Source organism: Tsukamurella asaccharolytica (assembly GCF_007858435.1).
In the GTDB taxonomy this organism is placed as follows: domain Bacteria; phylum Actinomycetota; class Actinomycetes; order Mycobacteriales; family Mycobacteriaceae; genus Tsukamurella; species Tsukamurella asaccharolytica.
On record NZ_VIGW01000004.1, the window covers coordinates 1 to 55,464 of the forward strand.

Annotated in this window: 56 protein-coding genes, 1 tRNA gene, 1 other RNA gene and 1 pseudogene (1 of these 59 only partly in view); 40 read left to right on the plus strand and 19 right to left on the minus strand. The window is 69.1% G+C overall.

All coding sequences use genetic code 11. The features are described 5' to 3' along the window. The 3 genes from FK529_RS09105 to FK529_RS09115 all read left to right on the plus strand — a co-directional run. On the plus strand, nucleotides 1-132 hold a 132-nt coding region (locus tag FK529_RS09105; protein ID WP_146560681.1), incomplete at its 5' end, for an integrase core domain-containing protein. Nucleotides 133-262: 130 nt separating this feature from the next. After that, nucleotides 263-808, plus strand: coding sequence for a sugar O-acetyltransferase (locus FK529_RS09110; protein ID WP_146561025.1), 546 nt, complete (start codon nucleotides 263-265; stop codon nucleotides 806-808). Between the two features lie 138 nt (nucleotides 809-946). After that, nucleotides 947-1,900: a sulfite exporter TauE/SafE family protein gene (locus FK529_RS09115; protein ID WP_146560682.1), complete on the plus strand. Its 954-nt coding sequence runs from the start codon at nucleotides 947-949 to the stop codon at nucleotides 1,898-1,900. Between the two features lie 49 nt (nucleotides 1,901-1,949). Here FK529_RS09115 and FK529_RS09120 read toward each other — a convergent pair whose 3' ends face one another. From FK529_RS09120 to hisN, 6 genes are all read right to left on the minus strand, one after another. Continuing rightward, nucleotides 1,950-3,191 carry an MFS transporter gene (locus tag FK529_RS09120; RefSeq protein ID WP_146560683.1) on the minus strand — a complete coding sequence of 414 codons (1,242 nt, stop codon included), beginning with the start codon at nucleotides 3,189-3,191 and terminating at the stop codon, nucleotides 1,950-1,952. Nucleotides 3,192-3,324: 133 nt separating this feature from the next. Then, entirely contained in the window at nucleotides 3,325-3,648 is a 324-nt protein-coding gene (locus tag FK529_RS09125) for a transglycosylase family protein (RefSeq protein WP_146560684.1), read from the minus strand. A 482-nt stretch (nucleotides 3,649-4,130) separates the two neighbouring features. After that, the gene (locus tag FK529_RS09130) at nucleotides 4,131-5,480 is read right to left on the minus strand and encodes a cryptochrome/photolyase family protein (RefSeq protein ID WP_146560685.1); all 1,350 of its coding nucleotides are present in this window, start codon (nucleotides 5,478-5,480) and stop codon (nucleotides 4,131-4,133) included. A 72-nt stretch (nucleotides 5,481-5,552) separates the two neighbouring features. Then, complete coding sequence (locus FK529_RS09135) at nucleotides 5,553-6,794, minus strand: acyl-CoA dehydrogenase family protein (RefSeq protein WP_146560686.1); 1,242 nt, start codon at nucleotides 6,792-6,794, stop codon at nucleotides 5,553-5,555. 35 nt (nucleotides 6,795-6,829) lie between these two features. Then, the gene (locus tag FK529_RS09140; RefSeq protein WP_146561026.1) at nucleotides 6,830-8,197 is read right to left on the minus strand and encodes an acyl-CoA dehydrogenase family protein; all 1,368 of its coding nucleotides are present in this window, start codon (nucleotides 8,195-8,197) and stop codon (nucleotides 6,830-6,832) included. A 141-nt stretch (nucleotides 8,198-8,338) separates the two neighbouring features. Further along, entirely contained in the window at nucleotides 8,339-9,139 is an 801-nt protein-coding gene (gene hisN / locus FK529_RS09145) for a histidinol-phosphatase (protein WP_146560687.1), read from the minus strand. A 62-nt stretch (nucleotides 9,140-9,201) separates the two neighbouring features. On the opposite strand from hisN, the gene FK529_RS09150 reads away from it, so the two are divergent. The 9 genes from FK529_RS09150 (at nucleotide 9,202) to ssrA (ending at nucleotide 15,134) form a co-directional block, all read left to right on the plus strand. Next, complete coding sequence (locus FK529_RS09150; protein ID WP_146560688.1) at nucleotides 9,202-9,594, plus strand: hypothetical protein; 393 nt, start codon at nucleotides 9,202-9,204, stop codon at nucleotides 9,592-9,594. A gap of 2 nt (nucleotides 9,595-9,596) precedes the next feature. After that, nucleotides 9,597-10,712: a peptide chain release factor 2 gene (gene prfB, locus FK529_RS09155; protein WP_146560689.1), complete on the plus strand. Its 1,116-nt coding sequence runs from the start codon at nucleotides 9,597-9,599 to the stop codon at nucleotides 10,710-10,712. Beyond that, complete coding sequence (locus FK529_RS09160) at nucleotides 10,702-11,613, plus strand: mechanosensitive ion channel family protein (RefSeq protein ID WP_146560690.1); 912 nt, start codon at nucleotides 10,702-10,704, stop codon at nucleotides 11,611-11,613. The genes prfB and FK529_RS09160 overlap by 11 nt, the downstream gene beginning before the upstream one ends. Beyond that, on the plus strand, nucleotides 11,610-12,185 hold the full coding sequence (locus FK529_RS09165; RefSeq protein ID WP_146560691.1) for an Rv3103c transmembrane domain-containing protein: 576 nt from the start codon (nucleotides 11,610-11,612) through the stop codon (nucleotides 12,183-12,185). The genes FK529_RS09160 and FK529_RS09165 overlap by 4 nt, the downstream gene beginning before the upstream one ends. A gap of 27 nt (nucleotides 12,186-12,212) precedes the next feature. Continuing rightward, nucleotides 12,213-12,902: a cell division ATP-binding protein FtsE gene (gene ftsE, locus FK529_RS09170; RefSeq protein WP_146560692.1), complete on the plus strand. Its 690-nt coding sequence runs from the start codon at nucleotides 12,213-12,215 to the stop codon at nucleotides 12,900-12,902. Nucleotides 12,903-12,956: 54 nt separating this feature from the next. Next, nucleotides 12,957-13,862, plus strand: coding sequence for a permease-like cell division protein FtsX (ftsX, locus tag FK529_RS09175; RefSeq protein ID WP_146560693.1), 906 nt, complete (start codon nucleotides 12,957-12,959; stop codon nucleotides 13,860-13,862). Nucleotides 13,863-13,966: 104 nt separating this feature from the next. Then, nucleotides 13,967-14,446 carry an SsrA-binding protein SmpB gene (gene smpB, locus FK529_RS09180; RefSeq protein ID WP_146560694.1) on the plus strand — a complete coding sequence of 160 codons (480 nt, stop codon included), beginning with the start codon at nucleotides 13,967-13,969 and terminating at the stop codon, nucleotides 14,444-14,446. A 111-nt stretch (nucleotides 14,447-14,557) separates the two neighbouring features. After that, nucleotides 14,558-14,680, plus strand: coding sequence for a hypothetical protein (locus FK529_RS20705; RefSeq protein ID WP_269432087.1), 123 nt, complete (start codon nucleotides 14,558-14,560; stop codon nucleotides 14,678-14,680). Between the two features lie 83 nt (nucleotides 14,681-14,763). After that, nucleotides 14,764-15,134: a transfer-messenger RNA gene (gene ssrA / locus FK529_RS09185) on the plus strand. Nucleotides 15,135-15,623: 489 nt separating this feature from the next. On the opposite strand, the gene FK529_RS09190 is transcribed toward ssrA, so the two are convergent. From FK529_RS09190 to FK529_RS09195, 3 genes are all read right to left on the minus strand, one after another. Then, on the minus strand, nucleotides 15,624-15,947 hold the full coding sequence (locus FK529_RS09190; RefSeq protein ID WP_205124376.1) for a hypothetical protein: 324 nt from the start codon (nucleotides 15,945-15,947) through the stop codon (nucleotides 15,624-15,626). Nucleotides 15,948-16,110: 163 nt separating this feature from the next. Then, the gene (locus FK529_RS20010) at nucleotides 16,111-16,281 is read right to left on the minus strand and encodes a hypothetical protein (protein WP_158635085.1); all 171 of its coding nucleotides are present in this window, start codon (nucleotides 16,279-16,281) and stop codon (nucleotides 16,111-16,113) included. Nucleotides 16,282-16,376: 95 nt separating this feature from the next. After that, nucleotides 16,377-16,634, minus strand: a complete 258-nt coding sequence (locus FK529_RS09195) for a hypothetical protein (protein WP_146560695.1) — start codon at nucleotides 16,632-16,634, stop codon at nucleotides 16,377-16,379. A gap of 162 nt (nucleotides 16,635-16,796) precedes the next feature. On the opposite strand from FK529_RS09195, the gene FK529_RS09200 reads away from it, so the two are divergent. Further along, nucleotides 16,797-17,243, plus strand: coding sequence for a hypothetical protein (locus tag FK529_RS09200; protein ID WP_146560696.1), 447 nt, complete (start codon nucleotides 16,797-16,799; stop codon nucleotides 17,241-17,243). A gap of 274 nt (nucleotides 17,244-17,517) precedes the next feature. Then, nucleotides 17,518-18,699 carry a DUF7373 family lipoprotein gene (locus FK529_RS09205; protein WP_146560697.1) on the plus strand — a complete coding sequence of 394 codons (1,182 nt, stop codon included), beginning with the start codon at nucleotides 17,518-17,520 and terminating at the stop codon, nucleotides 18,697-18,699. 336 nt (nucleotides 18,700-19,035) lie between these two features. Here the strand turns inward: FK529_RS09205 and FK529_RS20560 are convergent, their stop codons facing one another. Together FK529_RS20560 and FK529_RS20775 are read right to left on the minus strand one after the other, a co-directional pair. After that, the gene (locus tag FK529_RS20560) at nucleotides 19,036-19,371 is read right to left on the minus strand and encodes a DUF4241 domain-containing protein (RefSeq protein ID WP_231703033.1); all 336 of its coding nucleotides are present in this window, start codon (nucleotides 19,369-19,371) and stop codon (nucleotides 19,036-19,038) included. A gap of 30 nt (nucleotides 19,372-19,401) precedes the next feature. Next, nucleotides 19,402-19,599, minus strand: a pseudogene (locus tag FK529_RS20775) (hypothetical protein); the annotation flags it as partial. A gap of 163 nt (nucleotides 19,600-19,762) precedes the next feature. On the opposite strand from FK529_RS20775, the gene FK529_RS09215 reads away from it, so the two are divergent. Together FK529_RS09215 and FK529_RS09220 are read left to right on the plus strand one after the other, a co-directional pair. Then, nucleotides 19,763-20,536 (plus strand): hypothetical protein, encoded by a 774-nt coding sequence (locus FK529_RS09215; RefSeq protein WP_146560699.1) that lies wholly within the window; start codon nucleotides 19,763-19,765, stop codon nucleotides 20,534-20,536. 856 nt (nucleotides 20,537-21,392) lie between these two features. Next, nucleotides 21,393-22,757: an MFS transporter gene (locus FK529_RS09220; RefSeq protein WP_158635086.1), complete on the plus strand. Its 1,365-nt coding sequence runs from the start codon at nucleotides 21,393-21,395 to the stop codon at nucleotides 22,755-22,757. A 118-nt stretch (nucleotides 22,758-22,875) separates the two neighbouring features. Here FK529_RS09220 and FK529_RS09225 read toward each other — a convergent pair whose 3' ends face one another. Next, nucleotides 22,876-24,564: a gamma-glutamyltransferase gene (locus tag FK529_RS09225; protein ID WP_146560701.1), complete on the minus strand. Its 1,689-nt coding sequence runs from the start codon at nucleotides 24,562-24,564 to the stop codon at nucleotides 22,876-22,878. A gap of 143 nt (nucleotides 24,565-24,707) precedes the next feature. Between FK529_RS09225 and FK529_RS09230 the strand changes: the two genes are divergently transcribed. From FK529_RS09230 to FK529_RS20370, 4 genes are all read left to right on the plus strand, one after another. Continuing rightward, entirely contained in the window at nucleotides 24,708-25,934 is a 1,227-nt protein-coding gene (locus tag FK529_RS09230) for a PucR family transcriptional regulator (protein WP_146560702.1), read from the plus strand. Between the two features lie 117 nt (nucleotides 25,935-26,051). Beyond that, complete coding sequence (locus tag FK529_RS09235; RefSeq protein ID WP_146560703.1) at nucleotides 26,052-27,335, plus strand: NAD(P)/FAD-dependent oxidoreductase; 1,284 nt, start codon at nucleotides 26,052-26,054, stop codon at nucleotides 27,333-27,335. 30 nt (nucleotides 27,336-27,365) lie between these two features. Next, nucleotides 27,366-28,337, plus strand: coding sequence for an alpha/beta hydrolase (locus FK529_RS09240; RefSeq protein WP_146560704.1), 972 nt, complete (start codon nucleotides 27,366-27,368; stop codon nucleotides 28,335-28,337). 1,464 nt (nucleotides 28,338-29,801) lie between these two features. Then, nucleotides 29,802-30,332 carry an alpha/beta hydrolase family protein gene (locus FK529_RS20370; RefSeq protein ID WP_231703017.1) on the plus strand — a complete coding sequence of 177 codons (531 nt, stop codon included), beginning with the start codon at nucleotides 29,802-29,804 and terminating at the stop codon, nucleotides 30,330-30,332. A 58-nt stretch (nucleotides 30,333-30,390) separates the two neighbouring features. On the opposite strand, the gene FK529_RS09250 is transcribed toward FK529_RS20370, so the two are convergent. Further along, nucleotides 30,391-31,662: a hypothetical protein gene (locus FK529_RS09250; protein ID WP_231703018.1), complete on the minus strand. Its 1,272-nt coding sequence runs from the start codon at nucleotides 31,660-31,662 to the stop codon at nucleotides 30,391-30,393. A 58-nt stretch (nucleotides 31,663-31,720) separates the two neighbouring features. Here FK529_RS09250 and FK529_RS09255 point away from each other — a divergent pair, with 58 nt between their 5' ends. The 5 genes from FK529_RS09255 (at nucleotide 31,721) to FK529_RS09275 (ending at nucleotide 37,163) form a co-directional block, all read left to right on the plus strand. Next, entirely contained in the window at nucleotides 31,721-33,145 is a 1,425-nt protein-coding gene (locus FK529_RS09255) for a lipase family protein (protein ID WP_146560705.1), read from the plus strand. Next, nucleotides 33,126-34,412: an alanine racemase gene (locus FK529_RS09260; RefSeq protein WP_166436403.1), complete on the plus strand. Its 1,287-nt coding sequence runs from the start codon at nucleotides 33,126-33,128 to the stop codon at nucleotides 34,410-34,412. Before FK529_RS09255 ends, FK529_RS09260 begins: the two co-directional genes overlap by 20 nt. A gap of 159 nt (nucleotides 34,413-34,571) precedes the next feature. After that, complete coding sequence (gene pgm, locus FK529_RS09265; protein WP_146560706.1) at nucleotides 34,572-36,215, plus strand: phosphoglucomutase (alpha-D-glucose-1,6-bisphosphate-dependent); 1,644 nt, start codon at nucleotides 34,572-34,574, stop codon at nucleotides 36,213-36,215. A 46-nt stretch (nucleotides 36,216-36,261) separates the two neighbouring features. Next, nucleotides 36,262-37,002, plus strand: coding sequence for a DsbA family protein (locus FK529_RS09270; protein WP_146560707.1), 741 nt, complete (start codon nucleotides 36,262-36,264; stop codon nucleotides 37,000-37,002). 88 nt (nucleotides 37,003-37,090) lie between these two features. After that, nucleotides 37,091-37,163, plus strand: a tRNA-Ala gene (locus FK529_RS09275). 164 nt (nucleotides 37,164-37,327) lie between these two features. Here FK529_RS09275 and FK529_RS09280 read toward each other — a convergent pair. Next, on the minus strand, nucleotides 37,328-38,629 hold the full coding sequence (locus tag FK529_RS09280; RefSeq protein WP_158635087.1) for a tyrosine-type recombinase/integrase: 1,302 nt from the start codon (nucleotides 38,627-38,629) through the stop codon (nucleotides 37,328-37,330). Nucleotides 38,630-38,890: 261 nt separating this feature from the next. Here FK529_RS09280 and FK529_RS09285 point away from each other — a divergent pair, with 261 nt between their 5' ends. The 12 genes from FK529_RS09285 to FK529_RS09340 all read left to right on the plus strand — a co-directional run bounded on the left by FK529_RS09285 (nucleotide 38,891) and on the right by FK529_RS09340 (nucleotide 47,785). Further along, complete coding sequence (locus tag FK529_RS09285) at nucleotides 38,891-39,142, plus strand: helix-turn-helix transcriptional regulator (RefSeq protein ID WP_146560709.1); 252 nt, start codon at nucleotides 38,891-38,893, stop codon at nucleotides 39,140-39,142. 264 nt (nucleotides 39,143-39,406) lie between these two features. Next, nucleotides 39,407-39,802 (plus strand): bifunctional DNA primase/polymerase, encoded by a 396-nt coding sequence (locus tag FK529_RS09290; RefSeq protein WP_158635088.1) that lies wholly within the window; start codon nucleotides 39,407-39,409, stop codon nucleotides 39,800-39,802. Beyond that, the gene (locus FK529_RS09295; RefSeq protein ID WP_146560711.1) at nucleotides 39,786-40,322 is read left to right on the plus strand and encodes a hypothetical protein; all 537 of its coding nucleotides are present in this window, start codon (nucleotides 39,786-39,788) and stop codon (nucleotides 40,320-40,322) included. Before FK529_RS09290 ends, FK529_RS09295 begins: the two co-directional genes overlap by 17 nt. After that, the gene (locus FK529_RS09300; RefSeq protein WP_146560712.1) at nucleotides 40,319-41,572 is read left to right on the plus strand and encodes an AAA family ATPase; all 1,254 of its coding nucleotides are present in this window, start codon (nucleotides 40,319-40,321) and stop codon (nucleotides 41,570-41,572) included. Before FK529_RS09295 ends, FK529_RS09300 begins: the two co-directional genes overlap by 4 nt. Before the next feature lie 401 nt (nucleotides 41,573-41,973). Continuing rightward, nucleotides 41,974-42,201 carry a hypothetical protein gene (locus tag FK529_RS09305; RefSeq protein WP_146560713.1) on the plus strand — a complete coding sequence of 76 codons (228 nt, stop codon included), beginning with the start codon at nucleotides 41,974-41,976 and terminating at the stop codon, nucleotides 42,199-42,201. 8 nt (nucleotides 42,202-42,209) lie between these two features. Continuing rightward, nucleotides 42,210-43,445 (plus strand): hypothetical protein, encoded by a 1,236-nt coding sequence (locus tag FK529_RS09310; protein WP_146560714.1) that lies wholly within the window; start codon nucleotides 42,210-42,212, stop codon nucleotides 43,443-43,445. Beyond that, a complete protein-coding gene (locus FK529_RS09315) occupies nucleotides 43,445-43,663 on the plus strand; it encodes a hypothetical protein (RefSeq protein ID WP_146560715.1) in 219 nt (72 codons plus the stop codon). Before FK529_RS09310 ends, FK529_RS09315 begins: the two co-directional genes overlap by 1 nt. Nucleotides 43,664-43,966: 303 nt before the next feature. Next, complete coding sequence (locus FK529_RS09320; RefSeq protein ID WP_146560716.1) at nucleotides 43,967-44,434, plus strand: P27 family phage terminase small subunit; 468 nt, start codon at nucleotides 43,967-43,969, stop codon at nucleotides 44,432-44,434. Between the two features lies 1 nt (nucleotide 44,435). Then, on the plus strand, nucleotides 44,436-44,777 hold the full coding sequence (locus tag FK529_RS09325; RefSeq protein WP_146560717.1) for a hypothetical protein: 342 nt from the start codon (nucleotides 44,436-44,438) through the stop codon (nucleotides 44,775-44,777). Between the two features lie 469 nt (nucleotides 44,778-45,246). After that, nucleotides 45,247-45,810 carry an alkyl hydroperoxide reductase subunit C gene (gene ahpC, locus FK529_RS09330; protein WP_146560718.1) on the plus strand — a complete coding sequence of 188 codons (564 nt, stop codon included), beginning with the start codon at nucleotides 45,247-45,249 and terminating at the stop codon, nucleotides 45,808-45,810. Between the two features lie 96 nt (nucleotides 45,811-45,906). Continuing rightward, nucleotides 45,907-47,487 carry an alkyl hydroperoxide reductase subunit F gene (gene ahpF, locus FK529_RS09335; protein ID WP_146560719.1) on the plus strand — a complete coding sequence of 527 codons (1,581 nt, stop codon included), beginning with the start codon at nucleotides 45,907-45,909 and terminating at the stop codon, nucleotides 47,485-47,487. Nucleotides 47,488-47,539: 52 nt separating this feature from the next. Further along, nucleotides 47,540-47,785, plus strand: a complete 246-nt coding sequence (locus FK529_RS09340) for a DUF2630 family protein (protein ID WP_146560720.1) — start codon at nucleotides 47,540-47,542, stop codon at nucleotides 47,783-47,785. A gap of 64 nt (nucleotides 47,786-47,849) precedes the next feature. On the opposite strand, the gene FK529_RS09345 is transcribed toward FK529_RS09340, so the two are convergent. From FK529_RS09345 to FK529_RS09360, 4 genes are all read right to left on the minus strand, one after another. After that, a complete protein-coding gene (locus tag FK529_RS09345; RefSeq protein WP_146560721.1) occupies nucleotides 47,850-48,314 on the minus strand; it encodes an NUDIX hydrolase in 465 nt (154 codons plus the stop codon). Between the two features lie 14 nt (nucleotides 48,315-48,328). Beyond that, on the minus strand, nucleotides 48,329-49,570 hold the full coding sequence (locus FK529_RS09350) for an MFS transporter (RefSeq protein ID WP_146560722.1): 1,242 nt from the start codon (nucleotides 49,568-49,570) through the stop codon (nucleotides 48,329-48,331). Nucleotides 49,571-49,778: 208 nt separating this feature from the next. Next, nucleotides 49,779-50,519: a polysaccharide deacetylase family protein gene (locus FK529_RS09355; protein ID WP_146561030.1), complete on the minus strand. Its 741-nt coding sequence runs from the start codon at nucleotides 50,517-50,519 to the stop codon at nucleotides 49,779-49,781. Between the two features lie 62 nt (nucleotides 50,520-50,581). Beyond that, nucleotides 50,582-51,271, minus strand: a complete 690-nt coding sequence (locus tag FK529_RS09360; RefSeq protein WP_231703019.1) for a GNAT family N-acetyltransferase — start codon at nucleotides 51,269-51,271, stop codon at nucleotides 50,582-50,584. Between the two features lie 129 nt (nucleotides 51,272-51,400). Here FK529_RS09360 and FK529_RS09365 point away from each other — a divergent pair, with 129 nt between their 5' ends. After that, nucleotides 51,401-52,330 carry a hypothetical protein gene (locus tag FK529_RS09365; RefSeq protein ID WP_146560724.1) on the plus strand — a complete coding sequence of 310 codons (930 nt, stop codon included), beginning with the start codon at nucleotides 51,401-51,403 and terminating at the stop codon, nucleotides 52,328-52,330. A gap of 139 nt (nucleotides 52,331-52,469) precedes the next feature. Further along, a complete protein-coding gene (locus tag FK529_RS09370; RefSeq protein ID WP_146560725.1) occupies nucleotides 52,470-53,774 on the plus strand; it encodes a UDP-glucose dehydrogenase family protein in 1,305 nt (434 codons plus the stop codon). Between the two features lie 6 nt (nucleotides 53,775-53,780). Here the strand turns inward: FK529_RS09370 and FK529_RS09375 are convergent, their stop codons facing one another. Next, nucleotides 53,781-54,698 (minus strand): TauD/TfdA dioxygenase family protein, encoded by a 918-nt coding sequence (locus FK529_RS09375; protein WP_146560726.1) that lies wholly within the window; start codon nucleotides 54,696-54,698, stop codon nucleotides 53,781-53,783. A gap of 177 nt (nucleotides 54,699-54,875) precedes the next feature. Between FK529_RS09375 and trhO the strand changes: the two genes are divergently transcribed. Continuing rightward, nucleotides 54,876-55,464, plus strand: the 5' portion of a protein-coding gene (trhO, locus tag FK529_RS09380; protein ID WP_146560727.1) for an oxygen-dependent tRNA uridine(34) hydroxylase TrhO. It continues 260 nt past the right edge of the window; only the first 589 of its 849 coding nucleotides appear in the window; the start codon lies at nucleotides 54,876-54,878; the stop codon falls past the right edge of the window.

The window sequence follows — 55,464 nt, forward strand, 5'->3', positions numbered from 1 at the left end:
CAATCCGAAACCGAACGCCGAAACGAACTACCCGGATGGCTGCACTTCTACAATCACCACCGACCCCACTCCGCCATCGGAGGCCGCCCACCCATCACCAGGCTGACCAACCTCCCTGGACATCACATCTAGAGGGCGAGCGCGGCGCCCGACGTGACTGCGGGCCACCGTGTCGTTCTGGGTTGGACGCGTACGCGACAACCGTACCTCCCGGCCTTCCACCCGGTAGGTACCGTGGGGCGTGCCCACGGAACTCCAGCGGATGCTCACCGGCGAGCGGTACCGCGACAGCGATCCCGCGCTCGTCGCGATGCGGAAGTCGTGCGGACGGTTGCTCGACCGGTTCAACGCCACCGTCGCGGACGACGACGCGGAGCGCTCTCAGATCCTCCACGCACTCCTCGGCGGCATCGGCGACGGCTCGTGGGTCGTGCCGCGCTTCCAGTGCGACTACGGGGCGCACATCACCATCGGTGCCAACAGTTTCCTCAACTACGACGCGATCCTCATGGACTGCGCTCCCATCACGATCGGCGACGACTGCTCGATCGGGCCACGGGTGCAGCTGCTCACGGCGCTGCACCCCGTCGAGGACCACGCGGCGCGCCGGGCGCGGTGGGAGACGGCGGAGCCGATCACGATCGGCGACAACGTCTGGTTCGGCGGCGGCGTCATCGTGTGCCCCGGCGTCACGATCGGGCGGAACGCCGTGATCGGCGCCGGCAGCGTGGTGACCCGCGACGTCCCGGACCACGTCGTCGCCGTCGGCAACCCGTGCCGCGTCGTGCGCTCGCTCCCCGTCGAATAGTCGCCTGCGCGCACGCGCGCACCGGTCCTGGATTCGGACCACGCTGAGCGGGACGGTTCCGACACCGTGGCGTACTCGGCAGAGTGTCCTCGCACACCGGACGAGTCCGCTCGTCCGCCCCAGCCGCAGGAGTTCAGCATGAGTACCCTCGTCATCGTCGCGTTCGTCGGTCTGCTCGGGCAACTCGTGGACGGGAGTCTCGGGATGGCCTTCGGTGTGACCGCGACGACCTTCCTCGTCGCGCTCACCACGCTCTCGCCCGCCGCCATCAGCGCGACGATCCACCTCGCCGAGATCGGCACGAGCGCCGTGTCCGGCGCTTCGCACTGGCGGTTCGGAAACGTCGACTGGAAGGTCGTGCGTCGCATCGGAATCCCCGGGGCGATCGGCGCCTTCGCCGGGGCGACGGTGCTCTCGAATCTCTCCACCGAGGTCGCCAAGCCGTTGATGTCCTCGATCCTCCTGCTGCTCGGCCTGTACGTGCTGCTGCGCTTCACGTTCCGCGGTATCGACACCAAGAACCTGGGCAAGCCGCTGCGGTCACGCTTTCTCGCTCCGCTCGGCCTTTTCGGTGGCTTCGTCGACGCCACGGGCGGTGGCGGCTGGGGCCCCGTCGGCACTCCGGCGCTGCTGGCTTCGGGCCGGATGGAGCCGCGCAAGGTGGTCGGCACGATCGACACCAGCGAGTTCCTCATCGCCCTGGCGGCTTCGCTCGGGTTCCTGGCGAACCTGGGGGGCGAGGGTGTGAACTTCGCGTACGCCGGGGCGATCCTGCTGGGCGGCGTCATCGCGGCGCCGTTCGCGGCATGGCTTGTGCGGCACTTCCCGCCGCGACTGCTCGGCGCTTCGGTGGGCGGCCTGATCATCCTCACCAACGCCAGGACGCTCATGGGCAAAGACGCCCTCGCCCTCGACCCCGGCACTCAGCGCGTCGTCTACATCCTGATCGTCGCGGGCTGGATCGCCGCCTTCGCGTACTCCTTCGTTCAGTACCGCCGCGACTCCGCACTCGAGTCCGCCGACTCCATCAGCGATCTGGCAGCCCGCAACGCGACCGCCGCCGGTGAGGAGAAGGCGACCGCGCCCGCCTGATTCCGCGCCACGTCATCCACGCATCCGCAGGCCGATGGTCTCGTGGAACTCATGGTGTGGGAACCCGGCCCCGCGTCCACGTGGTGATCGCCGCGGGCCCGCGGCCGCGGTCGAGGCCCCGCACCAGCACTGCGCAACCGATACCGGAGAGCACCATCCCGGTCGCGAAGGCCGCCGGGTAACCGAGCGTGTCGCCCACGATGGCGCCGGCGAATCCGGCGAGCCCCTGGGCCGCGACCACGGCGCTCGCGAGCAACGTGTAATCCGCGCCGGCATCGTCGCGCTCGCACGCGTCCATCATCAGCGTGAACAGCGCGACGAGCGCGGCGCCGCCGAAGACGTGCTCGAGCACCGTCGCCGAGATCACCATGGCGCTTCCGCCGATCCCGAGCGCCGCCGCGACGAACAGTCCGACCGCGAGCGTCTGGCTGACGCCGCCGAACAGCAGGGCCGGTCGCCGCCCGTAGCGGTACGCGAGCCAGCCGCCGAGCGCCGATCCGGCGAGGGCGCCCGCCGAGCTCAGGGCGCCGCTCACCAGGGCGATCTGCTGCAGCGTCAGCCCGGCGTCGTGCAGGAACGGGCCGGCGATCGACGACGCCATGGAGTTGCCGAACTTGTAGGCCACGAGGAGGCCGATCAGGGTGATCACCCCGGGCCGGCGGAGTCGGCGCCACCATGCCGTGCCCAGGCGGCCGCGACGGTCCTGCCCCCTGCTGGACCGCTGCACCTCGCCGGACGGCTCGTCGCGTGCCAGTAGGACCACGGGGACCGTGCACAGGAGGATGAGCCCGCCCAGGGTGAGCAGCAGCACGCGCCAGCCGCTCTCCGCGTAGATCCACAGCAGCCCGCCGCCCCCGGCGATCATGCCGAGCCGGTAGGCGCCCGTCTGGATGCCGTTGCCGACTCCTCGTTCGCGCGGGCCGAGGAGGCGGACCGCGAGGCCGTCGGTGGCGACGTCCTGGGTGGCCGAGAGCAGGTTGATGGCGGCGATGGCGACGAACAGCCACCGCAGCGAGCCGGCGAGGTCGGTCGCGGCCAGGGCGAAGACCACGCCCGCGGAGCCGAGCTGGGTGGCGAGCAACCATTGCCGTCGGGTGCCGATCCGGTCGACGGCGGGCGCCCACAGGAATTTCAGGCCCCAGGGCAGGTAGAGCAGGGAGGTGAGGCTGATCGCTGTCAGGGACAGGCCCGCGTCGCGCAGTAGCACGGGGATCGCCTGGGTGAAGAAGCCGAAGGGGAGCCCCTGGGCGAAGTACAGCCCTGTCAGGAGGACGAAAACGCGCAGTGGCACCCCGCGATTCTGACAGTCCGCGCGAGGCGAGGCGCGGTCAGGGCGCGGGAGGCGGGACGGAAAGACGCCGGTGGCGGCCGATTCACAAGGAATCGACCGCCACCGGCGTCAGTCTTAACGCGCTGGGTGCGACTTAGCCGCGGCCACCGCAGCTCGGCCATGCGCCGATGCCCTGCGAAGCGAGGACGTTCTCCGCGACGCGGATCTGCTCGGCACGCGAGGCGTTGTGGGGCAGGCCCGAGCCGCCGTTGGCGCGCCAGGTCGACGGGCTGAACTGCAGGCCGCCGTAGTAGCCGTTGCCGGTGTTGATGCTCCAGTTGCCACCCGACTCGCAGGCCGCGATGGCGTCCCAGTTCACGCTGGAGGCGTTCGCAGCGCCGGTGCCGAAGGCAACGGGAGCGGCGACGATCGCACCGGTGACGGCCATCATGCCCAGGGTCTTACGGATGTTCTTCAAGGGGTTCCTTTCGCCGTTGCGCATGCCAGTGCACAGCCCGATGGGGGCCGAGGTGCTGGGAAGATATGGGCCGTGCCTTCTCTGTCGGGCACGGCAGTGGACTGAGTCAGATCGCTCACCCGCTTCGGCGACGTGGTGCGTCGCTCCCGAAAGCGGTCCGGCGCCCGAGGGAAGATGCTCTCGTTTCGGCGGCGGGGCCCACACATACGCTGTGGTTCGTGGATTCAGTTGTGTTCCCGTGATCGGGTCGAGGGCAACACTAGGGGTCTTACAAGCCGGTGTCATCCCCGCTTCGGAACGGTCGCGGTTTGATAACGCTTCGGTCACGGCGCGGCGCGAACCCGGTTATGCCAGGTCACGCAGAAGAATGCTAGCAATAGCTCGCATGGGCAATGACCTGCGGAAAGTGACGGCAATCACACGAAAATTGTGGCTCCGGTCACCGAAACGCTGGATCACGAAACGGTCAAGTCGGACCAGGATCAGGCGGTGCGCGCGGTGCGGTATCGCGCCAGAGTGACCTCGCGCTCGTGCGCGTGGTCGACAATCCGAGCCGGATAGCCGTGTGCGTAGCCGTCCTCGTGCTTCCACGGCGTGAGGGCTGCCGCACCGTCGAGGTGACGGAGCTCGGGGATGTATCTGCGGACGTAATCGCCCTGCGGGTCGAATTTCTCAGCCTGGGCAGTGGGGTTGAACACCCGGAAGTAAGGTGCCGCGTCGGTCCCCGTCCCCGCGACCCACTGCCACCCGTGAGCGTTCGACGCCGCGTCGCCGTCGATCAGGAGGTCCAGGAAGTGCGCGGCGCCGTGCGGCCACCAGACGTGCAGGTCCTTGGAGAGGAAACTCGCGACCACCATGCGCACCCGGTTGTGCATCCAGCCCTCCGAGAGGAGCTGTCGCATGCCCGCGTCGACCAGGGGGAAGCCGGTCTCCCCGCGCTGCCAGGCCGTGAAATCCTCGCCGGGGTCCGTGTATTCGAGTCCGGCGAGGGCGTCCGTCAGATCCGTGTGCAGCGAGCCCGGGTTGTGATGGAGGACGTCGGCGTAGAAGTCGCGCCAGCACAGCTCTGAGGAGAACTTCAGCGCGCCCTCGCCGGCACCGAGGTCCGCGAGGAGGGTGCGCGGATGGACGGCGCCCACCTTGAGGTAGGGGGACAGGCGGGACGAGGCGTCGAGATCCGGCCGGTCGCGCTCCTGTGCGTAGCGCGGCAGGTCGTCGGAGCGGAACCGCTGCCACCGCGCGAGCGCCTCCTCCTCGCCCGCCGGCGGAAGTTCGACGGGGCTCGAGCCGTGGAGGTTCTTCAGCGAGGTGCGCGCGGCATCCCCCGGCGTCGAAGGGGGGCACCACTGCACCGGATCGGACAGGCGGGCGGGCCCGGGCCACCGGTGCTCGCGCCACGCGCGCTGGAAGGCGCTGAAGACGCGGTACGGCGTACCGTCGGCCTTCGTGATCCGACCGGGGGTTACGGCGTAGGGAGAACCCGTCTCCACCCACTCGATGTCGTTCTCGGCGAGGATTTCTCGTACGACATCATCGCGACGCCTGCCGAAGGGTGTGGTCTCCCGGCTCACGTGGACGGCGGTCGCTCCCACGGCGCGCGCGGCCGCGAGCACCTCCTCGGCGGGAGAACCCGTGCGCACTTCGAGTCCGCCGTCGAGCTGCGCGTCGAGCGCGAGCACGTTGGCGGCGAACCAGGATCCGCGCGGGCCGTCGCGCAGCAGTGCCGGATCGAGGACCATCAGCGGCAGCACGTCGCCGTCCGCCGCTGCTGCGCACAGTGCGGGATTGTCGCCCAGGCGCAGATCGCGCCGCGCCCACCAGATCACGGTCATGCCCGCAACGCTACAGACGCCGAGCGGGGCGCCGCCAGACGGCGACGCCCCGCTCGACCTGGGTCGACGGTCCTACTTCAGCTGTGAGCTGTTGAGGTTGAGGTGTCGGCGCGCGATGATCAGCTGCTGGATCTGCTGCGTGCCCTCGAAGATGTCGAGGATCTTCGAGTCGCGGGCCCACTTCTCGAGCAGGGTGCGCTCCGAGTAGCCGAGCGCCCCCGCGAGTTCGACGGCCTTGAGGGTCACATCGGAGCCGACCCGACCGGCCTTGGCCTTCGCCATCGACGCGTTCATCGAGTTGGGAATCTTGTTGTCCGCCATCCAGCCCGACTTCAGCGTCAGCTGGTACGCGGCCTCCCAGTCCGACTCGAGCCGGATGAACTCCGCTGCGGCGTGCGGCAGTGTGTTCACCGGCGCGTCGTAGTCGATGACGATCCCGGCATCCTCCAGCACGGTGCGCAGCTCCTCGAGCGAGGCGCGGGCGCAGCCGATGGCCATGGCGGCCACCAACGGGCGGGTGTTGTCGAAGGTCTGCATGACCCCGGCGAAACCCTTCTCCACGTTCACCTCGGGGCTGCCGAGGATGTTCTCGAACGGGATGCGGCAGTCCTCGAACCGGATCTCCGCGGTGTCGGAGGCGCGGATGCCGAGCTTGTGCTCGAGCCGGGCCACCGTGACGCCGGGATGCTCGCGGGGCACCACGAAGGACTTGATCGCGGCGCGGCCGGCGCTCTTGTCGACGGTCGCCCACACGACGATGTGGTCGGCGCGCGCGCCCGAGGTCACGAAGATCTTGGTGCCGTTGAGCACCCACTCGTCACCATCGCGGGTCGCCGTGGCGCTGACTGCGGCCGAGTCCGAGCCGAACGAGGGCTCGGTGATCGCCATCGAGGCCCAGACCTTGCCGAAGCGCTCGAGCTGCTCGTCGGTCGCGACCGCGGCGATGGCAGCGTTGCCGAGCCCCTGGTAGGGGAAGGCGAGCATGAGGCCGGTGTCGCCCCAGCACATCTCGATCGCGTTGATGATCGACTCCATGGTGCCGCCGTTGCGGCTGCCCGCCGTGACGTCGGGCGGCGTGGGCTTGGGCTTCTCCTCGCCCTCGCTCTTCTTCCGGTCGCCCGACGCGGCCGACGGCGCCTGGCCCGCATCGGCCAGCCCGTCGTAGAGGGCGGCGATGGTGTCGAGCTCCTTGGGGTACTCGTGCTCGGCGAGGTCGTACTTGCGCGAGATGGGGCGGAAGATCTCGGCCGCGCCCTGGTGCGACATCTCGGCCGACGCCTTCAGCTTCTTGGGGAGTTCCAGATTGATTGCCATGAGGGTTCTTTCTTCTGCTCTGAAGTCGAAGGGGCCTAGAGGACGACGACGCCCTCGGCGATGCCGACGGCGCGCAGGTCGCGGTACCAGCGCTCCACGGGGTGCTCCTTGGTGAACCCGTGCCCGCCGAGGAGCTGGACGCCGTCCAGCCCGATCCGCATGCCCTTGTCGGTGGCGAACTTCCGTGCGAGCGCGGCCTCGCGGCCGAAGGACAGGCCCTGCTCCGCGCGCGAGGCGCCGCGCCACACGAGCAGCTCCAGGCCGTCGACCTCAGTCGCCATGTCGGCCACGGCGAAGGCCACGGCCTGGCGATGCGCGATCGGCTCGCCGAAGGCCTCACGCTCCTTGACGTACGGGGTCACGTAGTCGAGCACGGCGCGTGCCGTGCCGAGTGCGAGCGCCGACCAGCCGAGGCGGGCCAGTCGCACCACGTCGGTGTAGTTCTGGGCGGCGGTGTCCAGGTCGACCTCGCCCAGCAGCGCGGTCCCGGGGACCTTCACGTCGTCGAGGTTCAGGCGGCCCAGAGAGGCGGCACGCAGGCCCATGCTCGGGTCGCCCTCGACGATCACGCCGTCGGTGCCCGATTCGACGATGAACAGCGCGGGCTTGCCCTCCAGCTCGGCGCCGACCACGAACAGCTCTGCCGAGCCGGCTTGCGGCACCATCGACTTCACGCCGTTGAGCACGAACCCCTCCGCGGTGCGGGTGGCCTTGGTGGACAGCGCGAACGGGTTGAACAGCGCGCCGGGCTCGGCGATCACCACGGAGGACTGCGGCACGGACTCGCCCGCGTACTCCTTGAGGTAGGTCTGCTGCTGGCCGTCGGAGCCGAACTGCGCGAGCGTGACCGCGACGCCGCTCGGGGCGAGGATCGGCAGCGCCAGGCCCATGTCGCCGTGGGCGAGCGCCGCGGCCACGAGGGCGTTGGTCACCGCGCCGCGGTCGCTGCCCGCACCGTCGAGCTCCTCGGGCACGTTGATCATCGTGATGCCGAGCTCCGTGGCGCGCTCGAGCAGCGAGGCCGGGGCCGCCGTCGCCGCGTCGGCCTCGGCGGCAGCCGGGCGGACGATCTCGGCGGCGAAGTCCCGCACGGTGTCGACGATCATCTGCTGCTCGTCGTCCGGAGTGAGGTCGTAGTTCGACTTCGTGCTCGAGGTCAGCCGCTGGGGCTTACCGGTGCCGGAGACGGCCTTGAACGTGCGGTTCGCGGCGCCGAGCGCCTTGAAGCCGTGTTTGGTGCCCTCGTAGGCGACGCGGTTCACCACGTCCTGCAGGCCGCGGTTCTGCACGAAGGGGGTCTGCACCACGGCCATCAGGGCGCGGATCAGCTGGCCGGTCGGGTTCCGCCGGATCGGGTTCTTCCCGATGGCGCTGGTGTCCCGGGGATCGGTTGACGTGCTCATCTCCACCATCTCGTCGTCGTGGCGGCGCAGGTCGTGGGCTGGTCCCTGACCCCGCGCCGTCAACTTACTCATCAGTCAGATGGGACCTTACTCCTCGGTAAGATCGGTGCCAAGAGATGGGATGAATCATCCTTCGGCGTATCAGGGAGTCAGACGTCGCAGCACCTGCGGGTGCAGAATCGGGTTCGCCGCGACCGCCGAGCCCGCGTGCGGGCCAGGCGTCCCGTCCGTGCCCGTGAACAGCCCCCCGGCCTCGCGCACCACGATCTCGACGGCGGCCAGGTCCCAGAGCGAGACCTCCGGTTCCACCGCGATGTCCACCGCGCCCTCCGCGACCAAGCAGTAGCTCCAGAAGTCGCCGTAGCCGCGCAGGCGCCAGGCGTCCTCGGCCAGCGCGAGGAATCGGTCGCGGCCCGCCCGGTCGGCGAAGTAGGACAGGTCCGAGAAGGAGATGCTGGCGTCCCCGATCTCGCCGACCCCGGAAACCGAGATCCGGCGCGGCTCGCCACCGTCGAACTGCGTGTAGGCGCCGGCTCCCGTGGAGGCGAACCACCGGCGCCGCAGCGCGGGCGCCGAGACCACCCCGACCACGGGCACGCCGTCCTCGAGCAGTGCGATCAAGGTGGACCAGACCGGGACGGCGCGCACGTAGTTCTTCGTGCCGTCGATCGGGTCGAGCACCCACTGCCGGCCCGCGAAGACGGCCTCGCCGCCGAACTCCTCGCCGAGCACCGCATCGCCGGGGCGCTCCGCGGCGAGCCGCTCGCGGATCAGGGTCTCGGTGGCGAGGTCCGCGTCGGAGACGGGCGTGAGGTCGGGCTTCGCGTCGACCCTGAGGTCCAGGGCGCCGAACCGTGCCATGGTCAGCTCGTCGGCCGCGTCCGCGAGGGCGAGGGCCAGGGTGAGATCGGGGTGCGGGGGGTTCGACGGTGCGCTCGACATGCGAGAACGGTAGCGGAGGCCGGACACGGGCGCGGGGCGGTCCCTGTCGGTAATCTGGGCATATGGAATGGATCTGGGTGCTCTTGCTCGCCGCCATGCTGGGTGCGCTGGTCGTCATGTGGCAGCGCTCCAAGCGCGGCACGCTCGGCACCGCGCCCGCGGGCCCCGGCATGGAGGACGGGACTCTCACGCTCAGCGGCGTGAGCCCGCGCCCCGTCGAACCCGACCAGAAGGGCCAGGCCTTCGTGACCGTCTCCGGCACCGTCGAGGGCCCGACGACGCCGCCCACGCACGTCTACCGACGGCTGATCGTGGACTTCGCGGAGCGCTGGCCGGAAGTCGGGGACCGGCTGCCCGTGTTCTACAAGGTGGGCAAGGTCGACAGCTCGTGGCAGCTCGGCAGCCTCACCCCGCCACCGGATCCGTACGGCGGGCCGGGCCAGTATCCTGGGTGACTGTGCATCCTGACGTAGCCGCTGACATCGAGAGCCTCGACACCACCCTGCAGACGGTGGAGAAGGTGATCGATCTCGACGAGTTGCGCCGGCGCGTCGATGAACTGGAACACAAGGCGTCCGACCCCGAGCTCTGGAACGACCAGGCCAACGCGCAGCAGGTCACCAGCGAGTTGTCGCACGCCCAGGCGGAGCTGCGCCGCGTCACCGATCTGCGCCAGCGCCTCGACGACCTGCCCGTTCTGTACGAGCTCGCCGACGCCGAGGAGGGCGACGACCGGGCCGCCGCGCTCGAGGACGCCGACGGCGACCGTGCCCAGTTGCGCACCGAGATCGAGGCCATGGAGGTCAAGACCATGCTTTCGGGCGAGTACGACGCCCGCGACGCGCTGGTCAACATCCGCGCCGGCGCCGGTGGCGTCGACGCCGCGGACTGGGCCGAGATGCTCATGCGCATGTACGTCCGCTGGGCCGAGAAGCACGGCTACGGCGTGGAGGTCTACGACACCAGCTACGCCGAGGAGGCCGGCCTGAAGTCCGCCACCTTCGCGGTGAAGACCGACTACGCGTACGGCACCCTCTCCGTCGAGATGGGCACCCACCGGCTCGTGCGGATCAGCCCGTTCGACAATCAGGGCCGCCGCCAGACCTCCTTCGCCGAGGTCGAGGTGCTGCCCGTGGTGGAGACCACCGACCACATCGACGTCGACGAGAACGAGGTGCGCGTGGACGTGTACCGCTCGTCGGGCCCGGGCGGGCAGTCGGTCAACACCACCGACTCCGCGGTGCGGCTCACGCACATCCCCACCGGCATCGTCGTCACCTGCCAGAACGAGAAGAGCCAGCTCCAGAACAAAGTCTCGGCGATGAAGGTCCTGCAGGCCAAGCTGCTCGAGCGCAAGCGGCAGGAGGAGCGCGCGCAGATGGACGCCCTCAAGACCAACGAGGGTGCGTCGTGGGGCAATCAGATGCGGTCCTACGTGCTGCACCCGTACCAGATGGTCAAGGACCTGCGGACCGAGTACGAGGTGAACAACCCGTCGGCGGTGCTCGACGGCGACCTGGACGGCTTCATCGAGGCCGGCATCCGCTGGCGGATGCGTGGCGATGACGAGTAGCACGCTGCTCGCGACCTCGATCCTCCCCGATGTCACGGGGTGGCGGCTCCTCATGTTCGAGCGGGTGCTGCCCATCGCGCTCTGGACCCTCGCCGCGGTCCTGGCGAACCGGTTCGTGAACTGGTTCTCCGTGCGCGTCACGATGCGGATCGACGCACAGTTCAAGAACAGCGACTCACTCGTCCGCTCGGAGTCCGCCAAGCACCAGCACGCCCTGATCCAGGTGATCAGCTGGGTCGCGATCGCCGCGATCTATCTGTTCGCCGCCTACCAGGTGGTCAAGACGCTCGGTGTGCCGATCACCGCCCTCGTCGCGCCCGCCACCGTCATCGGTGCGGCGCTCGGCTTCGGCGCGCAGCGCATCGTGCAGGACCTCCTGGCGGGCTTCTTCCTCATCACCGAACGGCAGTACGGTTTCGGCGACGTGGTGGATCTCGCGCTCACCGGCGGGTCGACGGCCGAGGGCACCGTCTCCGACGTCACGCTGCGGGTGACGAAGCTGCGTAACACCGACGGTGAGGTCATCACCGTCCCGAACGGACAGATCGTCAAGGCCACCAACCTGTCGAAGGACTGGGCCCGCGCCGTCGTCGACATCCCGCTGCCGAAGACAGTCGACATGGGCAAGGTCAACTCGCTGCTGCACCGGGTCGGCGAACGGGCCTACCACGACCCGAAGATGTCGACGCTGTTGCTCGATGAGCCGACGCTCATGGGCGTCGAGTCCATCGACCTGGACCAGGTGAACCTGCGGATGGTCGCGCGCACGCTCCCCGGCAAGCAGTTCGAGGTGGGGCGCAATCTTCGCGAGCGCATCGTGCGCAGCCTCGCGACGGCCGGCATCGACGTCGCGCCGGTCACCGACACCGTCGAGGACGAGGAGGAGGTGAAGCCGCAGTGACGGACGACCCGAAGCGGCCGCAGGGCGACGAGCCCGACGCCGAGGCCACCACCGAGCTCCCCGCCCGGACGGCGCCCGAGCCGGCTGCCGCACCGTCGGAGTCCACGCGGCCGCGCCCGTCCGCCTGGCAGCGCGTCCCGAAGACCATCCCGCACACCCGGGCGCGCACCAGCACCGTCGTTCTGGTGCTGCTGTTCCTCGGGCTGATGTGGTGGTACCTCGACCTGTACGCGCAGTTCGTCCCCGAGGAACAGCGACGCACGGGGCAGACGCCCGTCGCGACCACGACCGCGCCCGCCCGGGAGGCACCCACCTACGACGGGCCGACCACGACGCCGTCCCCGACCCCGTCGAGCGCGGTCCCGTCCCGCGGCGAGGTGGGGGAGTCCGGCGCACCCTCGTCGACGGTGCCGGGCAGCTCGGGTGAGCCGACCACCGCGCCCGCGCGCACGGCGACGACCACCTCCGCGCCGGGCGGGATCGTGCTGCCTGGCGGTGCGACGCTGCCGGGCGGGACCACGGAGCCGCCCACCTCCGGCGGCGCACCGACGACGACGGTTCCGGCGGGCTAGTCCCCGGCGTCAGTAGACTGGGCGCTCGTGATCACGCTCCAGAACGTCACGATGATGTACAAGGCGTCGGCCCGGCCGGCGCTCCATGACCTGTCGCTCGAGATCGGCAAGGGTGAGTTCGCCTTCCTGATCGGGCCCTCGGGTTCCGGGAAGTCGACGTTCTTCCGGCTGTTGCTCAAGGAGGACAAGCCGACCAGCGGCGACGTCTACGTGGGCGACTACCACGTGAACAAGCTCTCCGGGCGGCGCGTCCCGCAGTTGCGGCAGTCGCTGGGATGCGTCTTCCAGGACTTCCGGCTGCTGCAGCAGAAGACGGTGGCCGAGAACGTGGCCTTCGCGCTCGAGGTCATCGGCAAGCCGCGCACCGTCATCGACCGGACCGTTCCGCAGGTGCTCGACTACGTGGGGCTCGGCGGCAAGGCGAACCGCATGCCGAGCGAGCTGTCGGGCGGTGAGAAGCAGCGCGTTGCGATCGCCCGCGCCATCGCGAACCGGCCGCTGCTGCTGCTCGCCGACGAGCCGACAGGCAACCTCGACCCCGACACGTCGGCCGAGATCGTGGACGTGCTCGACCGGATCAACCGGGCCGGGACCACCGTGGTCATGGCCACGCACGACCGGCACATCGTGGATTCGATGCGCCGCCGTGTCATCGAGTTCCGCATGGGCGAGATGGTGCGCGACGACGCCACCGGCGTGTACGGGCTGGGCCGCTGACGGCGCCCGCCGCGCCCGACGCCGACGACGACGAACCGAAGGACTGAATTCCCAGTGCGAGCCAGTTTCATCACCAGCGAGGTCTTCACGGGCCTGCGCCGGAACGTGAGCATGACGATCGCCATGATCCTGACCACCGCGATCTCGCTCGGCCTCTTCGGCGGTGGTCTGCTCGTGGTGCGGATGGCCGACAAGAGCCAGGACATCTTCCTGCAGCGCGTCGAGATCCAGGTCTTCGTCGACGACAAGGTCGCCGCCGACGATCCGGACTGCCAGAAGTCCGTGTGCCAGGCGCTCGAATCGAAGATCAAGGCCCAGCCCGGCGTCGACTCCATCGACTACATCTCCCAGGAGCAGGCGCTCGAGACCGCCAAGACCAAGACCTTCGCCGGGCAGCCCGAGCTCGCCGACCTGGTGCGTCCCGGCGTGCTGCCCGCGTCCTTCAAAGTGCGCGTCGGCGACGAGAACAGGTTCGCCGCGGTGATCGACGCCGTGAAGGGGCAGCCCGGCGTCGCCGGGGTGCAGGACCAGCGCGAGCTGGTGGAACGCGTCTTCTCCGTGCTCAACGGCGCGCGGAACGCCGCCTTCTTCGTCGCGCTGATCCAGGCGGTCGCGGCGGTCCTACTGATCGCGAACATGGTTCAGGTGGCCGCGTACACGCGGCGCACCGAGGTCTCGATCATGCGGCTCGTGGGCGCCTCCCGCTGGTACACCCAGTTGCCCTTCCTCCTGGAGGCTGTGATCGGCGCGGTGATCGGCGCGGGGCTCGCGATCGCGGGCCTGTTCGCGGGCAAGGCCCTGTTCTTCGACCGGGCCCTGCGCGAGATGTACGGGGTGAACATCCTGGCGCGGATCACCAACACCGACGTGCTCCTGGTCTCACCGTGGCTGATCCTCGTGGGCGCCGGCTTCGCCGCCATCACCGCGTACGTGACCCTGCGCTTCTACGTGCGGGAGTAGCGCACCGATAAGTCGCTTTCCGCGCACCGTCGCATCCCCGTAGGATGGAGAGGTTGCCCAGCGTGACCGGCACTCGGTCGCGGCGTACGGAAGGGATGGGGACGATGGCGAAGGAGAAGGGGCGCTCGGTGATCGCGAGCAACCGCAAGGCGCGCCACAACTACGCCATCCTCGACACCTTCGAGGCCGGGGTCGTGCTGGTGGGGACCGAGGTGAAGGCGCTCCGCGAGGGCAAGGCCTCCCTGGTCGACGCCTACGCGACCATCGACGACGGTGAGGTCTGGCTGCGCGGCCTGCACATCCCCGAGTACGGCAACGGCTCGTGGATCAACCACACGCCGCGCCGCACCCGCAAGCTGCTCATGCATAGGCGGGAGATCGACTCGCTGACCGGCAAGATCCGTGAGGGCAACCAGACGCTCGTGCCGCTGTCGATGTACTTCAACGAGGGCCGCGTGAAGGTCGAGCTGGCGCTCGCCAAGGGCAAGCAGGACTACGACAAGCGGCACGACATCGCCCGCCGCACCGCCGAGCGCGAGCTGGTCCGGGAGCTGGGCCGGCGCGTCAAGGGCATGCGCGGCTGACGTCTTTCCGACGGTGCCCGGCGTGGCGCGTTGAGTTCCGATCTTCGCGGGCGTTCACTTGAGGCACGAGTTACTGGTGTGACTTGTGAGACTCAAGTGAGGAGCGAATCCATGAGCGTCGAGAACCGGGCCAAGGTCGTTTCGCTGGCACAGCGCGTGGGTGGGGTGCTGCTCACCGTGCTGATGAACATGAACGCCTCCGCGGCCGGCGTGCGTCTGCGCGCCGTCGGATAATCGCTGGACAGAGGCCGATGCCGGTGCGGTAGTATGGAACTTCCACCCCGCAAGGGGTGGGCTTCCGCTGAGGCGGACGATGAGGGGCCGATCGGTTTCGACTTCGTTTGTTGACGCGGGGGAAGCGTGCCGGTGCAGGCTGGAGACCACCGTAAGCGTCGCAGCAACCCTATAAGCGCCGATTCCAATCAGCGCGACTTCGCTCTCGCTGCCTAAGCAGCCAGGCGAGTCTGTCAGTCCGGGTTCGCCCTCGGCCCGGGTACTGGCATCAGCTAGAGGGATTCACCCCGCGGTGCGGTCGCGGCATCGCGGGGGACATCCAACAGCGACTGGGATCGTCATCCTGGCTCGTCCGTGAGACCGGGAGATCCGAGTAGAGGCACAGCGGACTGCGCACGGAGAAGCCCCGTAGAAATGACGGAGGACCCGGGTTCAATTCCCGGCGGCTCCACGGACCCCCGTTCACCTGAAACGCCAGGTGGGCGGGGGTTTTTCTCTGTCATGAGCAGGGTGTCAGCAGGCATCATGACAACCTCATGACAAGTCAGCGGGATTCGGTGTCATGATGACAGCGGTGCGGGCGGGCACCCTCGACGGCATGACACAGCGGTACAGGTTCGTCTGGGATAACAACTCATCGGGGGAGACTCTCCGGGAGGGGGGCTGTAGGGCTGAGCGATACCGCTCGGGAGGCGCGGGATGCGATCCCACCGGAGGTCGCTGGAATAATCCCCTCGGCGGGGGTTATCGAGCAGGACTTGATGGACCACTTCCAGAACCCAGACAACGGGGCAGGCGCGTTCTACTACGCGACCCAGCCGCCGCTGCGTTTATTCGTGAGCACGGTCTAAGCGGTCGTACAGGATGCGCTGTGTACCGCAGCGCCAGCCTCAGATGGGTCACGCGCCGGTCTACAGGCGATTCTGGGCGCGCCTGGACGGGACTAGCACTTCGGGCGTTTGCGTCGAACCAGATACGCCCCTGCGACCAAGTACGCGACATAGATCACCGCTGCGAGCACGTAAATCAGAGTCGAGACCGTCGATGGCTTGCCGCTCGCCGCGAGCGCCGCGCCGCCGAAAACCACCACGGTGACGACGGGGGCGAGAATCCAGAACGCAGCCTTCGTCTTTGAGTCCCGGAGGTGCGGCGGGACGGCGGTGGAGAGCAGCAGCTCGATGAGAACCCACCCGGGGTTATCGGACTTCGATTCCTCGTGCCTACGCGGCTCTGGCGAGTCCTTCGTCAGCTCAGACTCCCTGGACATCCTCGATCCTCTCATTGGGGGTTCACGCGGTCGTACTGAACGTACGCTACCCGTGGGTCCAGGCACCCACTGTGCGCCGAGCCGGCGAAAGGTGTCCCCATGTCTGGGCACAAGAAAACCCCCGCTCAGCGTTTGTCTGAACGGGGGTCTGTGGGGGCGTCGGCTAGCTCGTGAGAACCGTCAAGTTGTATCCCATGCTCTTGGCGGCAGCCAGGACACCGCTCACAGGCTCCGCGACAATCTGACCCGTGGTGGTCCTCTCCGCGAGGAGGATGCCCACGAGCACCGATCCGGCGTAGATCGCCGTACCGCTGTCGCCGTGGTCGGCTTCCATTCCGGTGATCGTGAATTCACTGGTCGAGAAGTCATCCGGCGAGACCGAGCCCAGCTCCCGACCAGGGGAGCTGGGCTCTGTGCGTTGCCGTCAGATCAGCGGCACTCGAACTGCGTCCACATCAGCTTGTACGGCGCACCAGTCCGCCCCTGCGCCTTCGCCTTGCGCCACGCGTCCTGCGTCGCCTGCTGCGGTCCGCCGCCGTACCCGTCGAAGATGTAGTTCCCGAACATGACTCGCGAGTGGTACTGGCACGTCTCCGCGTTCGCCGCCCCCGCAGCGACCGTGCCGAGTCCCGCCAGCACCGCCGCGCCCGCGATCACGCCAGCAGTCACTCTCTTGATCTTGCTCATGTCTTGATCTCCTCCCGTAGCGGCGGACCCTCCCCAGGGTCGGGGACGTGACATCCTCCGCCGCCTCCGATTGAAGCATCGGGGCGATGATGGAAGCTAGCGAGAATGGCAACGATCAGGTCTCGAAAAGTATTAACACCTTTAATGAAACGGAGGTCAACAATGGTCCTCGACGCCTGTCGATTGGAGTATCGAGCCCCTTCTGTTAAAGGGTGTCAAGTTTGCCGCTATCGTCCGAGGCGACACCGTACGGGAAGGGGTGGTCTGATCTACTTCAACGTCCAGGCGGAGGCGACGGATGCTGCTGCAAGGTCGTCCGCTGCTGCCGCCAGCTCATCAGCAGCGGCAGCATCGTCAGCGGTTGCTGCGGCGGCACTGAGGGATCGAGCGCGCGCTGCTGCCCCTGCGGAGATCGCCGAGGCGGCGCGGGAGCGTGCCAAGTGCGGTCCCGATCCTGCTGAGGGCAACTACCACTTCGACGCGTTGGAGACGAGGCTCTGCAAGCTCTCTGTGTTCGAGAAATACGGGACGTGTGACCAGAGCGAGTCGAAGAATCTCACCCTGGACAACTGCGTGGACTGGCTCATCGGGAAGGGAAAGGTGAAGTAGCAATGAGGAATCGGCGACGGAGTCTTCTCCCCTTCGCGGTCGACAGCGGGTCCGCAGTCTTGGCAGGCTGCTCGACCACCATCGCTGGAACCGCTGTGCTTGTGGGGACTGGCAGTGGTGCGGCGTCCACTGAGGTGGCATCAGCGCAGAGTGACCATGACCGCGCAATCGTCCGCGCCAAACGGTCGCTTGGCGAGCACTTGCACCCGCTCACGAGCGGGACGCTCCCCTGTTAGCGTGCCTAGTCATGGGGAGAAGAAGGACACCTTTCGCGGTGACCGCCGCTGCGCTGTGTGCCGTGCTCGCGGGGTGCTCGACGGTCGAGGGGATACCCGTCGCGGACCCATCGGTGGAGGCTGCGTTCAAGCTCGACACAGGCAACTACCCGACGACGCCGCGAGTGGTGAAAGCGGTAACTCCCGCCGATGCATGGCAGCAAGAGGGGTTCCGAATCGGCGACTCCGTTATTTCGCCGTGGGACGTGGACTCGTCGTTGACTGGCACAACCGTTGGGGAGGGTGGCGAGCTTGTGGGTCCCGTGTGGATGCCCGCTCAGCTCGGTGCGAATGGTCTCGCGCTGCCGATGACGACCGAGATGTTGGACGCGTTCAAGTCCAGCCCGTTCCAGGCGGGGTTCGTCGCAGCCGCGCAGAACGCAGACAAGACGAAGGTGTTCCGCGCGGCTCTGTTCCGCTACCCGAGCGCCGACGCTGTGCGCACGGTCGTGGACGCCGCTGTTGCGAAGAACCCGACACCTGGCACGCAGAATTTGGTTCCTGGCGCGGTAACTCTCATGGTCACAGGCACATCAGGCGGGGACACCGTGACGGTCGGCATCGCGAAGGGCGCGATGCTCGCCTTGCTCAGCCTGACCAGCGCCACCACGAATGTAGACGCGACGAAAGCAATCCTGACGAAAGCCGTGCAACTACAGACTCCGAAGATCGACGAGTACAAGCCTTCGCCATCATCTGGCGCTATGCCGAACGTGCCGATGGACCGTGACGGGATCATGTCTCGGACGTTGGCTTCGCGCCCTGGCTCGGACTACAACAACGCGTTGTCTCCTGAATTCAACTGGACTGACGGGTACTCGACTGCTGGTACTTTCGCGCGGCTTCTAGTCCAGAACCGTGGGGTAGACACGCGATGGGGCGTTGACCTCGTGGGGCGCACCAGCTTCGTCTCCGTGCTCCGCCTACCGAACGAGCAGAAGGCGGGTGAATACATCCAAACGGACGCGCTGAACCCGTCACCAGGCAACCCGTTCGCAACAGTGCCTGGGATCAACTCGTCGCTGGCGAGGTGCTACAGCGGCTCGACGCGGGATCGTGTAGTGCATACGTGCGCGGTGCACGGACGTTACGTCGCCTACACCGTCGGCACCACGTTGCAGCGAGTCATGCAGGCGGCCAGCGCGGAGTACCTGATCCTCAAGGCAGCGGGGCCGAACTGACCCACCTGCGCACGGGATGATTGCCGAGCCGTGACGCATTTCGCCTCGCCACATGTCGTTGCTCGCGTGGCATGGTCGTTCGCAGACATGGACACCAGGTGACCCATCGCCCTCGTACGGGGCAGTCGTCGCAGGTTGCCCCATTGAGGTCGCGGATCGAAGGCGAAGCAGTTCGAAGTCGAACAGTCATCCGCTCTCACTTCTGTACATCGGACACCCGCCCTGATGTCCAATTCCGCGCGGCGGTCGATGCAGCTGGTCGGGTGTCGCACCTGGTGTCACGCGCGGAGGTGTCATATCCCAGCGGCGCGTGGGGTGGGACGCCCTTGGAGGGGGCTACTTCTCCTCGTCGGGCTTGTCACCGAGCACCTGTAGGTCGATGTGGATTCCGTTGACATTTCCGTCGGCGTCGTAGGATTCGATGATCGGGTAGAAGCCGTCTCCCCATCCTGAGTGGCAGAGGATGATGTTTGTCTGAGGTGACGTAACTGGGAGTTCGACGTTGGCTACTCCGTCGAAGTAGTGGTCGGGGTTGTCCATGCGCTCGACCCAGATGTCGTTGAGGGCGTCCCACTCGCCGCCCTCAGGGGTGACGTCGAACGCGTCGCCCATCCGCGAGGCCAGGTCACCGAGGTCATTGGGGAACAGGTGTCCGTACTGGTCGAGAGTCATAGACGCGCTCTTATTGCCGAGCTGCCGCTGGACGGTCTTGACGTGTGCACCGGACGCGATCATCAGGGACGCGGCGGTGTGCCGGAGCTGATGCGCGCTGATCCGAGGGACGGTGGCGGGCCCGGTGGGCTCGTCGTTCTCGTCGCGGGGGGATCGATGCCTCGAGGCATCTCTCGACCGCCCTGGTGAACCAGTGCGTGGTTGTCGGCGGCATGATCGGCGTCCCATCGCCACGGGACAATGGAGTTTCCCGATGGACGTGTCGTTCTGAGTACGCCTGCGAATAAGCCCGGCAACGCTCGGTGGAGTGGAAGTCAAGGCTGTTCGTACAGCGCTTATTTTCCGAAGAGGTTAACATTGTCGCGAACCGGTAGGGAGGAAGGGTGATCTCGTGCTATCCAACGAGCAGATTGCTAGCGCTATTCAGGCTTCGCCAATTATGAAAGACGTCGACGTGTTTCGGGTCAACCCGGCCGGTGAAGAGTTCGCGGTGCCAGTGGCATGGTTGTCGTTTCCCGAGATGGAACCCGCTGAACGCGTCGAGGCCGCGCTTGAGTCGTGGAGGCGCGTTCCAGGTGACTCGTTGAGTAATCTGGTCGCAGTCTTGGAAGAATCTGCAGGCGTAGCTCTGGTTCGGTTGCAGGCTGGTGATCCCTTGTCGACGAAGATCGGGCTCGCTTATGTGATCCTGAATTCAGATGGTGAGCCGAGAATTTTTGTTGGGCATCCGCCTTCGCTGGAGATTCGCTCGCTTCCGTACAGTGATCTCTTGCCGGAGGACTTCGTGCAGTTTTATTCCACGGTCCACAACGGATTGGTGGTCGAGCCCTACGAGGGCATGTCGGGGCCGGGTTTGGTCCCAGCTTGCAAGTTCGAGACGTGGGCACAAGAATGCGGTCAGGTGCATACAAGTGATCTTCAGTTCGGATGGTTGGACGAGTCGCAACCCTTGGCCGATCCGAACCGTCTCGTAAGTACTTGGAGTGCGGAACGTTCTGCAGCGAGTATTCTGATAAATCTTGATGCCCCTCAGGTGTTTGATGTAGTGGGAGGTGTCCTGACTGAGAAGACCTACGGCCGGTACTCAGCGCTGGCGATTGCCTGTAGCTACTACCTCGGATTTGTGCGCACGTGGGAAGAAGTCGACGCACTGTATCCAACCTGAGTCACGTCGCAGTCGCGGAGAGCGGCACAAAGCCGGCGGCGACTGACGGGGTAGATCGTGGCCTCAGCAGCGCCAGGGTTCGAATTCCAGGTCAAGTGTGGACCGGAGGGCCTTTCGCGGGTCTTGAGCTGGCACAATCGGGATCATGGACGAGTCGACACCAGAGGAGCTACAGGAGCGTGTCGAGGCGGCACTCGTTGACAGTCCGGACCTCCTGCAACAGATCGAGGTCAACAGGGCCGGAGGTCCCGCGAGGAGGGGACGGCCAGCCCGGAGGCCGCACATGGACGCTGCACCAGCACACGACGCATCTCGACATCAGCGGAGCGACTGAGCTACCCGATCACCCCAGCGCTTGCGGCGTTGAGCGCCGCAAGCACCTCGTCCGGTCCATGGATACGGAGCACGTCCATGGGCCGGCACCTCCGAGCTAGCTGCTGGAGCCAGTGAGCCAGGCCTGGATCACCTGGGGTGCCCAGATCTCGCTCGCGCGGGCAACCACCAAGTCGAGGTCAGCCTGCTGGTCGTTCATGGAGTCCAGCGTCACCGGCGACCCAGGGGTAAGCAGGCGCGCCCGGAACCTTTCCAGTGACCGACCTGTGGACACGGCTTGGACACGAACAGTGGGGCCCGTAGGGCCACGTAGCGCGTCATAGGGCGGCGTAATCCCTGTTAAAGCGCCATCCAGGATTCTTGTCCGCATCGAGTAACGGTCTCCTGCGGCGACCCGCACCCGACATATGTCTCGTACCTCACCCGCAGAAGCAGGCATCTGTGAAATGCATCACAGAGCCCTTGCGGCGAAAGATTGCTGAGTATGCGCCTGACCTTCGGAAGCGCACTCAAAGGAGGCTACGTGACCACCCCAACCGAAACGACGGGAAAGAACGCCCGCCGAGTGATCGTCGCATCGGCGGCGGGCAATTTCGTCGAATGGTTCGACTTCAGTATTTACGGGCTCGCTGCCGCCACTCTGGCCACGGTGTTCTTCGCGCCGGGCTCGGAGAGCACGGGCCTGCTCGGCGTCTTCGCGGTCTATGGCGTCGCCTTCCTTGCGAGGCCGGCCGGTGCCGTCTTCTTCGGTCGCATCGGCGATAGGCTCGGGCGACGGGCGGCGTTGAGCCTGTCGATCATCATCATGGGAGCGTCGACCGCAGCGATCGGGCTGTTGCCGGGATGGGCCACGGTCGGGGTTGCGGCGCCCGCGCTCCTCGTGCTGTGTCGCTTGATGCAGGGGTTCTCCGCGGGCGGGGAGTATTCCGGAGCGGTCACGTTCGTGGTCGAGCACGCACCGGAGCGACGGCGCGGGCTCTGGCTCGGGTTGCTCGGTATGTCGACGCTGGCCGGACCGACAGCGGCCACGATGGTGATTCTCGGTGCAAAGAGCATTTCCGGGGACGCCTACGCCGATTGGGGGTGGCGCCTTCCCTTTCTTCTGGGCGGCGTGATTGCGATCATTGGACTGTTCCTCCGCCGCGGGGTGGAGGAATCTCCCGTATTCCAGAAGGCGCAGGCAGAGGAGCCCGTGTCGAACCGTGGGTCGCTCGGCGAGCTGCTGCGCCTCTATTGGCGTCCGATTGTCGTGGTCGCCGTGTATTTCGCCACGGTCGGCGTGATCGCTCACATGTTCCTGGGTTATATCCCGACGTACATGACGACTGTAGGCGGAGTCGGAATGCAGGAGGCGCTCGCGATCATGACTGTGCTGTCGATCATCGGAATGGCTCTGACACCCATCACGGGCACGTTGACCGATCGAATCGGACGCAGGCCATTGCTCAGACTCGGGCTCGCCGGCGTCGTGGTTCTCATGGTCCCCGCGTACCTCCTCGTCGGCACCGGGCACCCGATACTGATGGGGATCGGCCTCCTGGGGTTCATGATCCCGATGGGACTGCTCGGTTCGGGCGCCCTCGCGATCCTCGAAATCCTGCCGGCGCGGGTACGGTACTCCGGGATCGCGATCCCGTACAACGTTACCTATGCCGTCTTCGCAGGCACGGCGCCCCTGGTCAGCGAGTCTCTCGTAACGTGGACCGGCAATCAATTGTGCCCAGCGTTCTACGGTGCGGGCATCGGACTGGTCGGCCTGCTGGTGCTGTGGCGCTGGATCCCGGAGACGCGGGGCGCCGATCTGGTGCAGGGCGCCGGATTCGGGGACTCGCTCGACGCTCGGCCGGCGGAGCGAGCGACGGAGGGCGGCACCGCGGCCAGCCGCTGATCTCGCGGCGAGCACGGAGCACCCACCTCGGTTGCGCTGCAGACCATCGATGACCTCCGCTGCAGCGGAGGTCATCGATAGTCTGTCCTACAGTCCCGGCGCGAAGGGGACCCACCGGTCAGAAGCCGGCGGCCTTTCCTTCGCGACGAGGGCCGACCGAGGCGTGCAGCCCTCCTGCGGCATCACGCCAGCTGGTCTGGAAACTTCCCATGTGCATGTCGTAGGCGGGCAGCGGGTTGACGAGCACGCCCATCCGGGCGAGGCCGTCCACCACGGCCGCGGGGACTCGGCTCTCGACCGAGATCACGTGGTCGTCCTGATAGGGGAGGCAGCGGGGCGCATCCTCGGCCTCGTAGGGGTCCATCCCGAAGTCGAGGATGTTGGAGAGTACCTGGGGCACCGTGCAGTGGACGTTGCCCGGTGAGCCGAGGGCGAGCCACGGTCGGCCGTCGCGCAGCACCACAGTGTTGCCAATGACTGAGCGGACCCGACCGCCGCCGGTGTGCCAACCGGAGATCGAGGCCTGCAGATCGGGCGTCGCGTGGCTGCCGACCATCGGAATGCCGGCCACGACCTCGCCCGGGATGCCGCCGCCCTGCAGCGTGTTCATCAGCTGGATCCAGTTGCCGTCGGGGTCGACGACGCTGAGTTCGCAGCTCCCCGACGGCTGCATCGACGCGCCGGACGCCGCGACCGCCAAGCGGCCCTTGGTGAGCAGCACGTGGTTACTGAGGTCGCGGTGCGGTCGGCTCGCCCGGAGGGTGCGGGCGAAGCCGGCGATCTGCTCGCGCGACACCAGCAGCGCCGACGGATCGGCGAAGACCTCGGGGTCATTGATGAAGCCGCACTCGAGGTGGGCGCGACGCAGCGCGTGCGCCAGGTAGTAGAGCCCCTCCGCGGACTCGGACCAGTGCCCGACGGAGGTGATGTCGAGCTCGTCGAGGATGCCGAGGACGATCGCACAATAGACGCCCTGCCGCTCCGGCGGCGAGAGCTGCACGATCTCGTCGTCGCCGTGCCGCCAGCGGAATCCGTTGCCCCAGCGCGGTGGGATGTCGGTCATGTGGTGCGGCTCGATCTGCCAGCCGAGCATGGTGGCGCGCTCGATGAACTGCCGCGCCCAGTTGCCGGAGATGAAGTGGTCCGGGCCCTCCGCGGAGAGCTGCCGCATCGTCTCGGCCAGGACCGGCCGGCGCCACCGGTCGCCGGCCTGGGGGAGGTGGCCGTCCGGCGCGAAATGCTCGCGCCCCGAGGCCGTGGAGAGGAAGAACGGGGCCACCTCCCCGAGTACCGCCTGTTCGAAGGGGGAGACGATATGCCCCTCCTCAGCCCACTGGACGGCGGGCTCGCACAGCCGGCTCCACGGCAGAGTGCCGAAGCGCTCGTGGAGTGCCTTCAGTCCCGGCATGAAGCCCGGGATCACCGCGATCGGCGGGACCAGGCTGAACAGGCCCTTGCCCTGCGGGACGGGCGAGAACGGCGGCAGGTCCGGGACGATCGTTCCGCCGCTGTTGAGCTCGTGCACCTGTCCGGTAGCGGATTCGTAGAAGAGCGCGGTCACCGTGCCGGTGTGGTTCGTCATGTCCTGCTGGACCACGGCCTGCACCAGGGCCCCGGCGACGGCCGCGTCGGCCGCGTTGCCGCGGTCCCGCATCACGGCGAGCATCGTGTCCGTGACGATCGGGTGCTGACTCGAGGCGACCGCCGAGGTGCCCGATGCGGGGGCCTTCGGGCCCACACGACCGAAGCCGTCGGGCGTGGCGTACGTCGTGGGGGCGGTACGTCGATCGGGAACGAGATGTGACATGGGTCTCCTCTGGTCAGCTGCTGGTGGTGACGAACCTAACTGCGCGACCGGGCGTCGAGAATCGACGATCGTCAACCAGCAGGAGTCCTCCTGGCGACGATCGTCGCGCCCCCCAACGGATCTCTTGCTCCTATGCTGCGGGGATGGAGTCCGAACTGCAGCGGCTCGTCGACGGACTGGGCCGTAGGCTCGACCGATCGGTCGCGATCGACGACCGCAACATCAGATTGCTCGCCTACAACGCGCACCTGGACGGCGTGGACGATGCCCGGGTCGAGTCGATCCTGCGCCGCAGCGTCCCGCACGAGATGGTGCGCTACATCCAGAGCATCGCGATGGCGAAGCCGGACGAGGTGTTCACGCTCCCCGCCCGCCCGGACCTGGGCCTCACGGTCGACCGGGTCGGGGTGCCGATCCGCTACCGGGGCGCCCTTCTCGGTTTCCTGTGGCTGCTGGCGTCCGACGGCCCCGTCACTGCGGAGCAGGCCGACGCGGCGACGCGGGCCGCCGACACCGCGGCCGAGATCCTGCACCGTGACCACCTGGTCGGGGAACTGGCCCGCGGCCGGGAGCGCGAGCTGCTGCGCGACCTGATCGCCGAGGAGCCCCGGCTGCACCACGACGCCGCGGAGCGGTTGATCGAGGAGGACCTGCTCTGCGCCGGCCGCGTCGTCGCGATCGCGGTGACGCTGACGGCCGACGACGATACTCCGCTGCAGGAGCGGGACCGGCTGGCGTTGGCGACGGGTCTGGAACGGGTCCGGCACACCCTGCCGCCGCGCAGCGCGATCCACCTCGCGCGCCCCGACCACGGCGTGCTGGTGCTGGTCCGCGCCGACGCGCGCAAGGAGGTGTCCTCGGTGGCGGACGCCATCCATCGAGAGGTCTGCGCCGGAAGCGATGGGAAGCCGTCCGAGTGCCGGGTGGGGATCGGCGACCTGCGGCCCCGGCTCGCCGAGGCCCGCGACTCCTACCTGGAGGCGATGCGGGCGGCTGAGGTGGCCGGTGTGGTGCGGGTCCTGGGCTCGGTCGTGTCCTACGCGGACCTGGGGGTCTACGGTCTGCTCGCCGAGTTGCCCCCCGACCGGCTCCGGCGCAGCGTGCATGCCGGACTGACCCGGCTCCTGGAGGCCGACGCCGGTGACGGCATCCTGACCGCCACCCTCGAAGCCTTCCTCGACAACGCCGGGAGCATCAAGAAGACCGCGGAGCAGCTGTGCGTGCACCGCGCCAGCGTCTACTCCCGGCTCGAGCGCATCGAGCGGATCGCGGGCGTCGATCTGGCGGACGGCGGCGACCGGCTCGCAGTGCACATCGGACTCAAGGTCGCCGAGCTCGTCGGCGTGCGCGAGGCGGCTCGACGCCGCTGAGGCCGAACGCACTGTCGTGAACGAAGCGCCGGAGTCCCGACATTCGTCGGTTACTCGACGGCGCGAAGAAATCTAGCGTTGTCGGAACCGAGGAGATCGAGCGAAGGTGGCGCACGAATGAGCACAGCACGAGACGTCGTCGTGATCGGCGCCGGGGTGATCGGATGCTCGATCGCCTACGAGTTCGCCAAGGCGGGACGCCGCGTCGTCGTCCTGGACCGGGCCCAGGGGCCGGGCATGGGCTCGACCAGCGCCTCGTCGGCGGTGGTCCGCTTCAACTACTCGACCTTCACCGGCGTCGCCGCCGCGTGGGAGTCGAAGCATCTCTGGGTGGACTGGGAAGACCACCTCGGCGGGACCGACGACGGTTCCCTCGCACGCTTCCACCGCACCGGTGGTCTGCTGCTCGACGTGCCCGGCATCGACGTCGAGCGGTCCTGCCGCCTGTTCGATGAGGCCGGCGTGCCCTACGAGCGCTGGACCGCGGCCTACGTCCGCGATCGGGTACCGGGGCTCGCCCCTGGCCGCTACTACCCGCCGAAGGCCGTGACCAGCGACGAGTTCTGGGCCCCGGCCAGCGGCGAGATCGGCGGCACCTGGACGCCGGACGCGGGCTTCATCGACGATCCCGCGTTCGCGGCGCACAACCTGATGGCGGCTGCCAAGCGGCGCGGCGCCGAGTTCCGGTTCGGAGCGGCCGTGACGGCGATCGACTCCCGGGGCGGTCGCGTCGTCGGCGTCCGAACGGGTGCGACGACGTACTCGAGCGACGTGGTCATCAACGTGGCGGGCCCGCACTCCGGCGTCGTCAACGACCTGGCCGGCGTCGGCGAGGAGTTCCGCATCACCACCCGTCCGCTGCGCCAGGAAGTGCACGAGCTGCCCGGGGACGGCCGCAGCTATCCGCTGGTCGCGGACCTCGACCTCGGTTCCTATTTCCGGACGACGCCCACCGGCAACGTGCTCGTCGGCGGGGTGGAGCCGGAGTGCGATCCGCTGCACTGGCTGGACGACCCGGACGACTTCGCCGACCGCGCGACGACCGCGGTGTACGAGTCGCAGACCTACCGTGTCGCGCGGCGCCTGCCCGACGTCGGCGTGCCACCGTCGCCCCGCGGCGTCGTCGGCGTCTACGACGTCAGCACCGACTGGACGCCGATCTACGACAAGACCGGCCTCGACGGCTACTACGTCGCGATCGGCACCAGCGGTAACCAGTTCAAGAACGCTCCGGTCGTCGGCGCGTTCCTGCACGCGATCGTCACCGGCACCGAGGCAGGGGTCGACCACGACGCCCAGCCGATCGAGCACAAGCTGAGCCGGACCGGGCTCCTGGTGAGCCTCGGGGCCTACTCGCGGTTGCGGGATCCGGCCGACTCGGCCGGGAACGTCCTGGGCTGACGCGGCCCATCCGTCACGAGGAGAACAGCGATGCTGCACCCCGCCACACCCGAGCTCTCCGCCATGCTGCCGAGCACCACCTACTTCGAGGTCGACTCCGCGATCGTCGGCGCCAGGTTCGGCATCTGGGTGACCACGCCGCCCCGGTACGACCTCGAGCTCGACGCCGTCTATCCGGTGATCTTCCAGCCCGACGGCAACGCCGCGGTCGCGATGACCGCGCCCGCCACGGCGCTGCTGCGCGACCACCCGGTAGCGCCGATCCAGCCGTTCATCCAGGTGGGCGTGGGCTATCGCGGGGTCGATGCGGCGCGCTGGCTCGCGGTTCGGGCGCGGGATCTGCTGCCGCCGGGCGAGCCGCTGCTCCCCGGTGTCGACGAGGAGTCCGTCAACAGCCTGGTGCCCGCAGGTGTGTTGGACCAGGAGGGCGCGGACCTCTACCTCCACCATCTGCGCAACCCGGCGGGCGAGAAGTTCCTCGCCTTCCTCCTCGACGAGCTGTACCCGCTGATCTCCGCGGAGTTCCGGGTCGACGACAGTGTGACCGGCCTGCACGGCTACTCCTACGGCGGCCTGTTCGCGACGTACGCCGCGCTGCAGCGGACCCGGATCAACCGGATCGGCGTCGGCAGCGCGGGCATCCTCGCCGGGGCGTCGACGGTGTTCGCGTCGTACGAGGCCGAGCTGACCAGTGGCGCCGACCACCACGACCGGATGCTGCACATGACGATCGGTGCGCCGGAGATCACCGACCGCTCGGTGTACCAGGCGGCGGTGACGGCCGGTTCGGTCGAGTTCATGCGCCTTGCGCAGCAGACGCCGCTCCGGGGCCTGGCGTTCAGCGCCAAGATCATCGCGGACGAGTCCCACGCGACCGGGTGGGCGGCGTCGTGGTTCAGCTTCCTGCGCACGTGCTTCCCCGGACAGCAGTCCGGCCTCTTCGGCGACGGAGCCGACGCAGACCCCACCCCACCCCTCGCGAAAGGATCCGACCATGCTTGAGGACCCCAGCGTCCGCGACCTTCGCGGCACCGACGACCACGCCCGCGTCGCGCAGCACTTCGAGCGCGTCTACGCACCCGCCCTCGGGAAGGTCCGGCACGCCACGACTCCCTCCGCGTCACCCGACGGCGGGCCCATCGCCTTCGCCGGCGAGGTCGTCGCCGCGCTCGACTCCCCGCCCCGGTCCCGCCTGTGTCTGGCCGACGGCGACGGGGTGCGCGAGCTCACCACGTCGTCGTGCGACGAGCGGAGCCCGCAGTTCTCCCCGGACGGCGCGACGATCGCGTTCACCTCCGCCCCCGAGGCCGGCGGCGTCCACCAACTCGCGCTGCTCGACGTCGTCAGCGGCACGGTGCGGCAGGCGCCCACCGTCGACGGCACGATCGAGTACCTGCACTGGTCGCCCGACGGCACCCGGATCCTCCTCGGCGTGGCGGGCTTGGGCGCCGACCGCGCGGGCGGCCAGGGCTCCGGACCGATCGTGCGCGGCGGCGCGGACGACGCGCCCACGTGGATGCCGGTGGTCGACGACGGCTTCGCCCGCGACGACTGGCGGAGCGTCTGGATCCACGACCTCGCCGCCGACCGGGTGGAGCGGCTCGCCGTCGGGGAGCTCAACGTCTGGGAGGCCGTCTGGTGCGGCCCGGACGCCGTCCTCGCGGTGACCAGCCCCTCGCCCGGCGAGGCCGCGTGGTACTCCGCCGATCTGCGCCGGATCCCTCTTCGGACGGCACTTCCCGAGCTGGTCTACGCCGCCGACCGCCAGCTCGGCCTGCCCGCCGCCAGCCCATCCGGCCGCCGGATCGCCGTCGTGCAGGCGTGCTCGTCCGATCGCTGGGTGGTGGCCGGTGATGTGGTGCTGCCGGGGCCGGTCCCCGAGCAGTCGACGAGGATCGCGACGCTCGACGTCGATGTGACCCAGCTGCACTGGCTCGACGAGAGCCGACTGGCGTTCCTCGGCCGGCGCGGCCTCGACACCGTCGCCGGGGTCCACGACGTCGACACCGGGGAGACCACCGAGACCTGGTGCACCGATGGGACCTGCGGCGACCGCTACCCGGTCGCGTCCTTCCTGCCCGACGGTTCTGCGGCGGTCGTGCACCACAGCTACACCGTGCCACCGGAACTGGCGTGGCTGCGCGACGGCGAGGTCGATCCGGTCGCGAGCCTGAGCCACGCGGGCACCGACTACCTGCGCGAGGTCGGCGGTGAGATCGCCCCGGTGACCTGGACGGCGCCCGACGGCTGGGAGATCCAGGGGCTGGTGTGCACGCCCGACGGGCCGGGACCGCATCCGCTGGTCGTTTTCGCGCACGGTGGGCCGGTGTGGTCCTATCGCAACAGCTGGACGATGGGCTACGCCTACACCCCGCTGCTGGTGAGCCGCGGATACGCCGTACTGCACCCGAATCGCGGGGCAGCAGCGGCCGTGGGCAGGAATTCGCCGAAGCCGTCTTCGGCGACATGGGTGGCTCGGACACGCACGACTATCTCAGTGGCATCGACGCATTGGTCGCGGCCGGAGTCGCCGATCCCGACCGCGTCGGCGTCACCGGCGCGTCGTACGGCGGCTACATCTCGTCCTGGCTGATCACCCAGGACCAGCGGTTCGCCGCCGCGGTGCCGATGGCCCCGGTCACCAACTGGTACTCCCAGCACCTCACGTCGAACATCCCGTTCTTCGACCGGATCTTCCTCGGCGACGACCCCTACGCTGCGGGCGGCCGCTACCACGGGCGCAGCCCGGTGATGTTCGCCCACCGCGTGCGGACCCCGACCCTGCAGACGACCGGTCTCGAGGACCGGTGCACGCCGCCGGGGCAGGCGACGGAGTTCCACAACGCCCTGCTGGAGGCGGGCGTCCCGTCGGTGTGCGTGACCTATCCGACCGAGGGCCACGGAATCAAGGGACTCCCGGCGTTGGTCGACCAGTGCACGCGCATGCTCGACTGGTTCGACCGCCACATGCCCGCGAACCCCGGGAACCGGCAATGACCCGTGGGGCCGACGCATCGACGCCGTCCTCCTCGCCGACCCTTCGGCGGCGTTCCGTTCACCCCCGGTAGTCCACTTTCAGGCCGTTGACCAGGGAGGTCAGCAGCTGGGGTAGGGACGCGAGGGGGCGATGCGACTGCATTTGCACCTCGTAGGGGGTGCGGAAGGTGCGTTCCAACGACGGCCAGTCGTGTGCGACCGCCCACTCGTACTTCGGCACCAGCTGCTCGGTGATGTACAGCCAGCGTTCGGGGAAGACGGACCAGTTCCAGTTCGGGAGCGGCAGCGTCACCACCGCCGTGCGGCCGTTCTGGGCGATCACGGTGTACTTGACGGATCGGAACTCGCGCAGGGGGATCACGCCGGCCACCGACGGTGACCCGGCCACCGTCGACAGGTAGGTGATGGCTTCGCCGATGTCGCCCTTGTAGTTGCGAACCTGGTCCCACTGCGCGCCGATGTTGTCCTGCTGCTCCCGCCGGAGCAGGGCGGCGTTGCCGCGGGTGATCCGCGCCCCGTCGCCGGACGCCACATCGCGCCAGGCGCTCATGGTCTTGTCGTCGAGGAGCCCGGCCCGACGCATCTCTTCGAGTGCCGCGATTCCCTTGTCCACGTACGCGATGTGCATGGGCATGAGGTCCGAGAAGATGTTCTTCTGCATCACCAGGATCATGCCGATGCTCCACGAGATGTCCTGCGGGGAGATGGATCGCGCTGCGCGCAGGACGGCCGCGAGCCCGTCGGGCAGCATCGAGATCGCCTGCGGCCCGAGCTGGTCCACCAGCGTCTTGTCGATCTGGTTGACGGCGGCCTGCAGCCCCGGCAGGTCGAAGACCTGACCGGCGAGCTCGAAGTCGAGGAGGCCACCGCCGAAGTCGGCGCCGACCAGCCCGCCCTGGCCCGACCAGCGCAGCTCGCGGTGCTCGAGCTGCAGCTTCTGGTACAGCGCGTACGACCGGTTGAGGTTGGTGTAGTTGGCGCTGACGCCGGCGCGGGGGTTCCACGACGCCAGGTCGATGCCCGCGCGTTCGGTGGCACGGGTCAGCCAGTACTGCTGCAGCAGTGCGGCGTACCGGGTGGGTGCGACGCCGCTCGCACGTGCGGCGTTCAGGGCCCGGCCCAGGGCGGCGCTCGACGTCGGCAGTGCCGGGTTGACGCCGCCCGGAGAGACGGACGCATCCCGGTTGGGCATCGTCAGGTCGAGGTACGCCGGCGCCGCCCCCGCGGCCGCGGCCTGCGGAAGCAGCATGCCGACTGCGAGCGCGACCGCGGCGCCGAGGCGTCGCACGCGATTCTTCGCCTTTCGCGAAGTGAATACTTCGGTTGTCATGGCGGCTACTATCTACTATCGCGCCGCAACGCGGACCCTCATTGGTGGGAGAATGTTCATGCGAATCCAGGTGACGCCGCCGGTGCGCGGCCGTCGCGCGCTGCTCGCGGCTCTCGTGGCGGTCCTGATCGCCGCCGTGGGCGTCACGCCTGCCCGCGCCGTACCGACACCGTCGCCCCGGCCGACGCCCGGCCAGCCGGCCGCGCCCACCACGCCGAGCCCGCCTGCGGAGCCCAGCACGCCCGGCTTGGACAAGGTCTTCAACGGCTACGTCCTCGGGACCTTCGCCACCGCGCGGCTCGGCAGCCCCGAGGAGATCTTCACGGCGCTCACCAAGACCGACCCGTTCTACCGTGAGCCCGCGCTGCGGCCGTCGGACGTGCCGGGAACGCTGCTCAAGGCCATGAAAGTCGACGTGATGTTCCTGGGCGTCAAGCCCGGAAAGCTGCAGGCCTGGCGCACCATGTACGTCACCACCGGCATCGACGGGACGACGCGCAAGATCTCGACCGGCATCGTCATGATCCCCGAGACGGGTCCGCGCGCCGCTGACAAGTCGATCATCGGCTACCAGCAGGCGAACGACTCCGTGGGCGCGGGCTGTCACCCGAGCACGCAGTGGACGGGCCGCAACCCGCTCGACGGCGCGTCCTGGTCGGCGCTGGGCCCGCTCGCCCTGATGCTCGGCCAGGGGGATGCCGTCGCGATCAGCGACGTGGGTAACGACGCGGACCCCAAGCCCCACGGAGTCTTCGCCGGGAAGTTCGCCGGGCACGCGCTCCTCGACGGGGTCCGCGCGGCGCAATCGCTGCGGGACGCGGGACTGTCGAAGGACGCGCGGGTCGGGCTGTTCGGGATCGCCGGCGGCGGCGTCGGTGCGGCCACGGCGGCGCTCGCCGCGCAGAAGTACGCACCCGAGCTGAACATCAGGGCGACGGTGCTGCAAGGAATGGTGGTCGATCAGCGCACGTTCATGGAGATGTCGTCCGGCTCGCTGGGTGCCGGGTTCGCGTTCGCGACGCTCCTGGGGCTCGAGCCCGAGTACCCCGAGATGAAGGTGAACGAGCAGCTCAACCCCGCCGGGCGTGCGCTGGCCGACGTCTTCCGGTCGCAGTGCCAGGACATCTACTTCCTAACGCCGCTCGTCCCGCTCGGCGTGCTGTTCGCCAACGGGAAGCCTCCGTCGCAGCAACCCACCTTCCAACGGGCCTTCGACGACAACGACCTGCTGCGCCGCGAGGGCCCCGGTCCCTCCTCACCGGTGTTGATCGCGTCCTGTGCGAAGGACGATTCCTCCATGTCGCTGGTGCCGGCCGCGGACGCGCGCAAGCTGGCCGACAAGTGGCGAGCCTCCGGCACCGACGTGACCTACCGCCCCACCGACTGCAGCATGACCAAGATGATCACCGACATCTACGGCTGGGGCACCGACCTGTTCGGCATGCAGACGGTGGTGTGGCTGCATGACCGCCTCGCCCGGTAGCTCGCGCAGCACGTTGGCCGGCGGGAACGGCGCGCGGCCGGCGGTACTGAGCGTGCTCGACAAGGCGGTGCCCGCGTGGGCGCACGGCATGACGACGGCCGGCTTCCTCGCCCGCGGGCCGCGCCTGGCGGACCTCTCGACGCCGGTGCTCGTGCTCGACCGCGCGGCGATCGCCGATAACGTCGCCGAGTTCGCGCGCTGGACCGCCGCGCACGGCTTCGACCTCGAGCCGCACGGGAAGACCACGATGGCGCCCGCGCTGTGGCAGGAACAGCTCGACGCGGGTTCCACGGCGATCACCGTCGCGAACCTGCCGCAGCTGCAGGCCGCGGTCGCCACCGGCTTCCGGCGCCTGCACGTGGCGAACGCGATCGCCGATCCGGCCGGTATTCGGTGGCTCGGTGAGGCGCTCGACGCCGATCCGGGGCTCGAGGTCACCCTCTGGGCCGACGGGGTCGCCACCGTCGAAGCGCTCGAGCGCGGCCTCGCTGCCGCGGACCGGCAGCCCACCGTGCTCGTCGAGCTGGGCGGACCCGGCGGCCGCACCGGAGCGCGCACCGTCGACGAGGCCGTCGCGATCGGGGAACGCATCGCCGCCTCCCCGCGACTGCGCCTCGGCGGCGTCACCGGCTACGAGGGCGCCTTCGCGCACGACTCCTCGGCGGCGGCCCTCGGCACCGTCGACGACTACCTGCGCACCCTGAAGGAACTGCACGCCCGCCTGCGTCCGCTGTACCCGGAGGGGCGCATCGTCGTCTCCGCCGGCGGCAGCGCGTACTTCGACCGCGTCGCCGCGATCCTGGGCGGCATCGACGGCGCCCGGGTCGTGGTCCGCTCGGGCGCGTACATCATCCACGACGACGGCTTCTACCGCGGCATCACGCCGTCCGGCCGCGGGGCCGATGCGCCGCGACTGCGGTCCGCCATGCACGTCTGGGCCCGCGTCATCTCGCGCCCCGAGCCCGGCCTCGCCCTACTCGACGTGGGCCGCCGCGACGTCTCCTTCGACGACGGCCTGCCCGAGCCGCAGGTCGCCGCGGCGGGGCTCGGGGCACCTTCGCGTCCGCTCCCGGCGGAGATCTCGGCGGTCAACGATCAGCACGCCTTCCTGCGCCTGCCGCCGGGCGACCCGCTCGCGGTCGGGGACGTCGTGCGCCTCGGCCTGAGCCATCCGTGCACCGTCTTCGACAAGTGGCGCGTGATCCCCGTGGTCGCCGACGGTGCCGAGGACCCGCGGATCGTCGACATGATCTCCACCTACTTCTGAGCCCGGATCCCGCGCGCCCGCTGCGGATCACGCAGATTTCGCCTCCGAAAGCAACCGTCCGCTCGGACGGTTTATCCCGCGCAGAGTCGGGTCCGGCGATACGTTGGACGCCGGGCCGCGAGATCCGCGGCCCCGTTCCGGACAGACGAGGTGACCACCATGGCGCATGCGCGTGCCGGCCAGCCGGCTCTTCCCGAGGACCTGATCGACGTCGAAACCGTTCGTGCTGCGTACTATTCGGTCGCGCCGGACCCCGGTGATCCGGATCAGCGGGTCGCCTTCGGCACGTCGGGTCATCGCGGCACGTCGCGCAACGGCAGCTTCAACGACAATCACATCGCGGCCACCACCCAGGCCATCGTCGAGTACCGCGCGGCCGAGGGTGTTCGCGGGCCCCTGTACCTCGCCAAGGACACGCATCTGCTGTCCGGCCCCGCGTGGGAGACGGCCGTCGAGGTGCTCGCGGCCAACGGCGTCGACACCCTCATCGACCACGACGACCGGTACACGCCCACCCCCGCGCTCAGCCATGCGATCCTCACCTTCAACCGTCAGCACGGAGGCGGCGTCCAGGCCGACGGCATCGTCGTCACCCCGTCGCACAACCCGCCCGCGGACGGCGGCTTCAAGTACAACCCGCCCACCGGCGGGCCCGCCGATACCGACGCGACGTCGGCGATCGCGGCCCGCGCCAACGAGATCCTCGAGGGCGGCCTGCGCGACGTGCGTCGCATCCCGCTCGCGCGGGCACTCGCGTCGGACGCGGTGCAGCGCTTCGATTTCCTCGATTCCTACGTCGCGGACCTGCCGTCGGTCCTGCACCTCGACCGGATCCGCGACGCCGGCATCCGCATCGGCGCGGACCCGCTCGGCGGCGCCGCCGTCGGCTACTGGGGCGCGATCGGCGATAGGTACAACCTCGACCTCACCGTGGTCAATCCGACGGTGGACCCGCAGTTCGCGTTCATGACGCTCGACACCGATGGCAACATCCGGATGGACTGCAGTTCGCCGAACGCGATGGCCTCGCTCATCGCGAACAGGGACCAGTACGACATCGCGACCGGCAACGACGCCGACTCCGACCGGCACGGCATCGTCACCCCCGACGGCGGGCTGATGAATCCGAACCACTACCTCGCCGTCGCCATCGACTATCTTTTCGCCTCGCGCGGCGGCTGGCGCGACGACGCCGCAGTCGGCAAGACGCTGGTCAGCTCGTCCATGATCGACCGGGTGGTGGCGGAGCAGCGGCGCACGCTCCTCGAGGTCCCTGTCGGCTTCAAGTGGTTCGTGCCGGGCCTGCTCGACGGCAGCGTGGGGTTCGGCGGCGAGGAATCGGCCGGCGCGTCCTTCCTGCGCCACGACGGTTCCGTCTGGACCACCGACAAGGACGGGATCATCCTGGCGCTGTTGGCCTCGGAGATCCTCGCCGTCACGGGCACGAGCCCGTCGCAGCATTTCGCCGTGCTGGGGGAGCAGTACGGGGTGCCCTTCTACGCCCGCACCGACGCCCCCGCCGGGCGCGAGCAGAAGGCCGTGCTGGCGAAGCTCTCGCCCGAGCAGGTCACGGCCGACGAACTCGCGGGGGAGCCGATCACCGCCAAACTCACCCGTGCGCCGGGCAACGGCGCGCCCATCGGTGGCCTCAAGGTGACCACCGAGAGTGCGTGGTTCGCGGCGCGGCCGTCGGGCACGGAGGACGTGTACAAGATCTACGCGGAATCGTTCCGGGGCGCCGAGCACCTCGCGCAGGTCCAGGCGGAGGCGAAGGCGCTCATCGACGGTGTTCTCGGGTCCTGACCCCGCCTGACCTGCGCAGTCATCGGCAGCCGCTATTGTGGTCCGCGTGAGCAAGGGTAAGAACGCGAAGTACGTTCCCGTGAAGCAGTCCAACACCATGACCTACGTGCTGGCCGTCATCGCCGTGGTGGTGGTCATCGTGGTCGTCATCGGCGGCGTGCTGCTACTGAGCAGCAAGGAGGGCACTCCGGCCGACAAGGCACAGGAGGCCATCGACAAGGCCACCCCGGCCTTCGTGCTCGGCAAGGCCGACGCCCCCACGAAGCTGACCTTCTTCGAGGACCCGTACTGCCCCGCCTGCGGCAACATGGAGCGCCAGTACGGCGAGCAGATCACCAAGGCGATCGAGGACGGCAAGCTCCAGGTGAAGTTCTTCATGCTCTCCTTCCTGAACCGCCAGAGCCCGTCGGGCGACTACTCCGACCGCGCCGCCGGCGGCCTCCTCGCCATCGCGAAGTCCTCGCTGCCCGACGACCAGAAGCAGAAGGCCTGGATGGGCGCCCACACCGCGATGTACGCGAACCAGCCCAGCGAGGGCCAGGGCGACAAGACCAACGCCGAGATCGCGACGGTGCTCGCCGCCGGGGCCAAGGACAAGGGCGTCGACCTGCCCGCAGACGTCGTCAGCGCGATCAGCGAGGGCAAGTACACGGTCGAGTCCGCGCAGAACGCGGGTGCCGGCAGTCAGCTGATGCAGGAAATCGGTGGCACCGGTACGCCCACGGTCGTGCACAACGGTGAGAAGCTCACCGTCCAGGGCGATTGGCTGACGCCGCTCCTTCAGTGATAGCGGTACTGACCAGCCGATTTGGTGCACGTGAGCTGCCTCCTGTAATGTTCTCCGGGCGGGAAACCGCAGGTGAACAACCGAATACGGGGCTATGGCGCAGCTGGTAGCGCACCACACTGGCAGTGTGGGGGTCAGGGGTTCGAGTCCCCTTAGCTCCACAGAGAAAATAGCAGGTCAGAGGCGGTTTCCGGGTCAACCGGAGACCGCCTCTCCTCGTTTCAGACCGCACAGAGACCGCACGATTTCCCAGAGCCCCCGTTTCAGGCCGCACGACTGCGGTCTGGGACCGCAGAGGCCGCGCGCGGCTACGTGCGCAGCGGGGTCAGTCGTCCTCACCGATCGCGGTCAGGTTGTCCGGCCACTCGTGGGAGTAGATGTCGAGCGTGATCGACGGCTTCGAGTGCCCGAGGATGCGCGCGACCTGAACCGGCGTCATTCCCTCACGGATCGCGGCCGTCGCCGCGCTGTGGCGCAGGCCGTGCACGTTGAGATCCACACCCGCGAGCGCCACGGCCGGGCGAAACACCCGCTTGCTCCAGTTCCGCAATCGGAGCGCGCCGCCGTCGCTCTGGGAGAACACGAAGGCAGCATCGTCATCGAGGATGCCCGCGTGCTCCAGATGTGTGCGCAGCGGCTCCACCAGCGACCGGCGGAACGGCACCCGGCGGATCGACTCCGTGGTCTTCGGCAGACCGACGTGCATCACGCCGTTGACCTCCACAGCGGCCTCACGGACGAACAGCGACGGTGCGCGGCCCGGCTCCGGGTCGAGATCGAGGCGACCCACGCGGAGCGCGGCCATTTCGCCGAACCGGCACCCCGTGGCGCCCAGCAGGCGGATCAACAGCCCATCGCCCGACACCGGCACGTCCTCGCGCGCCCAATCGACCGGTGCGCTGCCCGTGGTCTCCGTGCGATCTGCTGGCGCTTCGCGGTCGGTACGGCGCCCCGGTCGCTTCGGCTGTGACGCGAGCCAGTCGGCGGCCTTCGCGACCCGCTCCACTTCCTCCGGGCTGGCGAACCGCTCACGGCCGGACGTCGCCGTGGCCTTCGCGACCTTGACACCCGACGTCGGGTCGACGGTGATGATCGGGTCCGAGGGGTCGAGGGCCACCGCGAAGATCTGCCGCACGAGCTTCAGCGCGTGGGTCGCCGTCGCCGCTGACACCGGATCGCCCGGTTCGCCGTTCTTGCGCTGGCTGGCCGTCGGCTTCTTGCGGAGGCCGCGAAGCCACTGCTCCACGTCGCGCCGCTTGATCGCCTGCACGGGGGTGTCTTTCCACACCGGCAGGACTCGCGCGTCGATCTGCTCGCTGTAGGCCGCGATCGTGGACGGACGTAGGCCGCTGAGCCCTTCGCGCCACCGCGCCTCTACCTGGCCGAACGTGATCGCGGCCTTCGTCGGGGCGATGTAACCGCCGGTCGCCGCTGCCGCTGTCTGCGCGTTGAGCCACACCGTCGCGGCCTTCTTCGTGGGGAACGATTTCCCCACCTCGCGGCCGTTCGGGTCGACGTATCGAGCCTGGTACTGGAGGCCCTTACCGTCGCGCGCGGTCGGGTTGCCGTCGCGGTCGTGCCAGCGGTCGATGATGTTCCGGGTGCCCGGGGTCCGTCGTGTTGCCATGCCGCCAAGATACCGCATGGTGACCACTTAACCTACTGCGGTCTGATAGGTCACGGTTCGATAACGAATGCTTACGACGGTCCTTCGCGGCCTTGGCCTGGGGTTTCTTGCAGCGGCTGCCGGAATGCCGCGCGAACGCTGCACCCCCTCTGACCTGCGCATGTCACGGTTGGTGTCAACGTAAACACAAGGGGCACAGTGGATTTCGTGATCTACTGATGTCAGTCACGAGTTACCACGAACTTGCACGAGGAGGACACCATGTCGACCGTTACCGACCACATCACCGACCTGCCGCCCGCTGACCCCGGCCCGATGCCTGAGCGGTTCACGCCGGTCACGCTGGCGGCCTACTTCGGCCTGAGCCGACAAACCGTCTATGGGTGGATTCACCGAGGTCAGGGGCCCGCGAGCTACCGCGTCGGTGGCCGCCGGTTCTTCGACCGCGTGGACGTCGAGGCGTGGGTGTCGGTGCAGAAGGCCGAGGACGTCGCCCGACGGCTCACGGCCTGACTGTCTGCTCGATCGCGTTGCTGTGGCGCGGACTCTGCACGAGACGAAATCCACTACCGCGCAATGAAAGAGGAACAACACGTGTCCACAAACGCCAAGCGGGGCGATGCCCTGCACGACATCGCCCCGCCTACTTCATCACCCGTCTCACCCGCTAGAAAGAGACAGCCCCAGGGTACCAATTCCCGCCGACAACTCCCGATTCCTGCGGACTTCAGCGACCTTGGCCGCGCCGCTCTGCGGTACGCCGCACGCGGTTGGTCCGTGTTCCCGCTTGTCCCAGGGCAGAAGAATCCCCTGACGAGCCACGGCTTTCACGACGCATCGAGGAACCTCGACCGGATCGTGCAGTGGTGGACCGAGACACCGGCCGCGAACATCGGTGTGCCGGTGCCCGTCGGCTTCATCGTGATCGACGCGGACCTGTACAAGCCAGGCGCCCGTGAGGACTTGATCCGGCTGGAGGAGCAGTGCGGGCCGCTGCCCGCCGGGCCGACGGTGCGCACGGCGCGCGGTGGCCTCCAATTCTGGCTTCGCTGCTCGGCGGGTGACTACCGCGCGAAGGCCGGGCCCACGATCGACATTCGCGCCGGGGGCAAGCACTATGTCGTGGCGCCGCCGAGCGTGTTCGAGGGGGGCCGCTATGAGTGGATCGCCTGAGCCGCTGCCGTTCGACTTCCCGGACGCTGAGCGGCCCGTGCCGCCGCCGTTGCCGTCCGGGTGGGTCGAGTACCTCACGCGGCCCACGTACGCGGTCAGCGGCCCTCGTGCGGTGCCGTCGAGCTGGGCTGACTTCGCCGCTGCCAGCGCGCCCGAGCGGGACCCGGAGGCCCTCGCGCGGCTACTGGGCGACGTGCCCGGCGCCGATGAGCCGATGGACGCCGACATGGCCGAGGTCGTCGGCTACGCCACGCTGGCGTGGCGGATGCAGCGCGAGATGCACGAGACGCTGAGCGCGGTCACGTGGCGCGTGCTGATGCTGTCGACCGAGGGGCACAGTGGCGCCACGTTCGCCCTGCGGCAGGTGGTCGGCGCCTTCCTCGCGGAGAACGATCGCAGGGCCCGGCGCGGTCTGCCCGGTGTCCGCGAGCAGTGGCAGCTGGACCGTGAGATCGAGCGGGCAGTGTTCGGCGGCATCACCAAGCTGGGCGCGTCTGCGCAGGTAGGGGGTGCCGCATGAGCCGCAAGCTGACGCTGAGCGTCGGTCTGGCCGCTGCCGAGCTGGAGGCCCGCAGCGGCCATTTCGACCACGCCGGGAAGTACGTGCCCCCGACCGAGACCACCGAGCAGACCGAGGAACCGACCACCGTGAGCGAGGACAAGCCGGAGCCGTCGAACTGGCGTGAGTACGCCGGGATCGCCGCGCCGGACACGACCGAGGAGGGCGAGACGCGCTCCGCTAGGTCCGCGCTGGTGGACCTGAAGGCGCTACGCGCGCAACCGTTACCGCCGCGTGAGTGGCTGGAGGAGGGCCTATTCGAGCTGCACGCCGTGAACAAGCTCACGGCCGCGTCGGGCACCGGGAAGTCGGTGCTGTTGGCTGACATGGCTATCCGCTGGTCGCTGGGCTCCTCCGCCCTCGACCGAGACGACGAAGGCCGCCCCCGTGCGCTCGCACGGCCGCTGTCCGTGCTGTACATCGACGGCGAGCTGGGTGAGCGCTGGTGGCACAAGTACACGGACGCCAACGCGGCGCCGATGGACCTCCCGGACTTCCACCTGGTGACGCTGAATGACCAGGCGCCGACCTGGGGTGCGCTGTGCACCGAGCATGGCGCCGCTGAGTTCGTCGGCTTCGTGCTGGAGCTGCACGAGGAGATCGGCATCGACGTCGTCGTGCTGGACACCCTGAGCGCGTTCGTCGGCGGCGAGGAGATCGACAACGACACGTGGCTGACGTTCGACCGCCTGGTGACGCTGAAGCTGAAGAAGGTGGGCCTCACGCTCGTGTACGTCGATCACACCGGGCACAGCAACCAGCGGGCACGCGGCGCGTCGGCGAAGAAGGCGAAGTTGGACGTCGAGGTGGTCATGACGCTGCCCGGCGAGGACCCGCACCTACTGGAGCTGTCCACCAAAATGCCCGAAGGCAAGATGCGCAACGGCCACGACGGGCACCCGCTGGAAGTGCGGGTCCGGCGGATGCTCAATCCGCTGAGCCATGAGCGGGTGCCCGTCGGCAAGCTCGCGGCGTCCGCCGATCCGGTCGCGGAGCTGACCAAGGAGCTACACGAGATCCTCGCGCGGCACCCCGACGGCATGGCCCGGGATGAGCTTCTGAAGGACACCAAGACCGCTCTGGGGATCACCGCCAAACGCGCCACCCTGGACCGCCTCATCGACGCGGGGCAGATCACTCAGGACGAAGAGCGGCGGCCTAGCGGCCGACGGGCGAAGGTCTGCCGTTCGAGGGTCGAGACGGCCTCATGAGCGTCAATTCGCACATACCCCCTGTCGGTCAGCCTGTCGGTTACAGCTCTAGCCGTCCGGCTCGCGGTCGGCTCCAGACGGTTACATGCCCGGACGGTCACATCCGTGCAGGTCCAGGCACGTTTTCTAGCCGTCCCGACCCCCGGTCGGCTCCAGTCGGTCAGACCTGTGGTGGTGGACGGGAACCTGTGACCGTCCCACCGTCTCTACCTATAGGGACGGCTACGTCTGTCGGTTACACAGGTTTTTCTCAGAAATCACCCTCAACCCACCGAAAAGAGGACCCATGACCACCCGCACCACCACCCACGCCATGCCGATGCGCACCGACGCCGTCAGCGGCGAGAAGCTCTACCCCGGCATGCAGCGGGATCGAGACCAACGCCGGTGTCCGCTGGATCGTGCAGGGCAGCGGCCCACGCAACCACAGCCGCTCATACGTCGGCACCTTCGCCACCCACGGCGCAGCGGCCCACGCCGCCCTCAGCGCCCGCGCGAAGGCCTGCGAGGAGGAAGCCGCGCGACTCCGCGTGCAGGCGGCCCAGCTCCGCGCACAGGCCAAGCAGTACAAGCGTGGCGCGCCGCTGCGGAACACCGGCCGACCGGCCACCACGACCACCACCAAGTAGGAGGACCCATGACCGAGAACACCCCCGACAACCACAACACCGACCGCCGCCCCCGGATCGACGGGCCGCGCGTCCGGCCGCTGGAGGAGACCCCCGGCCTGTACCTTGACCGGCCCCCGTCGGCCCGCGTCGAGCAGGAGGAGCGGAACCGGCTCACACAGGAGCGCGCGAGCGACGAGCGGCTGGCTGTGGAGGTCGCCCGCACCAACCAGAGCGTCCGCGCGGCCCAGGAGGCGCGCACGGCCCTGTACGGGGCGCAGAAGACCGACGGCCTCGCACCGGGCGAGCGGCACCCGTCGCCGGAGCTCCCCGCCGGGGAGCTGGGAGACGCGATCCGGGGACTGCTGAAGCTGGAGCGGATCGAGGGCGCCTACAGCCGCGCGCTCGCACGCCTCGATGAGGAGCGGCTTAGCCACGCCCAGGACAGTGAGCGCGGTTGGGAGGCCGCTGCGGAGGCCGTGGCAGCGGAGGCCGTCCGCGCGGGGATGCGCAAGGAGGCCGTGCCGCCGATCTGCGGCCCCGTCTTCGACGCGCTGACCGAGCAGGCCGACGCGGCGCTGTTCACCTACCGGCACTTCGAGAGAATCCAGCGGTTCATCGAGGCCAAGGCCGTCATCGCGGCACCGGCCGCGATGGGCCGCGCGTACGACGACGCCGACGCGACGGTCTGTGACGCGGCCAGCGCAGCGATCGCTCTCGCGGGTGAGGCCCGGGACGCGCTGGGAGCCGCCGGGCTCACCGTCGACGCGGACCTGGAACAGGTGGTCGACGCGGGAGTCGAGGGCACCGTCGAGGCCCTGAGCAAGTGGCGCAGATCCGTGCAGCAGTGGCGCGACGTGCAGCAGATCCGCGCGTGGTGGCGCGCCGCGATCGTGCGCGGCTTCGAGTTCGACCGAGCGGGGCACATCCGAGTGGTGCCGCCGCCGCGTATCCCCAGCGGTCCGCATGCACGGCAGCACGCGATCGACGCGGCCGCGCGGCTGGCAGGGGTCGAGGCAGGGGTCCTGTTGGACCAGGTGGTCTGGTACCCGCCGGAGCACTACCAGGAAGGCCGGGACATGGGGGTGACCACGCCACCCACAGGGGTCCGAGGGCTAGGGGTCGCTGTGGATGCGCACAGCACGTTGCGCACGTGGCTCACCACCACGCGGCTCCTCGACCCCGACGGGCCCGAGGAGGAGCGGTGGGCCGTCGGTCCGAACGGTCTGGACGCGATCAAGTTGAGCGACACGGAGGAGAAGTGATGAGCGAGCACAAGGGCATCGACAACGGCTTCGGCAAGTATTTGGACGGCGCCTACGCGTCCCGAAAGGGCATCGCCGGGACACGAGGGCAGGGGTCCGACACGACCGAGGACCAGGACGGCCAGCGACCGACGCCCGAGGACATGAGCAAGCCGCCGAGCACCGGCAAGCCGGACGGCCGGACGGACACCGGTTTCGGGAAGTACCTGCGGAGGTAGGCCCGGACGGGAGAACTGCGCTCAGCGTGGCGCTCAGGGGCAGCAACGGCATCGCCGAGAGGCAGACGTCGAGCTGCACCCCTGGGGTAGGGGCCCCTCCTGGGGCATCGCACGGAACCCCGCCGCGTACTGCCCCCACGGATTCGTCCCACCTTTAAAGCAATCGCAAACATCCTGTTTTCGCAGGTCGGAGGGCATATTGGGGCCCACCAGGCACGCGCAGGCGGCCAGTAGAGCGGCCCTCAGTGCCACGTAGACGAACGAAATGCACACCCGCGCAACGTAATTCAGATTGGAGAGATCATGACCAAGAGGAAGCCCCCAGCGGGCACGACCGGAGCGGCCTTGACTGCGCACTACACCGGGTGGGCTGCCGACGAGGGGGTGCAGCTCGACCCGTCGGACGTTGCGCTGCTGGAGCGGCTGGCGCGGGCCACGGACGCCGTGATCGAGCTGGACAAGGCCCTGAGTAGCGGCGTGACGGAGACCGGCCCGACCGGTGCCGTCAAGGTGCACCCGGCGCTCAGCGCGCGCCGCGCCGAGGTCGAGCAGATCGCGCGCCTGGTCGTGCTGCTCGACCGGCGGATCGAGGAGGCCAGCGCCGGGCTCGACCCGGCGGACCGCCCCGGCGTGCGTGGCGTCAAGCCGTTCGAGACGCGCGGGTCATACGGGCCGCGCAGTACCGGTACCGACGGCACCGCGTCCGCGCTGCCGCGCCGCGAGCACCATTCCCGAGCTGGCGGCCGTCGGCCGGGCAACGGGGGTCGATGAGATGGCGCGCAAGATGCAGCACCCACCAGCGGCGGCGACAGCGGCCACGGAGCACCGACCGACGATCGCCCCGCACCCGGCGGCGCCCAAGGGCATCGTCGGCACGGAGCCGTTCGACGTGCAGTTGCGCGCGGCGTGCGCCGACTCGTGGCCGACGCTCAGCTTCGAGGAGGTCGAGAGCGGCTACATCGCCGGTAACCCGTTCCGGCGCGACGGCGAGCACCAGGTGCGCCCGCTGGAGCGCGGGGAGCTGGGGCCGCTGGCCGGGTGGCGATACCGGCACTGGAGCCACCGAGCAGCGATCACGGAGTGGTGCGCCGAGCGCCCCTGGATCTACCGCTGACGCCGTCGCTCAGACCGCACGAGACCGCACAGAGACCGCAGGAATCTAGATAGACCGCGATAGACGGTGAAAGATCGAGAGAGGTTGTGACAGACTTAGTGCAGGTCAAGGGCTAAGCGGTGAAAGATTCCGACAAACGGAGAAAGCCCAGGATAGAGAGATTTACATAACTGGCAGTGTGGGGGTCAGGGGTTCGAGTCCCCTTAGCTCCACCCGCGAAGAACCCCTCCGGCATCGGCCGGAGGGGTTCTTCGTCGTCGGCGCGCCTGATCTGCGCCGGGCTGTCAACCGGAGCCGCTCGTGATGAGAATCACCTGCCTGTGATTGCGGTATCAACACCTCTCTGGCCTGCGTCAATAGGTATTTCCGATGGGTGTTCCAGGTCGAATCGATTGGCCCGATAAATTCGTCGGACCTAACCTTGAGCACGGACCCACAGGTACCCCCGAACAACGAAACGAGGACGCACGTGTCGCTGATCAACAAGAAGATCAAGCCCTTCACCGCGGAGGCTTTCCAGGACGGCAACTTCGTCACCGTCTCCGACCAGGACATCGCGGGCAAGTGGGCCGTCTTCTACTTCTACCCGGCCGACTTCACGTTCGTGTGCCCCACCGAGCTCGGCGATCTCGCCGATCACTACGAGGAGCTGCAGGCTCTCGGCGTCGAGGTGTTCTCGGTCTCGACCGACACGCACTTCACCCACAAGGCGTGGCACGCCTCGTCGGACACCATCGCCAAGATCAAGTACGCGATGATCGGCGATCCGAGCCTGCAGATCAGCACCGATTTCGAGGTGCTCCGCGACGGCCAGGGCCTCGCCGACCGCGGCACCTTCCTGGTGGATCCCGACGGCGTCGTCCAGTTCACCGAGGTCACCGCTGAGGGCATCGGCCGCAACGCCGCCGAGCTCGTCCGCAAGGTGAAGGCCGCCCAGTACGTGCGCTCGCACCCGGGCGAGGTCTGCCCCGCCAAGTGGGAAGAGGGCGCCGACTCCCTGGCTCCGTCGCTGGAGCTCGTCGGCAAGATCTAGTCGGTTTCCGACGGGGAGCGGGGCGGGACTCACCTCCCGCCCCGCTGCCGTTCACACCTCGCTCGAAGCTGAAGAAGATAAGAGGATCGGATCACCATGCTCGAAGCTGCGCTCGCCACCCAACTCAAGGGCCTGCTCACCAACGTCACGATGCCGGTCGAGCTCGTCTCGACGCTCGACGAGGGTGCCAAGTCCGCCGAACTCGCGGAGCTGCTCGACGAGATCGCGGGCATGTCCGAGCACATCCACCACGACCGGACCGGCGATGACCCGCGGACCCCGTCGTTCCTGATCCGGCGCGCCGGCACCGACATCGCGGTGCAGTTCGCCGGAATCCCGCTGGGGCACGAGTTCTCGTCGCTGGTGCTCGCGCTCCTCCAGGTGGGGGGCCACCCGTCCAAGGAGGCCGCCGATCTGCTCGAGCAGGTGCGCGACCTCGAGGGCGACTACCACTTCGAGACCTACTTCTCGCTGTCCTGCCAGAACTGCCCCGACGTGGTCCAGGCGCTCAACCTGATGGCGGTCCTCAACGCGCGGATCACCCACACCGCGATCGACGGTTCGCTGTTCCAGGACGAGGTCGACAGCCGCCAGGTGATGGCCGTGCCGACCGTCTTCGTCAACGGCGAGCTGTTCGACTCGGGCCGGATGAACCTCGAGCAGATCGTCGGCAAGCTCGACTCCGGCGCCGCCAAGCGCACCGCGGCGTCGCTGTCGGAGAAGGATCGGTTCGACGTGCTCGTCGTCGGCGGCGGCCCGTCGGGCGCGACCGCCTCGGTCTACGCGGCCCGCAAGGGGATCCGCACCGGCATCGTGGCGGAGCGGTTCGGCGGCCAGGTGCTCGACACGATGGCGATCGAGAACTTCACCTCGGTCTCGTACACCGAGGGGCCGAAGTTCGCGGCCGAGCTCGAGAACCAGGTGCGGCAGTACGACGTCGACATCATGAACTCCCAGCGCGGCGCGACCCTGAACCGCGACGAGGAGACCGGTGTCATCTCGGTGGGGCTGGCGAGCGGCGCCGAGCTGCAGTCGCGCACCGTCGTGATCTCCACCGGCGCCCGGTGGCGCTCGATGGACGTGCCCGGTGAGGCCGAGTACCGCAACAAGGGCGTCACCTACTGCCCCCACTGCGACGGTCCACTGTTCAAGGGCAAGCGCGTGGCCGTGATCGGCGGCGGCAACTCGGGCGTCGAGGCCGCGATCGACCTCGCGGGCATCGTCTCCCACGTCACGCTCGTCGAGTTCGACGCGGAGCTGCGCGCCGACCAGGTGCTGCAGCGCAAGCTGCGCAGCCTGCCCAACGTCGATGTCCTCGTCAGCGCGATGACCACCGAGGTCGTCGGCGACGGCGGCAAGGTCACCGGCCTGACGTACACGAGCCGCACGACCGACGAGTCGCACTCGCTCGACCTGGACGGGGTCTTCGTCCAGATCGGTCTCCTGCCGAACACGGAGTGGCTCGAGGGCACCCTCGAGCTCAGCCCGCGTGGCGAGATCGTCGTCGACGAGGCCGGGCGCACCTCGCTTCCCGGCGTCTTCGCGGCCGGCGACTGCACGACGGTCCCGTTCAAGCAGATCGTGGTCGCCGCCGGTGCCGGTGCGACCGCGGCGCTGAGCGCCTTCGATCACCTCATCCGCACGGACGTTCCGGCGGAGGCGGCCGCGGTCTCCTGACGGCGTGCCCGGGAGACGGGCTGCTCCGCCGTATCGGTGGCAGGATCGAGTCATGACCGACGATGCACTGCACACCCGGATCGACGCCCTCATCGCGGAGGAGCACGCGCTGCGAGACAAGCTCGGCGCGGGCGAGATCAGCGCGAGCGAGGAGCACGCGCGGCTCCAAGCGCTCGAGACGCAGCTCGACCAGGCCTGGGACCTGCTGCGCCAGCGTCGCGCGCGACGCGAGTTCGGCGAGAATCCGGACGACGCCGCCGTCCGTTCGGCGACGACGGTGGAGGACTACCGGAACTGACGCCCCGGCCCTGGCACACGCCGCCGCCGGGCCTCGCTCGCCTGTGCGCTGGGCGTCGCCGTGCTCACGCTCCGGACAGGTGCTCCCGCAGCCGGTCGAGGAACGCCGACTGCGCCTTCACCAGCTTCTCCGCGGCCTCCTCGGGGGTGAACCAGCCGGCCCGGTCGATCTCCGGGAAGGTCTGCATCCGGCCCGAGCCGCGCGGCCACTCCAGCGCGAACTCGTTGGAACGGATCGCCGTCGCGTCGAGATCGCCCTCGCGGGCGTAGACGGTCACCGTCTTGCCGCCCGACTGCCGGACGGAGCCCAGGGGCACCGTCGGGCCGGGCGGGGCGGGGGAGCCCAGCTCCTCCGCGAACTCGCGCTCGGCGGCGGCCAGGGGCTCCTCGTCGGTGTACAGGCCCTTGGGGATCGACCAGGCGTGCGCGTCCTTGCGGCTCCAGAACGGGCCGCCCATGTGCCCCAGCAGCACCTCGACCGCGCCGTCGGTGCGGCGGAAGAGCAGGAGTCCGGCGCTCGTCGTGGTCATGCCCCGGAGCGTAGCTACGCCGCGGGCTGACGGCGGACGAGCACCGCGTTCGCCACGCCCGCGCCCAGCACGACGAGGGCGGCGATCAGTGGCGCGAACTGCGCCGCGGCGGTGCCGACGCTCTCCGCCAGCGCGCCGTTCACGGCCGAAGCCAGGGACTGGCCGAGGATCAGGCTGCTGCCGAGGATCGTCATCACGGTGGCGGAGCGGCCCACCGGGCTGCGTTCGGCGCCGAGGCTGAACTCGGTCACGAGGGTCGGGCCCACCCCGATGCCGGCGACCGCGAGGCCGGCCACGAGGAGCGGCAGCGACGGCGCGGCGGCGATGAGCACCGCGCCGAGGACGAGCACCGTCGCGAAGCTCACCCACCGCGCCGCGATGCTGAACTTCTCCGGCAGCAGCGCCGAGCCCAGGGCGAGCGCTGCGGAGCCGACGCCCAAGACGCCGTAGAACAACCCGGCGGAGGCGGCGTTGCCCGCGTCGCGCATGAAGGCCGTCAGGCCGGTCAGGGTGGAGCCGAAGAACAGGCCCATGCCGAAGACGCCGACGATCACGGTGAACAGCAAGGGGGTGGCGAGCTCCCGCGCCGGCGCCTGGACGACCGCGCCGTCGGCGTTCTGCTCCGCGGCGCGCCCGGTGCGGTGCAGGGCGAACGCGGAGACGAACATCGCGGTCAGCACTGCGGCGCCGATCATCGGCGCCGCGGGCGACATCGTCGTCGCGAGCAGACCGACGATCACCGGGCCGAAGACGAAGATCACCTCGTCGGCGGCGGATTCGTAGGCCATGACGGACAGCAGCGTCCGTACCCGACGCCCCTCGGGGAGCTTCGTGGTGACCATCGTGACCAGGCGGCTGCGCGACATCGGCCCGACCTGCGGGGCGCTCGCGCCGACCAGCGCCGCCGACGCGAGCACCGCCCAGCCGGGGAGCGGGCTGAAGACGACCCACGTCATGAGCAGCAGCGCAAGGCTGTTCACGATGCCCGCCGCGAGCACCGCCCGGCGCTGGCCGAACCGGTCCGCGGCGGCGCCGACGAGCGGGCCGACGGCGGCGGAGCCGATGCCGACCATCGCCGAGCTCAGGCCGCCGAAGGCGAGCGAGTCGCGGCCGGCGACCACCAGGGTGAGCACGCCGACCACCATCATGGCGAAGGGGAGCCGCGCGACGAAGGCGATGGGGAAGTAACTGCGCCCCGCGACCGACAGCAGAGTCGGTGCGGAGGAGGAATTCCGGTGGGACGTCTCGGGGGGCATGGTGGCGGTCACCGTCGTGGGGCCTTTCCGCGGCGCGAGCCGCATCGTGTCGACGTGCCGCCTTGGATGCCCGGAGGCCCTACCAGGTAGATACACGGAGCTGTCGCTGCGACGTCGTTCGCAGCCGAATCATCCTATCAATTTCGGGCCGCGGCTGCTCGCAGGCGGACCGTCGGCCTCGGCGCGCTGCCGGTCGCGGCCCGAGCTTTCACCTCCGCGGCGCCTCGAGGACGTCGTTGAGTGTCACGAGCTGCAGGTTCCGGGACCGAATGATCTCGGTGAGCTGCCCGTAGACGCGCGTCACGGGCGGATGATTCGCGTGCCCGATCACGATGGCCTGTTCCCGGAGGTACTTGCGCGCGCAGTCGAGGAGGTACTGCTCGGTGATCAGGCCGGAGTCCGAGAGGGAGCCCTGCCACATCGTGGGGACGGTGTAGCCGAGATCTGCCGCCGCGGCGTCCACCGCGGCGTTGCGGTAGCCGAACGGTGGGCGGTAGTACGGCGTGCCGTCGACGCCGAACGTCTGCCACAGGAAGTCCTTCGTGCGCTTCAGCTCGTTCGCCACGCCTCGCGAGGAGAGGGAGGTCAACGCCGGATGGCTCCAGGTGTGATTGCCGAGCTGGACCTGACCCGAGTCGACGAGTGGGCGCAGGGTGTCCCGGTGCGCGGTCCATCCGTCGTAACTCCCGGTCACGAAGAAGGTCAGGCGTGCGCCGGTGTCGTGGGCGAACCGCGCATACGCGCCCACGACGTCGGCGTCGGCGCCGTCGTCGACCGTCAGCGCGAGGTGCCTGCCGGGCCCGGGGAGGCGGGTGATCGGCGCCGCGGGAATGGGCGTGCGCGTCACTCCCGGCGGCGGCGGGCCGAAGATCCGGGGAACCGTCGACGGTGCGCCCGAGCTCGCCTCCTCCTGCGGGGCGGCGGTCGTCTCGGGGGCGCAGCCCGTCATGGCGCCGAGCGCGCCGGCGGCGACCAGCGCGAGCAGGCCGCGCCGGCCGATACGTGGATCGCTCACCGGATCGCGCCGACGTGCACGATCTCGAGCGGCACCGTTCTCGTGTGGTGGAAGCCCATCGCGTCGTAGAGCTTCTGCGCCGGGTTGTCGTCCGACGTGTGCAGGAACGGGAGGTCGCCGCGCTCGCGGATGCCGTGGGCGACGGCCCGGATCAGCCGGGAGGCCAGCCCCCGCCCGCGTGCCTCGGGAGCGGTGCACACCGCGCTGATCTCGGTCCAACCCTGTGGGTGCATGCGCTCACCGGCCATCGCGACGAGGGCCCCGTCGGCGCCGCGGATGCCGAGGTAGGTGCCCAGCTCGATGGTGCGCGGCAGGAACGGCCCGGGCTTGGTCCGCTCGACGAGGGCCGTCATCTCGGGCACGTCGGCGGCGGTGAGGCGGACGGCCTCGGGCTCGGGCGCGGTCTCCACGGCGCTGCCGTCGTACTGCACGAGCCCGATCGTCTCGACCACGGACCACCCGGCGGGGAGCGGCGCCGCCCGGTCGCGGAGCGAGGCGATCCGGTCCGGTCCGGTCAGGCGGGCGACGTCGGCGTAGTCCTCCTCGGTGAGCTCGCGCGGGTGGCCGTAGAACACGGAGACGTCGGGGTGGTACCTCTGAATCCGGCCCGCGGACAAGCGGAATCGCGTGTGCGGGCCGGAGAGTGAGGAGTTGACGGGGTCGGCGAGGACGGAGCGCTCGGTCACGAGCAGATCATGGCAGACGGGTGCGGATGGGAGTGCGGTGCGGTCTCGGTGAGCGTCGGCGATCGTGGATTCCCGGCCAACGAGTGGATTCACCTCAGATCCTCTCATCGCGCCCTACGATGGGCGGCTATGGACCTCAAGGGCATCGTCACCACACCGCTGCGCGTCGCCTTCTCGACCGCGGACGCCGCGATGTCGGCGATCGAGGGCGGCGTCGCCGTCACCCGATTCGCCGTGCAGAACGTCGATGCGGAGGTGAGCAACGCCCTCCACGTCGAGGCGGGCATGTCCTCCGCCACGCCGATGCAGCTGCTGCAGCGCCTGGCTTCCCTGCTCGAGCCGGACCGCCCCGTCGGCATCATCCTCTCGCGCGGCGGTCCGCTCGACCGGGTGCTCAAGCCCGGCGGCGTCGTCGACCGGCTCACCGAGCCCGGCGGCATGCTGGAGAAGCTCACCGCCCCCGGCGGTCTCCTGGACCAGGCCACCAAGGAGGACAGCCCCGTCACCCGCCTGACCACCGAGGGCGGCCCCCTGGACCGGCTGACCCGCCCCGGCGGCGTCGTCGACCAGATCACGGAGTCCGAGGGCGTGCTCGAGCGCCTCACCTCTGAGGGCGGCGTGATCGACAAGCTCACCGCGCCCGACGGTGTGCTCGAGAAGCTGATGTCCAAGGACGGCGTGCTGGACAAGCTCACGGAGAAGGGCGGCGTGCTCGACAAGCTGGCTGCCAAGGACGGCGTCCTCGACAAGCTCACCGGCCAGGACGGCCTCATCGACAAACTCACCGAGCCCAACGGGGTCATCGACCGGGCGATCGCCGACGGCGGCATCGTCGACCAGCTCCTCGGCCAGGAGGGCGCCATCGAACGCGCCATCGCCCCAGGCGGCACGCTGGACGCCGTCTCCCAGCTTCCCGACGTCGTCGCCGAGCTCAACGAGGCCGTCGCGCTGATGACCGCCGCCGTCAACCCGATGAGTGACCTGGTCAACCGGCTGCCGAAGCGCATCCTCAAGGGCCGCGAGGGCCGGGAGCCGCGCGCCGCCGACCCGACGCAGTAACGCCGAGGCGAATCGGAGGCCACTCCGAGGCGAACGCGGGGGATCGCGGCGGGCCCGCTCGTGAATCTCCGCGTAACCCTTGCCCAACTCCGGCGCGCGAGCCTTCCGTGTCCACCCTGCGCCGACCTACCTTCGGCACATGAAGATCACAGTGCTGGGTACGGGGTACCTGGGAGCCACGCACGCGGCGTGCATGGCGGAGCTGGGCCACGACGTGCTCGGTGTCGACGTCAACCTCAGCAAGATCGCCGCGCTGTCGGAGGGCAAGGTGCCCTTCCACGAGCCGGGCCTCCCCGCAGTGCTCAAGCGCAACATCGACGCGGGCCGCCTGCGCTTCACCGACTCCTACGAGGAGGCCGGCGCGTTCGGCGACGTGCACTTCATCGCCGTCGGCACACCGCAGCGCAAGGGCGAGTTCGCGGCGGACCTGACGTACGTGAACTCCGTGATCGATTCGCTCGTGCCGCATCTGCGCCGCGACGCCGTGATCCTGGGCAAGTCGACGGTCCCCGTCGGCACCACCGACCTGCTCCGCGCCCGCGCCGCCGAACTGGTGCCGGACGGCGTGGCCGTCGAGTTCGCCTGGAACCCCGAGTTCCTCCGCGAGGGCCACGCCGTCAAGGACACCCTCGAGCCCGACCGCCTCGTCCTCGGCGTCGAGCCCGGTGGCCGCGCCGAGGAGGTCGCCCGCGAGGTCTACGCGGAGATCCTGGCCCGTGACACCCCGTTCTTCGTCACCGACACCGCGACCGCCGAGTTGGTGAAGATCTCCGCGAACGCCTTCCTGGCCACGAAGATCTCCTTCATCAACGCCGTCGCCGAGGTGTGCGAGGCCGCGGGCGCCGACGTCGTCGCCCTCGCCGACGCGATCGGCGTCGACTCCCGCATCGGCCGGAAGTTCCTCGGCGCGGGCATCGGCTTCGGCGGCGGTTGCCTGCCCAAGGACATCCGCGCGTTCATGGCGCGCTCGGGTGAACTCGGCGCAGGCCACATGCACGGGCTGCTCCGCGAGGTCGACGCGATCAACATGAGCCGCCGCACCCGGATGGTGGATCTGGCCCGCGAGGCCTGCGGAGGCTCGCTGCTCGGCGCCAAGGTGGCCGTGCTGGGCGCTGCGTTCAAGCCGGATTCCGACGATGTGCGTGACTCGCCGGCGCTCAACATCGCCGGCCAGATCCAGCTGCAGGGCGCTGCGGTCTCGGTCTACGACCCCGAGGCCATGGACAACTCGCGCCGCGTCTTCCCGACGCTCGACTACGCCACCACGGCGCTCGAGGCGTGCGCGGGCGCCGATGTGGTGCTGGTCCTCACCGAGTGGGCCCAGTTCCGCGAGTTGGACCCCGCCGTCGTCGGCGCGGTGGTGCGCAACCCCGTGCTGCTCGACGGCCGCAACTGCATGCCGTCCGCCGACTGGGTCGCCGCCGGCTGGGAGTACCGCGCCTGACCTCGGTCAGCCGCGCGAGCGCGAGGGGGTCACGGGCGAGTAGTCCGAGGCGTCGCCCTTGAGCGCCACGCCCTCGCGGCCGTCGACGCCGACGGGCAGGTCGCCGGCGAGCGTCACGCGGCGCAGCAGGCGCTTGTTGTCGCCGTAGTCGTTGATGCCGAAGTGCTGGGTCGAGCGGTTGTCCCAGATCGCGACGTCGCCGAGCTGCCACGACCAGCGGACGGTGTTGTCGGGGTTCTCGATCCGTCGCTGGAGCAGCGCCAGGATCGGTGCCGAGTCCTGCGTGCTCAGGCCGGCGAAGGACTTCACGAAGTGCCCGAGCAGGAGCGAGCGCCGGCCGGTCTCCGGATGCACGCGCACCACGGGGTGCTCGGACTCGAAGATGTTCCGCACGAACTCGCGGTGGTACTCGGCGCGCTGGTAGGTGGCGTTGTGCCCGGCGTAGTCGTAGTCGTTGGTGTGGATCGCGCGGAGGTTCTCGGCGAGCGCCTTCAGCGGCGCCGGCAGTCGGTCGTAGGCCTGGGTCGTGGAGGCCCAGGCGGTGTTCCCGCCGTGCGGGGGCAGCTCGATGGGCCGCAGGATCGAGGCCTTGGGCACACGGTCGACGAAGGAGACGTCGGTGTGCCAGCTGTTCGCCGCGCCCTCGATGGGTAGCAGGTCCGAGTCCGAGCGGACCGTCGGGTGCGGGGTGGTCTGCACGCCCAGGCGCCCGGCGAAGGCGTGCTGGCCGGCGTCGTCGAGGTGGTGCTGGTCGCGGAAGAAGATCACCTCGTGCTCGGCGAGCAGGTCGAGGATCGCGTCCGCGGTCGCGTCGTCGATGTCGCCGCCGAGGCGCACGCCGTGCACGATCGCTCCGATGTGTTCGCCCAGCTTGGTCACGCTGATCTCGGGCGCGGTGGTCGTGGGCTCGAGCGTTGCGGTCATGGCTGCCTCCGGGTGCGTCGCGTGCGTGGTCCGTCCACCTCACCCGATCGGCAGCGACGGGGCCAGGGTTGCGTTCAGCGCGGACGCAATCCGCTCCGCGCACGTCGTGCTCGGGACGCCGGCCGGGCGCCCGAGGTCCCCCGGAGGGATACGCCCCTCGATAGAATGGTGGGCGTCATGGGCAAGGTCGTACTGTTCTACGTGTTCGCCCCGCTGGCCGATCCGGAGGCGATCCGGCTGTGGCAGCGGGCGCTGTGTGAGGCGAACGGCCTCCGCGGCCGGATCATCGTGTCGCGCCACGGGATCAACGCCACCGTCGGCGGCGAGATCCGCGCGGTCAAACGGTACGTCCGCGCCCTGCGGGAGTACGCGGCCTTCAAGGACGCGGACGTGAAGTGGTCCGACGGCTCCGCCGAGGACTTCCCGAAGCTCTCGGTCAAGGTTCGCGACGAGATCGTCACCTTCGGCGTCCCCGACGAGGTGGAGGTCGACGGGGACGGCGTCCGCGGCGGCGGAGTGCGTCTGAGCCCCGACGCGGTGCACGCACTGCTCGACGAGAAGCCCGACGCCGTCTTCTTCGACGGTCGCAACGCCATCGAGGCCGAGATCGGCCGGTTCGCCGGCGCTGTGGTCACCCCGGCGAAGACGACCCGCGACTTCGTCGCCCTGCTCGACGCGGGGGAGTACGACCACCTCAAGGACCGCCCGGTGATCACCTACTGCACCGGCGGTGTGCGTTGCGAGGTGCTCAGCGCGGTGATGCGTC

What these genes read in the sequence shown, in the direction of transcription:
- FK529_RS09110 (WP_146561025.1), top strand. Translation starts at nt 263, where the DNA reads ATGCTCACCGGCGAGCGGTACCGCGACAGCGATCCCGCGCTCGTCGCG.
- FK529_RS09115 (WP_146560682.1), top strand. Translation starts at nt 947, where the DNA reads ATGAGTACCCTCGTCATCGTCGCGTTCGTCGGTCTGCTCGGGCAACTC.
- FK529_RS09130 (WP_146560685.1), bottom strand. Translation starts at nt 5,480, where the DNA reads ATGACCGTGATCTGGTGGGCGCGGCGCGATCTGCGCCTGGGCGACAAT.
- FK529_RS09135 (WP_146560686.1), bottom strand. Translation starts at nt 6,794, where the DNA reads ATGGCAATCAATCTGGAACTCCCCAAGAAGCTGAAGGCGTCGGCCGAG.
- FK529_RS09140 (WP_146561026.1), bottom strand. Translation starts at nt 8,197, where the DNA reads ATGAGCACGTCAACCGATCCCCGGGACACCAGCGCCATCGGGAAGAAC.
- hisN (WP_146560687.1), bottom strand. Translation starts at nt 9,139, where the DNA reads ATGTCGAGCGCACCGTCGAACCCCCCGCACCCCGATCTCACCCTGGCC.
- FK529_RS09150 (WP_146560688.1), top strand. Translation starts at nt 9,202, where the DNA reads ATGGAATGGATCTGGGTGCTCTTGCTCGCCGCCATGCTGGGTGCGCTG.
- FK529_RS09160 (WP_146560690.1), top strand. Translation starts at nt 10,702, where the DNA reads ATGACGAGTAGCACGCTGCTCGCGACCTCGATCCTCCCCGATGTCACG.
- smpB (WP_146560694.1), top strand. Translation starts at nt 13,967, where the DNA reads ATGGCGAAGGAGAAGGGGCGCTCGGTGATCGCGAGCAACCGCAAGGCG.
- FK529_RS20705 (WP_269432087.1), top strand. Translation starts at nt 14,558, where the DNA reads ATGAGCGTCGAGAACCGGGCCAAGGTCGTTTCGCTGGCACAGCGCGTG.
- FK529_RS09190 (WP_205124376.1), bottom strand. Translation starts at nt 15,947, where the DNA reads ATGTCCAGGGAGTCTGAGCTGACGAAGGACTCGCCAGAGCCGCGTAGG.
- FK529_RS20010 (WP_158635085.1), bottom strand. Translation starts at nt 16,281, where the DNA reads ATGGAAGCCGACCACGGCGACAGCGGTACGGCGATCTACGCCGGATCG.
- FK529_RS09195 (WP_146560695.1), bottom strand. Translation starts at nt 16,634, where the DNA reads ATGAGCAAGATCAAGAGAGTGACTGCTGGCGTGATCGCGGGCGCGGCG.
- FK529_RS09200 (WP_146560696.1), top strand. Translation starts at nt 16,797, where the DNA reads ATGGTCCTCGACGCCTGTCGATTGGAGTATCGAGCCCCTTCTGTTAAA.
- FK529_RS20560 (WP_231703033.1), bottom strand. Translation starts at nt 19,371, where the DNA reads ATGACTCTCGACCAGTACGGACACCTGTTCCCCAATGACCTCGGTGAC.
- FK529_RS09225 (WP_146560701.1), bottom strand. Translation starts at nt 24,564, where the DNA reads ATGTCACATCTCGTTCCCGATCGACGTACCGCCCCCACGACGTACGCC.
- FK529_RS09230 (WP_146560702.1), top strand. Translation starts at nt 24,708, where the DNA reads ATGGAGTCCGAACTGCAGCGGCTCGTCGACGGACTGGGCCGTAGGCTC.
- FK529_RS09235 (WP_146560703.1), top strand. Translation starts at nt 26,052, where the DNA reads ATGAGCACAGCACGAGACGTCGTCGTGATCGGCGCCGGGGTGATCGGA.
- FK529_RS09240 (WP_146560704.1), top strand. Translation starts at nt 27,366, where the DNA reads ATGCTGCACCCCGCCACACCCGAGCTCTCCGCCATGCTGCCGAGCACC.
- FK529_RS20370 (WP_231703017.1), top strand. Translation starts at nt 29,802, where the DNA reads ATGGGTGGCTCGGACACGCACGACTATCTCAGTGGCATCGACGCATTG.
- FK529_RS09250 (WP_231703018.1), bottom strand. Translation starts at nt 31,662, where the DNA reads ATGACAACCGAAGTATTCACTTCGCGAAAGGCGAAGAATCGCGTGCGA.
- FK529_RS09255 (WP_146560705.1), top strand. Translation starts at nt 31,721, where the DNA reads ATGCGAATCCAGGTGACGCCGCCGGTGCGCGGCCGTCGCGCGCTGCTC.
- FK529_RS09260 (WP_166436403.1), top strand. Translation starts at nt 33,126, where the DNA reads ATGACCGCCTCGCCCGGTAGCTCGCGCAGCACGTTGGCCGGCGGGAAC.
- pgm (WP_146560706.1), top strand. Translation starts at nt 34,572, where the DNA reads ATGGCGCATGCGCGTGCCGGCCAGCCGGCTCTTCCCGAGGACCTGATC.
- FK529_RS09280 (WP_158635087.1), bottom strand. Translation starts at nt 38,629, where the DNA reads ATGGCAACACGACGGACCCCGGGCACCCGGAACATCATCGACCGCTGG.
- FK529_RS09285 (WP_146560709.1), top strand. Translation starts at nt 38,891, where the DNA reads ATGTCGACCGTTACCGACCACATCACCGACCTGCCGCCCGCTGACCCC.
- FK529_RS09295 (WP_146560711.1), top strand. Translation starts at nt 39,786, where the DNA reads ATGAGTGGATCGCCTGAGCCGCTGCCGTTCGACTTCCCGGACGCTGAG.
- FK529_RS09300 (WP_146560712.1), top strand. Translation starts at nt 40,319, where the DNA reads ATGAGCCGCAAGCTGACGCTGAGCGTCGGTCTGGCCGCTGCCGAGCTG.
- FK529_RS09310 (WP_146560714.1), top strand. Translation starts at nt 42,210, where the DNA reads ATGACCGAGAACACCCCCGACAACCACAACACCGACCGCCGCCCCCGG.
- FK529_RS09315 (WP_146560715.1), top strand. Translation starts at nt 43,445, where the DNA reads ATGAGCGAGCACAAGGGCATCGACAACGGCTTCGGCAAGTATTTGGAC.
- FK529_RS09320 (WP_146560716.1), top strand. Translation starts at nt 43,967, where the DNA reads ATGACCAAGAGGAAGCCCCCAGCGGGCACGACCGGAGCGGCCTTGACT.
- FK529_RS09325 (WP_146560717.1), top strand. Translation starts at nt 44,436, where the DNA reads ATGGCGCGCAAGATGCAGCACCCACCAGCGGCGGCGACAGCGGCCACG.
- ahpF (WP_146560719.1), top strand. Translation starts at nt 45,907, where the DNA reads ATGCTCGAAGCTGCGCTCGCCACCCAACTCAAGGGCCTGCTCACCAAC.
- FK529_RS09340 (WP_146560720.1), top strand. Translation starts at nt 47,540, where the DNA reads ATGACCGACGATGCACTGCACACCCGGATCGACGCCCTCATCGCGGAG.
- FK529_RS09345 (WP_146560721.1), bottom strand. Translation starts at nt 48,314, where the DNA reads ATGACCACGACGAGCGCCGGACTCCTGCTCTTCCGCCGCACCGACGGC.
- FK529_RS09350 (WP_146560722.1), bottom strand. Translation starts at nt 49,570, where the DNA reads ATGCCCCCCGAGACGTCCCACCGGAATTCCTCCTCCGCACCGACTCTG.
- FK529_RS09355 (WP_146561030.1), bottom strand. Translation starts at nt 50,519, where the DNA reads ATGACGGGCTGCGCCCCCGAGACGACCGCCGCCCCGCAGGAGGAGGCG.
- FK529_RS09365 (WP_146560724.1), top strand. Translation starts at nt 51,401, where the DNA reads ATGGACCTCAAGGGCATCGTCACCACACCGCTGCGCGTCGCCTTCTCG.
- FK529_RS09370 (WP_146560725.1), top strand. Translation starts at nt 52,470, where the DNA reads ATGAAGATCACAGTGCTGGGTACGGGGTACCTGGGAGCCACGCACGCG.
- FK529_RS09375 (WP_146560726.1), bottom strand. Translation starts at nt 54,698, where the DNA reads ATGACCGCAACGCTCGAGCCCACGACCACCGCGCCCGAGATCAGCGTG.